Origin of the sequence: Rhizobium rhizoryzae, from assembly GCF_011046895.1 — a bacterium.
In the GTDB taxonomy this organism is placed as follows: domain Bacteria; phylum Pseudomonadota; class Alphaproteobacteria; order Rhizobiales; family Rhizobiaceae; genus Neorhizobium; species Neorhizobium rhizoryzae.
Genome location: NZ_CP049250.1, coordinates 2,496,366 through 2,552,667, shown reverse-complemented (window position 1 = coordinate 2,552,667; position 56,302 = coordinate 2,496,366). Strand labels below are relative to the sequence as shown.

The following is a 56,302-nucleotide window of genomic DNA, read 5'->3' as shown; positions in this document are numbered from 1 at the left end:
CCAGCTGCATATCGTCGCCCGGACGATAGCCAGCCTTTTCGATCGACCTCATGATGAAATCGAGCGCTTCTGGTGCACTCTTGAGGCCGGGCGCGAAACCACCTTCGTCACCGACGTTGGTGTTGTGGCCCTGTGCCGACAGTTCCTTCTTGAGAACGTGGAAGACTTCGGAGCCCATGCGTACGGCGTCGCGGATGTTTTCCGCACCGACCGGCATGATCATGAATTCCTGGAAATCGATCGGATTGTCGGCATGCGCACCGCCGTTGATGATGTTCATCATTGGAACCGGCAGCAGGCGGGCGTTCGGGCCACCCACATAACGGAAGAGCGGCAGGCCAGAGGCTTCTGCAGCGGCCTTTGCAACGGCAAGCGAAACACCGAGGATAGCATTCGCACCGAGGCGAGACTTGTTCGGGGTGCCGTCGAGCTCACGCATCAGGTTATCGATGAGGATCTGGTTTTCAGCGTCGTGACCGCCAACCGCATCAAAAATCTCGCCGTTGACGGCTTCGACAGCCTTCTCGACACCCTTGCCGAGGTAACGCTTGCCACCGTCGCGAAGCTCGACCGCTTCATGTGCACCCGTGGATGCGCCGGAGGGAACAGCCGCACGGCCCATGCTGCCGTCTTCGAGGTGGACATCAACTTCAACGGTCGGGTTGCCACGGCTGTCGAGAATTTCGCGCGCGATAATGTCCGTAATAGCTGTCATAAGCTCATCCTGTGCTGTGCGGTGAAAGTATGTGCCTGTCTTACCCAACAAGGCAGAAAATACAATGGCACGCGTATGACAGCTCGATATTCAAGCTGCCATGGGCGCCACTAAGCGGAACGCTTGGCAACGGCATCGAAGGCCATCAATGTTTCCAGCAGACGCGGAAGGTCCTGAAGCTTGACCATGTTTGGTCCGTCAGAAGGTGCATTGTCGGGATCCTGATGGCTTTCGATGAAGACGCCGGCGACACCGACAGCCACAGCGGCGCGCGCCAGTGTCTCGACGAATTCGCGCTGGCCGCCAGTGGAGCCACCCTGCCCGCCCGGCTGCTGAACGGAGTGGGTTGCATCGAAGATGACCGGTGAGCCCATGGCAGCCATGATGGGCAATGAACGCATGTCGGATACAAGCGTGTTATAGCCAAACGAAGCGCCTCGTTCGCACAGCATGACGTTCGGATTACCGCTCTCCGTGAACTTGGCCTGCACGTTCTTCATATCCCAAGGGGCCAGGAACTGCCCTTTCTTCACATTGATCGCGCGACCTGTCTTGGCCGCAGCAACGAGAAGATCCGTTTGCCTACAAAGGAACGCAGGAATCTGCAGAACATCAACGACCGGCGCGACCTCTGCACACTGCTCTTCGGTATGGATATCGGTCAGGACCGGAAAGCCAAACTTCTTCTTGAGGTCACTGAAGACCTCAAGCGCCTTCTCCAGGCCGATACCCCGCTTGCCGGAAAGGGACGTCCGATTGGCCTTGTCGAAGGAGCTCTTGTAGACGAGCCCGATACCCAGCTTGTCAGTGATCTCCTTGATCGAACCTGCCATCATGAAGGCGTGGTCGCGGCTTTCCATCTGGCACGGCCCGCAAATGAGCGAGAGAGGCTTTGCATTGGAAAACTCGACGCGGGATTTGCCTTCGCCTACGGCAACCACGGAATTCGCGACAACACTCATAAGCTTATCCTTCCCGGCGTCAGCCGCTTGCTCGGCTTGAGGCGTCGGCAAATTGCTGAAAGCTTCAGGCCTTTTCGATTCGGGCATCGTATAGTCCGGATATCACCCAAGAATGGCACCGATGCGCTCGCGCGGTGCATAACAGTCGAGCGTGTAACTGTCACCAGTGGAAATGGATGCCACTCTCACCTCGTTCGATCGAGCAGCAAATGGTGCGTATAGGTCTCGATAACGAAGCTGAAGGGCATCGAATCCGGCTTGTGCAGGACCGCGTGATGTCGAAGAACGAAGTACGGCATGGGTTCTGGTGGACACCAGAGGATTTCGCTCTGCAATGTTCTCCGGGTAAACTGCAAAGCCTGCACAACCCGGCCAAACGGCACATTTGTTTGAGCCAAACACTCTTTCATCTGGATGGTCAGCGCGTCTGGCCGATACCAGTTGTGAGCCTCGGAAAGAACAAGTCCATCGCGCATCAGCTGAACCTTGCGATACTCGATTTCCTCGCCATCACTTAGACCGAGAGCGGTGTAAACTGATTTGGAGGGTAACACTGCATTGGCGCTCACCCGTTTCGCTTGGGTCTTGGTACGTCGTTGGAAGCCTCGCAACTCGCACCAGACATCAAGCGCCTGTGTCGCGCTGTCGTATCCTAGGAGATGCTGATCAAGCTCTTCAACCCGGAGAAGCGATGCACCCTTCGCAGCCACGGTCGTTGATATCGGGAGCGTCTTGACTTGCGCAGGGTTCATTTCACTAAGGCCTCGCCAATCGTGCACATCAGGCCTGAACAAATTCCACAATGCATCCCTGTCCTTGCGCCGGCGCGATGATCAGGCGCTCGCCGCTGCTCTGATGCGGAATTGATGCTTCCTGTAGCACAGAGCGGGTTTCTGCAATGTTCCTGACGCGGAACCGAATGCCGATCCCGCGGAGACCTGTGGGATACCTTGGAGTGTGGTCTAATTCGGGGGCAATTTCCATCGCGACCTCGACGTCACAATTGCCCAGCGGGAACACATACTTGTGATCCTTTTCCTGCACGTGAACGCCAAGCATCGTTGCCAGATTTTCAATTCCCCTTGACCCCTCTGTGGCGAGGAAGAGAGCGCCAAGTCCGAGCGCACCATTTCTATGCTCTACGGACGGCCCCGCAGTTGGTAATGCCGCATTCACTCGTTGGCACGTGAAAGCGAAGAAGCTCGAGGAATCGAGATCGGCAAAGGCCAGTCGAAAGCTGGCAACCGAAGCGCTACCGTTCTCATCAACGACCGTACGCGAAAAGTCCAGGCGATTCCCGGCGCTGATCCCGGATTGCCGGAAGCGTTCATCATCCGTCACCGCATCCGTCGAACGCAAAACAAAAGCAGAAAAACCTTCACGAGCTCCGGCTTGCCGAAACGTACGATCTTTTTCGACGAAGCAGTTTCCTGCAGTAATGCTCTGGCCTGCGAGAGCCTCATCTTGAACGGCAAGTGGCTCAAGATAGGTTCCGTCGCTGAAAAAGACACAGGCATTGGACGTGCCGAAAGGATGGAACGCGTCCGGCGCCACGGTAAAGCCAAGCTCCTGCCAACGCTTGCGCGCGCCAACCAGCGATTCGACCGGCAAGACCAGATGATCGATGTTCGGAGTAGTCAAAAAAGAAGCTCCTGTCGGTAACACGGCCTGCAACCCACCATTATCCATGTGTTTCTGCAAGCTATATTTGCCGTGAACCTCTTGCGGAACACATATGGAACAGATAGTGTCTGTTCTGGATTTGTTTCCCAACAGGATGACGACGCATGTTGACACGTAAACAGCAGGAACTGCTTCTTTTCATTCATGCACGGATGAAGGAGTCGGGCGTGCCGCCGTCATTTGACGAGATGAAAGATGCTCTGGATCTCGCCTCCAAGTCGGGAATTCACCGCTTGATCACTGCTCTTGAAGAAAGAGGCTTTATCCGTCGGCTGCCCAACCGCGCCCGGGCGCTGGAGGTTATCAAGCTGCCCGAGCCCTTCGGTGCAACGCCTGCGACACCCAAACGCGGCTTTTCGCCAAGCGTCATCGAGGGATCGCTTGGCAAAGTGCAGCCGCCTTCACCTGCTCCGGTGCAGTCAAAACCCGCAGAAGAGGATAGCCAGTCCGCATCGGTTCCTGTCATGGGGCGCATCGCCGCTGGCGTGCCGATCTCTGCGATTCAGAACAATACCCATGCCATCAGCGTTCCATTGGAAATGCTTGGGCCGGGAGAACACTACGCGCTCGAGGTCAAGGGTGATTCGATGATCGAGGCAGGGATCCTGGACGGCGACACCGTAATCATTCGAAACGGCGCGACAGCCAGCCCCGGCGATATCGTGGTAGCACTTGTGGACGACGAGGAAGCGACGTTGAAGCGTTTCCGCCGCAAAGGCGCATCGATTGCGCTCGAAGCTGCGAACCCCGCTTACGAAACGCGCATCTTCCCGCCAGACCGTGTCAAGGTACAGGGCAAGCTGGTGGGCCTCATTCGGCGCTATCACTGAACCCGAAGTCGACGGATAGGATCGTCGTCCAACTGCTGGAATGTGTTGGTTCGCCAGTCGTAAAGACGGTGCAACTGCCAAGGTCTTTCGTTGCCCTGAAGCGCAGACTCCAGCATCCAGGAACCTGGATGAGGCTGACCGTTAAACCAAATTTCAATGGAGCCTGTCTGCTTCAGTTTTGAACCCGTCAGGAGCAACGCACCAGAGCGGCATTGTGTAAAGGGCGAGCCGGATACGACGACGATGTCAGACTTGTCGCACGCATATCCTGTGAGGCGTGTGTCACTCACGATCGTAACTCTGGCACCTGATGGACTGCGTCCGATGCAAATCAGATTTTTGACGCAAGAGAAGCGCGGCATTTGAAGCGGCGGCAACTGGTCTATTGCCAATGCTCTGTCGATGAGCGCGATCTCTTTGCTCGTCAATGCATGACGCGGTGTCTTCCCTGAAACCGTTCCTGTTACTGGCCCGTTTGATTCTGGTGCCGCCTCGCGCTTACCCACATCTACCCTCGTCACGGCTGGCATCACAAGTTCCTCAAGGCCCAGCGCGTTCTTCCATTGTTTGAATACGAACTCGGATGGTCTTTCGGTCGTGACGGATGCCGACGTCCCACTCAAGAGCGCCACCATTCTTCCATCCTCTGCAATTACGAGATCAGGCCTGGACGGCTCCATCAGTCCGTTGACACACACGGAAGCCACAAGAATGACGAGGCCAAACCATCGCAGTCGTGTCCGCAAGAGCGAGAAGATGATGAGACCGGCGGTGGCAACAGGCAAGAGCCAGCTTGCGGCACGCCCCGTTTCTATATTTCCGCCCCAGGAGGCCACCTCCAGGGCCACCGCGATTACCAGCTTCAAGCCAAGAGACATGATCATGAAGAACGGTTGATCGAGCCCGAAGGGCATCAGAAGCATGCCGATGAGTCCCGAAGGCATGACAATGAGGGAGATGATGGGCATGGTCGCAAGATTGGCAGCGAGGCCATAGGCAGTCAGCTGATTGAAATGCGCAATGGAAAAGACCGCAGTTGCCAATCCTCCGATCAGGGATGTCATCAACGTCCCGCCCAGAACCCGAGAGACGCCGGACAAAAGGCTACGAAATGAAATGCCGGAAACGAGCGCCTGATCGGACTCATGAGCGCGATCAGCCCAGATGCGATAGCAGGCAAGCAGAGCAGCAGTCGCAGCAAACGACATCTGGAAACTGGCGCCCATGACACTGGATGGGTGAAGAACGATGATCACCAACGCCGCCAGGGCGATGTTGTGCATACTCAACGAAGGGCGGTTGAAGAGGATGGCAATCAGAAGAATCGCCATCATGATGTATGCTCGTTCAGCTGATACGCCGAAACCGGAGATGCAATAATAGGCCGTCACCATCAGAAGCGCACCGAATGCGCTGACTTTTTTGACAGGTAAACGCGCTGAAACGCCCGGCAGCATAACGAGCACGGTTCGTAGGCCGACAAAAAAGATTCCCGCAGCGAGCGCCATGTTCAGGCCGGATATGGCGACGATATGGGCTAGCCCAGATGATCTGAGAGCCTCCACGACCGTTGGCGAAATCGCTCGTCGCTCATCCGTTACGATGGCAGCCGCAAATGCCCCCTCATCGCCGGGATTAAGTTGCCGAATACGATCGCCAACATAGCTGCGCAATGCGAAGGCAAACTGCACGGCCTGTTGCCAAACCCCTATTGCTTCCCGAGCACCCAGTATCTCGGGGCTGCCGTAGAAAAAGCCCGTTGCACCAATGCCGTCGAAATAGGCCGGAAAGCTGAAATCGCTCAAACCGGGAAGCGCCGGCCCTGACGGCGGCGTCAATCGCGCGCGCCCCCGCACGACAGCGCCGGTCTGCAAAGGGTCTGTCTTGCCGCGCACGATCAGCGCCACACGTTCAGGGGCGCGCTTCAGCTTCGGTCCAGAGGTCTCCAGGATGTTGAGGACGTAGCGCCAACGCTGGTCGCCGACAGCTTCGCGACGCTCGACAACTCCGGTCACAGTCGTCGTGACCGGGCTATCGAGAATGATTGTCGCAAGCCGGTCGGATTCGAATCTGGCGAGCAGCATCCCCCCTGCCAGAAGACCGGGAATGGCAGCAGCAAGTGACAGCTTTTGATAGCCCGCTCGCCCCAACAGACATGCCGCAGCAAGAAGGAGGCAGGCTGACCAGAGTTGGACCAAAGGAGGTTCAAACGGAAGTGCAAACCAGATTGCCGCACCGGTGCCCAGAGCGACGGGCAGAAAAAGGAAAACGTGTCCAAAAGACACCTCTTCGGCCCATATACGCTGGTACCACGGTTTCTTGCTTTCAACAGCAGGCGGCGGCTTATAGCGGTCATTCGATGACGGACGCGTTGGGAGTTGTGGCGAGGCGGTCTTCTCCCGAGATGCATCGGCCAAGTGCACCCAGACTTGAGTCGCCTCTCTAGGGCGGCGAAAACGTAAGAATGCACGCCCAACAAGTGCCCGATCCACTATATGCTGCCTTGAAAATCGCTTGCTAAGTTAAATATGAAGGGCAGACTGCATGTGGTGAACGAGCGCGTCAATCGGCGTCAAACCAAACTTGTTGGCTAAATCTGTATTGGATCGATTTAATTCAACATATTCGCGGGACACCCTCTTTACTGTCTCGACATGAGGTCGTTAAGCCCTACTTTCGCGGTGCACAAAACATCATGTCGAGCGCTTGGCAGGGGCTGCGAGATCATATAGCTAATTGCACAGCTTCAGTTTTTCCTGGCGCGTCCTGCGCCGTTCCGCCCATCGGAGGATCAGTATGACGGACACAAATGCACATCTTGGACTAGGCGATAAGAAGGTTGACCTTCCGGTGCGCAAGGGCACGATCGGGCCGGACGTTCTGGACATTGGCGCGCTCTACAAGAACACCGGCACCTTCACCTACGATCCCGGCTTTACGTCGACTGCATCCTGCGAATCCAAGATCACCTTCATCGATGGCGATGAAGGCGTACTTCTGCATCGCGGCTACCCGATCGAACAACTCGCAGAGCATGGCGACTTCCTGGAAACCTGCTACCTGCTGCTCTACGGCGAACTGCCAACAGCTGCTCAGAAGAAGGATTTCGACCACCGTGTAACCCATCACACGATGGTGCATGAGCAGATGAGCCGTTTCTTCACCGGCTTCCGCCGTGACGCTCACCCAATGGCCGTCATGGTCGGCACTGTTGGCGCCCTTTCCGCCTTTTATCACGACTCGACGGATATCACGGACCCGCATCAGCGTATGGTTGCATCTCTGCGCATGATCGCAAAGATGCCGACGATTGCTGCAATGGCCTATAAGTACCACATCGGCCAGCCCTTCGTGTATCCGCAAAACAATCTCGATTATGCCTCGAACTTCCTGCGTATGTGCTTTGCCGTACCGTGCGAGGAATACAAGGTTAACCCTGTCCTCGCCCGCGCCATGGACCGGATTTTCATCCTTCATGCTGATCACGAGCAGAACGCTTCGACCTCGACGGTTCGCCTCGCCGGTTCGTCTGGTGCTAACCCGTTCGCCTGTATCGCTGCTGGCATTGCCTGCCTCTGGGGTCCTGCACACGGTGGCGCGAACGAGGCAGCGCTCAACATGCTTCAGGAAATCGGCACTCCGGACCGTATTCCCGAATTCATCGCTCGCGCGAAGGACAAGAACGATCCGTTCCGCCTGATGGGCTTTGGACACCGCGTGTACAAGAACTACGATCCGCGCGCCAAGATCATGCAGAAGACCACGCATGAAGTGCTGGCGGAACTTGGCCATTCGGACGATCCGCTGCTGCAGGTCGCGATGGAACTGGAAAAGATCGCATTGACGGACGAGTACTTCATCGAGAAGAAGCTCTACCCGAACATCGACTTCTATTCCGGCATCACGCTGAAGGCCATGGGCTTTCCCACCACCATGTTTACGGTGCTCTTCGCACTGGCCCGTACAGTGGGCTGGATCGCTCAGTGGGCGGAAATGATCGAAGATCCGCAGCAGCGCATCGGTCGTCCGCGCCAGCTCTACACCGGCGCGCCGAAGCGCGACTACCTGCCGCTGTCCAAGCGCTGAACGGCGCATCTGACATGAGAAAAAGCCCGCCATTCGATCGAATGGCGGGCTTTTTTGTCATTGGAGCTTCTGATCTGAGGAACAAACGATGTGAAATTCCCGCGGAACTTCGACCCGGCACAAGGTCAAACAGGAAGCTTGTTTTGCTTTGCGAGCAGATCCAGTACAACTCTGGCTCCGGCGAGACCCGGAGGAGTGTCGGTCGCAAGCTTCGCCCAGACTTCGTCGAACCCGCTCTGCATTGCCCGCAATTGGGGCGTGTCGCGCGACAGCACCTCCGCCCAGCGCGCAAAGTAGCCAGGGCGTAAAAGATCATTCAGGTGTTCCGGAATGACAGGTTTGTCCGCGATGAGATTAGGCAAGGCGGCTGACCACACCTTGATCCGTGACAGAAACAGCTGCATCAACAGATCCGTCTTGTACATGGAAACGGTTGGGACACCGCACAGTGCAAGCTCCAGCGTCACGGTCCCAGAGGCGGCAAGAGCCATATCCGCCTTGGCAAAAGCGTCCCATTTCTCCTGCGGAGTCCGCGTGACCGTTGGCTTAACGCTCCAGCCCGCAAGCAGCGATTCGACGAGAGCATGTTGACGCGAAACCGTTGGAAGAAGAAAGGTCGCCGACGGATTACGACTACGGATGAGGTCGGCCGTGTCCTTGAGAATTGGCATCAGGCCCTTGATCTCGGTCGACCGCGACCCCGGCAAAAGCAGAACACAGGGACCGGAGCCGTGACCAGTGACTTGATTTTCTGCCAAAATCTGGCGCTGCTCACGCACGCGCTTCACGTTCGGATCAGCGGTCAATCGATGGCCGATAAACGTTGTCTTCGGTCCACCCAGGCGAACCATCTCCTGTGGTTCAAAGGGCAGGACAGCCAGCACATGATCGACATACCCCAGCATCGCCTTGGCACGGTACTCTTTCCAGGCCCACACGCTTGGACAGACATAATTCACGATGGGCAAGCCCGGCAGTTTCGCGCGGACATGTTTGGCGACACGATGGGTGAAGTCTGGACTATCGACAATGACCAGCAGGTCAGGCCTGGCTTCAGCAATTCTGTCGGCAGTCTGCCGTATGCGGCGCAGAAGCTGCGGCAACCGCTTCAGAACCTGCGTTATTCCCATGATGGAAAGTTCAGAATAGTCAAAGAAGGACCGGAGCCCTTGTGCCTCCAGCGCATCCCCGCCAACCCCCACGAGTTCGATCGTGCCGCCGTGTTCTGCACGCAGATAATGCATGAGATCGGCAGCGAGGAGATCCCCAGACACTTCACCCGCAACCACCGCGACCTTGAGTTCTCTTCCGTTCACGGCAGTCCCAACCCATCCAATCCCAGATCAACGCCAGCGATGAAAAGACCATGTTGCTCAGCAAGTTCCCCAGCCGCAGCCCGCTCGACAATCAGCGAGCGCCCTGCCTCAACGGCAACCCCTGCCAGACCCGCGGCCGAGAGTGCTGCAATCGTCGACGGACCAATCGTTGGAAGATCTGCACGCAGATCCTGCTGAGGCTTGCAGAGTTTTACAAGCACACCCTTCTTCCGTTGGGATATGCGTCCTGATCGACGCAGGTCAGCGACACGGGAAAGCATTGAGTCCGTGCCCTCTGCACCCTCCAGGGCGATGATACGGCCACCAACGCAAACAGCCCCCTGCCCGATATCCAGCCGACCGAGAGCGCTTGCTGCATCTACTCCGGCCTTGATGTCTATCCGATCCTGATCCGTCAAAGCTGGACCATGTAGCAACCCGGTTTGCGCAAGAAGATCAGGGGCAATTTCATGGACGCCGCAAACACGGCAACCCATGCCCTCAAAGATGCCGATGACCATCCGCAGGACAGCGTCATCTCCGCCGTTGATCAGCGTCCTCACAATCGAAGGCAAGCGAAAAACCACCCGCAACGTCGGGTGAATACTGCCCCAATCTGGCCTCTTGTGAACACCGCCAGACATGACAACGCGGCCGATCCCTTCGCGCCGGACGATCTGCTCAATCAGGCGCGCATCGCCAATGCCTGCAATTTGAGTGGAGAAGCCCGAAAAGTCAGCATCCGCTTCGTTGCTGAGCGCGATGATATAGGGATCATCCTGCGCTCGGCGCGCTGCCTCGGCCACATACAGAGGGAGGAAACCACGCCCTGCTATGATGGCGAGCCTACCTTTTTGGCCTCCACCACCGACCATAGACACCGGCTCAAGCCTTCCCGCGATACGGAGACGAAATGGCGCGATCACTCTCGGCACAGATGAAGTCAACCACCTCGAGCGCCTCAGGGCAGTCCAGATAGTCGTTCCGCAACGCAGCGGCATTGCTGCGAACGGAGCCCTCAGCCTCGAAAATATCTTTGTAGGCTCGCCGCACCTTGTGGATGACGGCCCGCTCTATGCCTGCACGCGTCATCCCCACAACGTTAAGGCCGCCCAGAATTCCGGGATTGCCGTTCAACATTCCATAGGGAATGACATCGTAGTTGACCGCAGAAAGCCCACCAATAAAGGCCTGCCTGCCAATTCTCGTGAATTGGTGCACTGCACATCCACCGCTCAGGATAGCGCGATCTCCCACAATGACGTGCCCAGCAAGCATGACATTGTTGGACAGGATGATATTGTTGCCGAGACGGCAATCGTGGGCAACATGCGAATTGGCGAGAAACAGGCAGTCATCTCCGACGCTCGTTATGCCACCGCCACCCACGGTACCGGAATTCATCGTTACGCCTTCACGAATCGTGCAACGCGCTCCGATGACAAGTTTCGAATCCTCACCGGCTTCATGCAGGCTCTGCGAAACACCACCGATAACGGCCATCGGATGGATACGGCAGTCGGCGCCAACTTCCGTAAATCCGTCGACCACGGCATTCGAAATGATGTGAACGCCATCTTTCAGGACAACGCGCGAGCCCACTCTTGAAAAGGGACCGACAACAACGTTCTCACCAATGACTGCGCCATCCTCGACAACAGCGAGCGGGTGAATACGTGCACTTGAAGCTATCGAACTCATTCAGCTTCCTTCGGGCGCATCATGGCGCCGATATCTGCTTCGGCGACGAGCACATCGTCAACCAGAGCATCGCAGTGGAACTTCCAGATGTTACCACGCTGTTTCTGCTTCTGAACCCGGATTTCAACGCGGTCGCCAGGAACAACCGGCTTACGGAAGCGAGCATTGTCAATTGTCATGAAGTAGACGAGATTGCCGCCAGCACCCTGCTTCCGCGCACAGATGGCGCCAGCCGTTTGCGCCATAGCTTCCACGATCAAGACGCCGGGCATTATGGGTCGAGTCGGAAAGTGCCCCTGAAAATGAGGCTCGTTGACCGTGACATTCTTGATACCAACTGCGCTATCGTCACCATTGATATCAACGATCTTATCAACAAGGAGAAACGGATAGCGATGAGGCAAGAGCTCCATCAGTTCCATGATGTCGACTGAATCCAGCACGTGCTGCGACTCTTCAGCCATTATTTTCACCCTTCTTCTTCAAGCGACCTTCGGCACGCACCATGATCTCCGCCGATTCTCGCAAAAAATCGCCCAGGGGACGCGCAGGCATTCCACCATATTTTGCACCGGCAGGAACGGGTGTAATCACGCCGCTCATTCCCGCTATCTGGGCACCATCACCGATGGAAATATGTCCGTTAACCCCAGCAGCACCGCCTATTTGGACTCCACTGCCGATCACCGTCGACCCTGCAACCCCGACACCACTCGCCATCGCCGTATGCCGGCCGACCCGCACATTATGGCCGATCTGAACGAGATTATCGATCTTGGTGCCCTCGCCAATAACCGTATCATCCATCGCACCACGATCAATTGTTGTGTTGGCGCCAATTTCGACATTGTCCTGAATGATCACACGGCCAATCTGAACGATCTTCACCATGCCGGTTGCACTGGGCGCAAAGCCGAATCCGTCCTGTCCGATGCGAGCGCCAGAGTGAATGATCACGTTGTTGCCGATAAAGGTGCAGGCAAGCGTAACATTGGACGCAATAGAACAGCCCCGACCAATCTTGACGCCGGGTCCGATGGTCACGCTAGAACCAATATGCGTGCCAGCTCCAATCTCAACGCCAGCACCAATGACGGCGAATGGCTCAATGCTAACATCCGCCTCAAGACGCGCGGTCGGATCAACATGGGCAGATGGCGAAATGCCCGATGTTTGAACCTGCGTCGGCCGCAATGCCGCTGGATACAAAAGCGAAGCCATCAACGCAAATGAGGTTTGGGGCGACGTCGCACGCAGAATGGAAATTCCGGCTGGCACATAACCCTCAAGTCCTGAGCCGCAGATGATGGCGGTGGCAGCACAGGTTTCCAGTTCGGCCCGGTACTTCCTGGATGCAATGAAGCAAACATCGCCTTCCTTGGCACGATAAACAGGCGAAACACCCCTGATGATCGAGCTACCAGAACCTTCATCCACGAGTTCAGCCTGACACCGGTTTGCGAGCTCGCGCAAACTGAACGCCTCAGAAGGCGGAAAGAAAGAATGTCTATCCATGAAGTCAAGCTCCCGAAGAGCAATCGGCCCTCTTTCGAGGGCCGAGAAGATCAGAACTGGTTCGCCATGCTGAAGCGGAAGCGCTGTTCCTGATCGTAGTCTTCCTTCATGACCGGAACCGCGTAGTCGAAGCGCAGAGCTCCGAACGGAGAGGCCCAGGTGATGCCTGCGCCCACAGATGCGCGCCATGCAGAGCTCGTACCCTGGATACCGGCTGTATTGGCAACTTCGTTGCCGTAAAGCGTACCCGCATCTGCGAAAAATGCTGCGCGCAGACCAAAGTCTTCCGGAACAACCGGCAACGGAGCCGTCACTTCCGCAGAAGCAGTGAAGTAAGTCGTACCACCGATCGTGTCACCATTGCGCATACGAGGACCGATACCATCGTTCTCGAAACCGCGAACCTGACGGCCGCCCAGCGTAAACTGGTCAAACACATTCAGCTTGTCGCCTGTTGCAACAACATGGCCGGCACCAACAGACAACTGACCGATGAGGTCCATTTCATCCGAAAGCGTGTGGAAGTAACGAGCGCGACCATAGATCTTGTAGAACTCGGAATCGCCACCGAGACCGGCATATTCATGCGTAACCGTTGCATAGATGCCCTGACGCGGGAGCGTCATGCTATCCAGCGTGTTGTATGTCAGCGTCTGCGAAACGGACGACTGGACATAGGTACCGCCATTCACGAGATCCAGATACGGACGCGACAGGCTCGTCTTCCAGTCGCCATCACCGCTATACTGGATTTCCTTGTAGTTATACCGGAATGTCGTCGCCAGTTCTTCGGTTATGGGGGCCGTCACACGCAGCGTAAAGCCCTGCTCTTCGTAGGTATAATAGTCGTTCGAAGAGGTCTGGCTCTTGAAAACGTCAAAGCCAGCAGCAAGGCGATAGCCAAGGAAGTAAGGTTCAGTGAAGTTCAAGGAGTAGGTGCGCGAGCTATCCTGACCACCACCGGCAGCGACACGAATGTACTGACCGCGACCCAGGAAGTTCTTTTCCTCGACTGAGGCTTCAAGAACGACACCGTCATTGGCCGCATAACCTGCACCAATACCAAACGAACCGGTTGCCTGATCCTCAACATCGACAACGATCACGACGCGATCAGGAGACGAGCCCTGCTGCGTAGAAATATTGACCTTACCGAAGTAACCTAGAGCCTCCAGGCGGCGCTTGGCACGCGTGATCATTGTCTGATTGAAGGCATCGCCTTCGCTCAGGTCGAATTCGCGACGAATGACATAGTCACGTGTACGCGTGTTGCCGCGAATATCGATACGCTCAACGTAAGCGCGCTCACCCTGATCCACCAGGTAGGTCACACCAACGGTGTTCGTCTGGAAATTACGATCACCGCGCGGCGTAACACGCGCGAACGGATAACCTGCGCTAGCGACCTTTTTGGAGATCGCCTCCATCGTCTTCTGGATTTCCTTGGCGTTGTATGTGTTGCCGCTCTTGGTCTGTACCAGACCCTGCAACTCCTCGCCACTGATACCGCTGACGGTTGATTCGACAGCTACATTGCCGAAATTGTAGCGCGCGCCCTCTTCGACGGTGAACGTAATTGTGTACTCGTTCTTCGACTCATCAAGCACAGCATTGGAAGAGACGACGCGGAAGTCTGGATAACCGTGATTATAGTAGAACTGGCGAAGTGCCTCTTCATCAGCACGCAGCTTGTCATCGGAGTAGACATCCTTACGCGTGATGAACGAAAGCGGGCCGCTTTCCTTCGTGACCAGCACATCGTGAAGACGACGGTCGCCGTAAGCCTGATTACCGACAAAATTGATTGAGGAGATCTTCGTGCGCTCGCCTTCGTTGATCACGAAAGCCAAGTTCACTCGACCCTGTCCGACTGGAGCCGTCTGGGTCGTGATCTGTACATCGCTACGACCGATCGACGTATAGGCTTCCTTGAGGCGCTGAATATCCGCCTGGATGATTGCATCAGAGTATGGTCCAAGCGGCTGTGTCTGCACGACTGCCTGGAGCTTGTCATCCTTGATCTTGCGGTTGCCGTTGAAAACAACCTGATTGACCAGGCGGCTCTCATTGACCGAAACCACCAGAGTCCCGCCCGAAACGGAAATCTTCACGTCAGAGAAGTAGCCGGTTGCGTACAGGCGCTTAACCGACTCATCAATGTCCGAATTGGAAAACGCGACCCCTGGACGGATGGTAAGATTTGAACGGACAGCCTCCTGGCCAGTCCGCTGGGCGCCCCGCACATCAATGCGCTGAATCACAGCGGCTTCAGCCGCCAAAGGCGATGCAAGCACCACAACGCTTGCGCCCGACACGACAACACCAGCAGACAGCGCAAACGCCGACACTGCGTTCAAAAACTTTGAACCAGCTTTCATTTCAATTCTTACCTTTTCCCGTTGTCCCTCGGCGGGCGGTAACCCGACTCCGGCCACGTGTGTCGTTTTACCTGCTTTTACCCTACAAGCAAGGTTTCCCGTTAATTTCTATTTACTTCCTTGCAAGCAGTGTCTCAATCGACACGGCGACTTGCAAACAAGGTAAACAGACTCTTTCCTCGAACGCCCTCAGCCTATGAGATTGCTGATGTCGTTCCACGTCGCAAATACCATCAGGCTCAGAACCATAGCCAGTCCGATACGAAACGCAATCTCTTGTGCACCCGCCCCAAGTGGTTTTCCACGAATGGCCTCAATGGCATAGAACACAAGGTGACCACCATCAAGTACCGGAACCGGCATGAGATTGAGCAAACCGATTGAAACGGACAGGACGGCGGCGAGTTGTATCACTGCGGCAATTCCGAGAGTCGCCATCTGACCGGATGCCTGCGCCACCCGCACCGGACCACCAAGCTGATCTGCCTTCATGCGACCGGTAACAAGATTTCCGATGTAGCGGAACGTGCCGGAAATGATCTGCCCGGTTTCGATCACACCTTCTTTCACCGCCTCAATCGGTGTGTACTGGACACGGCGGAAGTTACCGCTCTGCTCGTTTGTCACGACGCCGATCAAACCCATTTCGACCTTGTTGCCGAACTGGTCGGTGAGTTCGGTCCGCTTCGGCACCAGAGGAATGTCTTGGCGCTGGCCGTTGCGCTCGATGGTCACAATGACCGGTGTTTCCGGGCGTATACTGACGTAGCGGCGAACGTCATCGAATGTCTTGATCGCAGATCCATCCAGCGCGACGAGGCGATCTCCCGGCAAGATTCCAGCGGCGGACGCGGCACTGTCCGCGCGCACTTCTGAAACAACGGGATCGGATACGGATCGTCCGTAGACACCGAACAGGATGGCGAAAATGACGATTGCCAGGAGAAAATTCGCAATCGGACCGGCAGCAACCGTTGCAGCACGCTTCCAGAGCTTGGCTCCGCCAAGTGTCTGGGCGCGCTCCGCCTCCGTCAGATGATCAAGGCCGTCGAAATCAGGTCGGCTCGAAGCATCCTCATCGCCCCAGAACTTGACATAGCCGCCCAATGGGATCGCGGAGATTTTCCAGCGGGTGCCGTGCTTGTCATTGAAGCCGATGAGTTCCGGGCCAAAGCCGATGGAAAATGCGGTGACTCGGATACCGCTCCAGCGACCAACGAGATAGTGCCCCATCTCATGGACGAAGACGAGCAACGACAGCACAAGAATAAATGGAATCAAATAGCCGGTAATGAAGCCAAAGATGGCCATTTTATCCTCCGCGCAAGATCCGGCTGAATTTACAAGCCAAATACGAAAGCTGCAACTGATGTACCACCTGCGTCAGACCACGCCGCATGGATCACCGCAAGAAGAAAAGCTGTGAAACCGGCGAAAACGAGGCCGTCAACCCGGTCCATCACTCCACCGTGACCGGGAATCAGATGGCTGGAGTCCTTCACACCGAAGCGACGCTTGATGAACGACTCGAAGAGATCGCCGATTTGACTGGCAATGGACAGCAGGAGCGCGAGGCCCAGCGTCCGGAAACTCAGCTGGGGAAAGAAGGAAAACGACACAGCGCCTCCGGCAATCACCCCGGATACGGTCCCGCCAATGGCACCAGACCAGGTCTTCCCGGGCGAAATGCGTGGCGCCAGTTTCTTCCCGCCAATGGCGCGTCCAACAAAGAATGCGAGAATGTCAGTCGCCCAAACGATCGCGAAGACATAGATCATCGCAACGAAACCTGTGGCATCACTTCCACGTATTGCGGCCAACGAAATGCCACTGAGGCCTGCGTAGAAGATACCACCCGGAAACCAACCGCTGCAATCTCTCAGATAGAGCAAAATCAATGCGGTCATGGTGAGACCAGCAAGCAGGGGAACGCCGAGAGCCGGATCACCCACGATCAAATTCAAGGAGAGGAGAGCGATCGCGAACCAACCGAAGGCGTAGGAAGGGTAATGCCGTGCCGACAGGCCGGTCATCGTAGACCACTCGTAGTAGATCGAGATCATGATCACGGCCGAAAGGATGTCGAAGGCCAATCCGCCCATCCATGTCGCCCACAACGAACCGACTGCCAAAACGATGGCCGAGACAATTCGCTTCTTCAGTTCAGACGACATCACCCTACCACCGCGGTTGTACTTTCGGACAGGCCGCCAAAGCGACGATCGCGCGCAGCGAAGATTCGCAGGGCCTCATCGAACATCTCGCGGCCGAAATCAGGCCAATAACCGGGCAGAAAAACCAACTCGGCATAGGCGGCCTGCCAGAGCAAAAAGTTCGAGAGGCGCTCCTCGCCGCTGGTTCGAATGATCAGGTCAGGATCAGGAATTCCGAACGTATCCAACTGTGATGCAAGGTGATGTTCAGTGATATCCTGTGATGCCAGCTCTCCTGCTTCGACCATATTCGCGAGACGACGGGCCGCACGCGTCAGTTCGTCGCGCGCCCCATAATTGAAAGCAATGATCAATGTGAGGCCGGAATTGCCACGTGTGGTATCCTCGGCCTCAATCAAAAGCGGCAGAATATCGCCCTTCAGGTTCTCGCGATCACCGATGACCTTGATCCGAACATTGGATTTATGCAGCTCAGCGAGGTCGCGTCGGATGAACCGTCTCAGAAGCCCGAGAAGGTCAGAAACCTCTGCTTCCGGCCGGCTCCAGTTTTCTGACGAAAACGCGAACAAGGTCAGATAGCGTATGCCATAGTCACCGGCCACTTCGACCGCACGACGAACGGCTTCCACACCTTTGGTATGTCCAACGGTCCGTGGCAGGCCCCTCTCCTTGGCCCAGCGACCGTTGCCATCCATAATGATGGCAACGTGCTTCGGCACATTCGGCGTCGAGCCACTATTCATGGAATATCCGTTCATTTCGTGCCGATTCAACCGGTGAGCGCAGCAGGGGATTTAAACCTGCATGATTTCCTTTTCCTTGTCAGCAAGCAAGCGATCTACTTCGGAAATCGTATCATCCGTCATCTTCTGCACTTTTTCAGACTGTGCACGGCTGTCGTCCTGACCGATGACGCCGTCCTTCTCAGCCTTCTTCAGAGCTTCCATACCGTCGCGGCGAACGTGGCGAGCGGCAACCTTTGCCTTTTCGGCGTAATCATGTGCCACTTTCACGAGCGACTTGCGGCGCTCTTCATTCAGTTCCGGCAGCGGAATGCGCAGTGTCTGGCCGTCGACGATCGGGTTCAGTCCAAGGTGGGATTCCCGGACAGCACGGTCCACCGCCCCGACCATCGTCTTGTCCCAGATGGAAACCGATAGCATACGCGGCTCTGGAACGCTGATGTTGGCGACCTGATTCAGCGGAACACGCGAGCCATAGGCCTCCACGGTGACCGGATCCAGAATGTTTGCCGAAGCACGGCCTGTTCTCAAGGACGCAATATCGCTCTTGAATGCTGCAATGGCGCCGTCCATACGACGCTTGAGATCGTTGAGATCCGTTCCGCTCATCATACACTCCATTCTTCTTGCTGTCGCGGCATCCTGACCGCGCCTGATGTCAGTTATCGGTTACGATGGTCTTCAGGCCACCACCCGTCAAGATTTGGCCGAAACCGCCCTTCTCGTGGATCGAGAACACGATGATTGGAATACTGTTCTCACGCGCCAGAGCCACGGCGGCTACGTCCATGACGGCCAGTCCCTTCTCCAGCACTTCGCTGTGCGTCAGTCTGTCGAAACGAGAAGCATTCGGGTCCTTTTTCGGATCGGCAGAATAGATACCATCTACCTGCGTACCCTTGAAAATAGCCTGTGCACCGATTTCGGCGGCTCTGAGCGCGCCAGCCGAATCGGTCGTAAAGAAGGGGTTGCCCGTTCCGCCGGCAAAAATCACCACGCGGCCCTGCTCCAAATGATGAAGCGTGCGCCGCTGTGAGAAGCTTTCACAGATCTCTGGCATCGCGATCGCAGAGAGAACCACCGTTTCGATATTGAGCTTGCGTAGCGACGTCGCCAGCGCCAGCGCATTGATCACAGTCGCCAACATGCCCATGTGATCGCCAGTGACGCGATCTCCACCCTTGGACGCAACAGCCACGCCGCGGAAAATGTTGCCTCCGCCTACGACCACGCCGACTTCAACTCCCATGGAGACGGCCTCGGCAATGTCGGCGGCAATACGATCGGCGACAGTGACGTCAATGCCAAAGCCCTGACTGCCCATCAGCGCCTCACCAGAGACCTTCAGCAGTACACGTTTATAGACGGGTTGGGTGGAAGACATGGAAACTCCTTCGAGGATCGCACCGAATGCCGGATACACGAAGGGCATCGCATTGTCACGCGATGCCCCAGGCTTTTACAGGTTTTAGGACGAAAGCTTAGTGCTTAACGGCCGCAGCAACTTCTGCAGCGAAATCCGTCTCTTCCTTCTCGACGCCTTCGCCGAGCAGGAGACGAACGATGCCCGTAACTTCGATCGGCGCACCGGCATCCTTTTCCGCTTCCTTGAGAGCAGCGGCAACCGTCAGGTCAGGATTGATGACGAATGCCTGCGACAGAAGCGCGACTTCTTCGAAGAACTTGCGCATGCGGCCTTCAACCATCTTCTCGATGATCGCGTCCGGCTTGCCGGATGCGCGGGACTGCTCGATGAAGACGTTACGCTCACGCTCGGCAACGGCAGCGTCGACTTCCTCGGCGCGAACAGCCAGCGGGTTGGTTGCGGCAACGTGCATGGCAACCTGGCGGCCGATAGCTGTCAGAACATCCTTGTTACCGGTCGACTTGAGAGCAACCAGAACGCCCAGCTTGCCGAGCGAATCAGCAGCAGCGTTGTGGATGTAGGTCGCAACCACACCGTCTTCGACCGAAAGCTTTGCAGAACGGCGAAGCGTCATGTTTTCGCCGATGGTGGCGATTGCGTCCTTGATCGTATCGGTGACGGACTTGCCGGTCGCTGGGTAGGTTGCAGCCGAAACAGCCTCAACAGAACCATCAGTCGTCAGCGCAACAGAAGCAACGCCACGGACGAGATCCTGGAACGCATCGTTACGGGCAACGAAGTCGGTTTCGGAGTTGACTTCGACAACCACGGCGCTGGTGCCAGCGCTGGCAATGCCGACGAGACCTTCTGCAGCAGTACGGCCAGACTTCTTGTCAGCCTTGGCGATACCCTTGGCGCGCAGCCAGTCGATCGCGGCTTCCATGTCGCCATTGGTTTCGGCGAGCGCCTTCTTGCAGTCCATCATGCCTGCGCCGCTCTTTTCGCGCAGTTCCTTGACCATTGCGGCTGTGATTTCGCTCATTTTCGCCTCTTATCGATTTGTCGGATGCGCCTGCTGGAATCAGGAACCGGCGCCAATTTGGAGCACGAATGTACTCGGGACTATAACAGCGTTATGAATGGCACTCCGGCGCATCAAGCTATCAACAGCGTGCATTCGGCCACGGAGCGTCTACATTCGAATGAAGGCCGCCACGAGGGCGACCTTCAAATCATGAACCGAAGAGCCGAAGCTCCCCGGCAAATTACGCCTGAGCGTCTTCAGCCAGAGCCGGCTCGATCGGAGCATCGGCAGAAGCGCCGATATCGCGACCGGAAGCGCCCTGCTGGCGAGCAAGACCGTCGATTGCAGCGCGGGCAACGAGGTCACAGTAAAGCGAAATCGCACGCGAAGCGTCGTCGTTACCCGGGATCGGGTAGTCGATGAGGTCTGGATCGCAGTTCGAGTCGATGATGGCCACGACCGGGATACCCAGGCGCTTGGCTTCGTCGATAGCGATCTTTTCCTTGTTGGTATCGATGATGAACATCAGGTCCGGCGTGCCGCCCATGTCACGGATACCGCCGAGAGCCTTTTCCAGCTTCTCGCGCTCGCGCTCAAGGTTCAGGCGCTCCTTCTTCGTGAAGCCCTGGGCTTCGGAGTTCAGGATTTCGTCGAGCTTGCGCAGGCGCTGGATGGAGTTGGAGATGGTCTTCCAGTTCGTCATCATGCCGCCGAGCCAACGGGAGTTGACGTAATACTGGGCAGAACGCTTGGCAGAATCAGCGATCAGTTCAGACGCCTGACGCTTGGTGCCAACAAAGAGAACGCGGCCGCCACGGGCAACCGTGTCGGAAATCACCTGCAGAGCGCGCGACAGCATGGGAACAGTCTGCGCCAGATCGATGATGTGGATGTTGTTACGATCGCCGAAAATGTACGGCTTCATCTTCGGGTTCCAGCGATGTGTCTGGTGACCGAAGTGAACGCCAGCTTCCAAAAGCTGACGCATGCTGAAATCAGGCAATGCCATGCCTTATACTCCTAGTTTCCGGTTTAACCCCCGCGAAGCGAACAGCTGCATAAACAGCCACCGGCGGAACAGACCGGATTTCTCCCGGCCAATCCCAAGCTTCGCGTGTGGAATGAAGGTGCGCATAACCGCCTTGTCATCCAATTGCAAGACCCGCACCGATATTTTAACGACCCTGCTCCTGAGATTGCTTCGCCTCCATAGACATCAAGTCTGGAATTTTGCAGTCTGCTTAAGAAACTTGCTGGGGACGATTAGAATGAACAAACCTGTAATTGTTCTGGCTTTTATACCTGTATTTGCAGCCTCGCTTGCCCATGCGTCGGATGCAGCATGTCCTGTTCGTGCATCGGATCCGCTGATTTCCATAGAGCTGTTCGATGGTCCGGTGGCAGATAACGTGGTGCTCGCGCCAGACCAGTCATCAGGAAATGCGACCAAGGGGAAAGCGATCTGGCAAGTGAGTTCCGTCTACAAGGAGGGCCGAATGCTCAACTTAGCGTGCCGCTATCGATCATCAGAAAAACCTCTGATGATCGAAATCAAGCAGAAGGTAGCGACCTGCACCCAGCAACTCGACACGAAGATGGGTGGCACCTTTACCTGCAAGTAAGACACGGCAGTGCGCTAACCTAACGTCAGTTACATTTTTCCTGCGCCGGCTTCCCCAGAACCTCAAGTTTTGACAGCGTGCCGGAAAGGACGAAGTCGCCATAGTCCATGGTAAGGTCGCGCGTGATGCCGTTGTCATAAAGCTTGAACGACATGCGGTAGACGGGCGTAGAATCGGATTGGGCGTCCTCGTTGTAATAGGCAATCGTGACTGGCCAGTACGGTGTCTTGGCGAATTCACCAGCAAGCTGCGCCTCTTCATCATCGGACTTCGGCTGCTGCTGCGCGCCGACAACCGTGGATGTCAGCAGACTCTTGTCTCCGTCTTCTGAGCCGTCAAAAACACGCGCCTCGAAAAAGCGCTTGCCCTGCTTGGCGTGATCGATGACCTCCAGCATATGCTCCGTCGGGAACTGGGAAGGTGTCAGCGTCACATCCCGCTTGTCCGGCTTGGCAAGTGAGATCGCAAGATTGGTTTTTGCGTCAGTCGCCTCCCCGGTCACCTGCTTGTCAAGCTTTTCATCCGTGAAGGACTTGGTGTCAAAGCGAAATTGACGTGCCTTGATATTCTCGAAGGTTGTCGTCTGCTGGTCGGTGACGCGCTGTTCCTCGCCCGTATCGATCTTGGTGACAAAGCGGAAATTGGTCGTGAACCCGCTGCAGGCAGACCCCGTGAACTCGTAGACCATGCGGCCGAACATGCCTTCAATACCGGATCGATCGGACAGGTCTTTCAACTTCAAATCATAAACTGCGCGATGGGGAACGAGCGAAAGTGCGGTTTCGACGCCAGCGTGAGCTGCCCCGGGAGCAAAGAGCAGGGTCGAGGCGTAAAAAACACCAGCGAGGCCGTAACGGTTCATCCACAATCTCCTATGGGACTCAGCCCACGATGTTATATGTACGCCACAATAGCAGTGCGTCCTTCATGTGTGACGGAATCGCGTCAATTTTACAATCAAACAGGAGAATGAAATGTCCGCAGCCATCGAAACACGGCTCAAGGATTTGGGGTTCGAATTACCCGTAGCAGCCGCGCCAGCTGCGAACTACGTGCCCTTCACGATCAGCGGCAACACTCTCTACATCTCGGGCCAATTGCCCATGGAAGGCGGAAAAATTGCGATAACCGGGCTTGTTGGCGCTGAAGTCGACGTGCCGACAGCCCAGCGCGCGGCTGAACTCTGCGCCATCAACATTCTCGCTCAAGCCAAGGCCGCACTGGGTGGAGATTTAAGCCGTATCCGGCAAGTGCTCAAGCTGAACGGCTTCATCGCCTCCGCGCCTGGCTTCGCTGAACAACATATCGTGATGAACGGCGCCTCAAATCTCATCGCAAATGTGCTCGGTGCTCCGGGCAAACATGCTCGGGCCGCGGTGGGTATGGCCGCTCTGCCCTTCAACGCCGCTGTAGAAATCGACGCCATCCTGGAAATTGAAGCATGAGCATGAACGCTGATTGGATCAAGGAGATCCCCGTCGCCCATCGCGGCTATCACGATCAGAACAAGAAGGTCTGGGAGAACACGCTGTCCGCGTTCTCACGGGCAGTGGAAGCCGGTTTCGCCATTGAATGCGATATCCAGCTGTCTTCGGATAGCGTGCCTATGGTCTTTCATGACCACACGCTGGAACGCCTCTGTGGGATTGCGGGAGACGTGCGCGAAAAATCCGCGGCTGAACTCGGCCTGTTGTCCGTCGGCGGAACCGGCGACAAGGTGCCCAGACTGCGCCAGATGCTGGATCTCGTGAAGGGCAAGGTCCCCCTGGTTATCGAGCTGAAGGGTCGCACGGAAGAAGATGACGATGGATTTGCGGAAGCCGTTCTGGAGGTTCTGGAAGGCTATCAGGGCAAAGTGGCTTTGATGAGCTTCGATCATCATCTGCTTTTCGCACTGAAAAAGGCAGGCTCACCCTTCCCTGTCGGCCTGACCGCGGAAGGGAATGATCCGGACAAGTTCTTCGAGCATGATGAAGCCATGCAGGCTGGTCTGGACTTTATTTCCTACCACTGGGCGCACCTGCCGAACAGTTTCGTTGAGGCTCAAAGAAGCCGCGGAATTCCCGTTATCACCTGGACTGTCAGGGATGAAAATGCGCGGTCTCATACCTATACTCATGCAGACCAGATGACATTCGAGGGTTTCGACCCACGAGAAAGCTGAAACGCTGCGTAAATGACTGAAGAAATCACCATCCGCGTCGAACGATCTTTCAAGAACATCGCCAGTGAGCAGTGGTCGCATTTGACGGGCGCTCGACGCGGAGGTGGTTCACCTTACAATCCGTTCCTGTCTCACGCTTATCTCTCTTCCCTGGAAGCGTCTGGTTCGGCCACGGCCAAGACTGGCTGGCAGGGCCACCATCTGCTTCTGGAAGACGAGGCGGGAATGCTGATAGGCTCCGTTCCGGCCTATCTGAAAAGCCACAGTCAGGGCGAATATGTCTTCGACCATAGTTGGGCAGACGCGTTCGAGCGCGCCGGTGGTCGCTACTATCCCAAGCTCCAGTGTTCCATACCCTTCACCCCGGCCACCGGACCTCGCCTGTTGGCTCGCGACGGATCGTCAGCAGATGATGTGCGATCCTCACTTGCTCAGGGCGTCGCCGCTGCGGCTTTGCAAACGGGGCTTTCTTCCGCCCATGTCACGTTTCTCAGTGAGCGAGAGTTGCCGTTCCTGGAGCAGGCTCGTTTTCTGCACCGGACCGATCAACAGTTCCACTTCATCAACCGTGGCTATTCAAATCACGATGAATTCCTGAATGAGCTCTCGTCATCGAAGCGGAAGAACCTGCGCAAGGAACGCCGCGCTGCCGTGGAAAATGGCATCACCATCGAATGGTTGACGGGCTCGGATCTGACCGAAGATATTTGGGATCAGTTCTTCGCCTTTTACATGGATACCGGCAGCCGGAAATGGGGTCGGCCTTACCTCACGCGGCAGTTCTATTCGCTGATCGGCGAGCGGATGCCGGAAGACATCCTGCTCGTCATGGCAAAACGAAATGGCCGCTATATCGCAGGTGCCATCAACTTTATTGGCGAAGACGCGCTGTACGGTCGTCACTGGGGCTGCATCGAGGATCAACCATTTCTGCATTTCGAAGTCTGCTATCACCAGGCAATCGATTTCGCCCTTGCCAAGGGTTTGCAGCGGGTCGAGGCTGGTGCACAGGGAGAACACAAGCTCGCCCGCGGTTACCTGCCGGTGACCACACATTCCTGCCACTTCATCGCCCATGCGGGTCTTAGACGCGCAATCGACGATTACCTTGAAAGGGAGCGGCGCGAAGTGCAGTACGCTGGCGAATATCTCAGTGAACACAGCCCTTTCAGAAAGGGCGACCTATCTGAAACCAACCGCATAAATATCGGGAAGACAGACATAGATGACGTATGATCCAGACAACATATTCAGCAAGATCATTGCCGGAACGATCCCCTCTCACAAGGTTTATGAGGACGAGGACACGCTGGCTTTCATGGACGTCATGCCGCAGGCTCCCGGACATCTGTTAGTGATACCCAAATCGGGGTCCCGCAACCTGCTGGACGCAGATCCGGTAACGCTTTCCAAACTGATGCCGGTTGTTCAGAAGCTTGCCGTTGCTGCGAAAGACGCGTTTGATGCAGACGGCGTGTTTATCGCGCAATTCAATGAGCCAGCCGCTGGACAAACGGTCTTCCACCTGCACTTTCACGTCATTCCCCGGCATGAAGGGCAACCTTTGAAGCCACATTCGGGCAAGATGGAAGACCAGGCAATTCTGGCAGACCACGCTGCCCGGATCCGCGCTGAACTGACCAACTGATAGCCCATGCTCGGGTCATGCAAGGCATTGCCCGAGCATACCGCATCACAATCGACGGACTCCGAAGTTTTGTCGAAGCTGATCTTATCGGCCGAACTGCTCGCCCAGTCAGACGATCAACAATCCACTGACAAGGCACACCAGCGATACGACCACACAGACGATAACCCGCTGGCCTGCTATCAAAAAGGCAACAAAGCCAATTCCCACCGCCCCTGCCCGGAGCCAAAGCGGGGCATCGGCAATTGTGCCGGTGGGAAAGACAACCAGTTTTGCGGTCACCGCCATCACCAACGCGGTTGCAACGGCGCGTACCCATTGCAGGCCCTCGGAATCCTCATCGAGCCGGTTTCCGACGATAACGCCAAGCCAGCGCCAAATGTCCGTGGCCAGCCATCCAGCAACGGCAATGACGAGAAACACCCACCACCAACTCTCAGTCATGGCAGCTCCTCCCGCGGTTCAGCTTTCGGAGACTTGGACGTTCGATTGCGGATAAAATAGCGATCAATCAGGTAAGCTGCCGTTCCTCCACCAATACCCACGTACAAGATATCAAAGCGAGGCTCGATGGTCGCCATTAGCGGCCCACCGATGACGCCAACAATAAAGGCGAGCTTCACGACAGAATGACGAGCGCTCGCCCAAATCGACGCGAAGAAATAGATCGGCGTCAGCATGAACAATGCGCCGGCCACAATGGGCGGAAACTGGGCGACAATTCCATAGCAGACACCGACGATAACGCCGTTCAGCAGCGTGAGCGTTATCGCGAAACCTCCGAAATAAGCGAGCCTGCGGTCTCGCGGTACAGCTTGCATGTGCTGCATGGCAAAGACCCACGAGGTTATCGCAACAAAATGCGACAGAAACAGAAGTAGCCAGGTTGGACTTCGCTCATTGCGCATTTCCGGCATGATGGAGGCAACCATCGGCATCATACGGATGGAAGAGAGCGTCACAGCCAGAAAGCTCGCGGCAACGGGTGCACCGCTTGCCATAGTCCCGATCAGGATCATCTTGGCCGGCAACGCCCAGACAGACAGTGTCATGAAGACAGCCTCGGCTCGCGTAATTCCTGATTCGAGGGCGAAGGCACTGAATCCGACGAAAGACGTCATAAGGATTATGGCTGGTATGGAAATTATTCCGCGCATGCCAGTCACAAACCAGGCGGTATTGGAGCGGTACTCAGTCGGGGAAGCTTGCATCGATCGTTTCCAGCGCTACCCCAGCAAAACCACAGAGTGCTGGCGTAGAAATTGTGTCGGCGCGGTGGGTCTAGCACAGCCCGTACGATTAGGTGATGCTGAAATTGAAAATGCCGGGGAAAATCCCCGGCATGGGTAACCCTGTCGAGTTACTTCTTTTTTGGAACCCGTGGCACCGTACTTCCTTTGCGCGGCTTGGCCGGTTCGTCAGTGATGACATCTCCATCCTGAAGTTTCGGCTTCACCGTCTTTTCCTTCGTGTCGGCCTTCGTGGATGCCTTGGCTTTCGAAGTCTTCTGCTTCGAAGAGCCGCTCTCTTCGGCAGCCTCCTCGACCTCTGCTTCAGGCTTAGGCTTCACCGGAACGGCTTCGGGAATGGACTTGAGAACCAGACCATCCTTGCCGTCTTCCTTCTTGCCGACAGTGACCTCAACGACACCACCCTTGCGAAGCGCACCGAACAGGATCTCATTCGCAAGCGGCTTCTTGATATGCTCCTGAATGACACGAGACAGTGGCCGTGCACCCATGCGCTCGTCGTAGCCCTTTTCCGCCAGCCAAGCGATGGCATCCTGATGCAGATCGAAGGTGACATTGCGCTCGGAAAGCTGGCTTTCCAATTGCATGACGAACTTCTGGACGACCTGATGGATGACTTCCGTTGGCAGCGGCGCAAACGGTATGGTCGCATCGAGACGGTTGCGGAATTCCGGCGTGAACAGTCGGTTGAGAGCCTCCTCGTCTTCACCGGTCCGCTTCGAAGAACCGAAGCCGATCGCCGCTTTCGCCATCTCCGACGCGCCAGCGTTCGTCGTCATGATCAGGATCACATTGCGGAAGTCGATCTTCTTGCCGTTGTGATCCGTCAGCGAGCCGTGATCCATCACCTGCAATAGGATGTTGTAGATGTCTGGATGTGCTTTTTCGATCTCGTCCAGCAGCACGACCGAATGCGGATGCTGATCGACCTGGTCCGTCAACAGACCACCCTGATCGAAACCGACATAGCCGGGAGGCGCTCCGAGCAGGCGCGAAACCGTGTGGCGCTCCATGTATTCCGACATGTCGAAACGGAGCAGTTCCACGCCCAGAGACGCCGCCAATTGCTTGGCTACCTCCGTCTTGCCGACGCCTGTCGGGCCGGAAAAGACATAGGAACCAATCGGCTTGTTCGGCTCGCGCAAGCCCGCCCGCGCAAGTTTGATTGCGGTTGCAAGCGCCTCGATCGCATTGTCCTGACCATAGACGACCGACCGCAATTCCTTCTCAAGGTTGGCAAGAACCGCCTCGTCATCCTTGGATACGGTCTTGGGCGGAATACGAGCCATCGTAGCAACGGTGGCCTCGATCTCCTTTTCCGTGATCAGCTTGCGGCGCTTCGATGCCGGAAGCAGCATTTGAGCTGCTCCAGTTTCATCGATCACGTCGATCGCCTTGTCCGGAAGCTTCCGGTCCGAGATGTAGCGAGCCGAAAGCTCGACTGCGGATTTGATCGCATCGTTGGAATAGCGGAGCTTGTGATACTCCTCGAAATAGGGCTTCAAGCCCTTCATGATCTCTATCGCGTCCTCGATCGAAGGCTCATTCACGTCGATCTTCTGGAAGCGGCGCACGAGTGCGCGATCCTTTTCGAAGAACTGCCGATATTCCTTGTAGGTCGTCGAACCGATGCAGCGGATCGCACCTGAAGACAGGGCTGGCTTCAGGAGGTTAGAAGCATCCATCGCGCCGCCGGAGGTCGCACCGGCTCCGATTACCGTGTGGATTTCGTCGATGAAGAGCACGGCACCCGGATACTCTTCCAGCTCCTTGACGACCTGCTTCAATCTCTCTTCAAAATCACCGCGATAACGCGTACCGGCCAACAGCGTGCCCATGTCGAGCGAGAAGATTGTGGCATCCGCAAGCGCTTCCGGCACCTTGCCTTCAACGATACGCTTAGCCAGACCTTCGGCAATGGCGGTCTTGCCTACCCCAGGATCACCCACGTAAAGCGGGTTGTTCTTGGAGCGGCGGCACAGAACCTGGATGGTACGGTTCACTTCCGAATGACGCCCGATCAACGGATCAATCCGGCCATTCTTGGCTTTTTCGTTCAGGTTGACGCAGTAGGCGGTCAGAGCATCCTGAGCCTTCTTTGCACTTCCCTCTTCCTGCTCACGACCCGGTTTGGATTCGGCTTCGCCCTCTTCGGCGCCGCGAGGCGTGCGAACTTGCGAAGACCCTGGACGCTTTCCAATCCCGTGAGAGATGTAATTGACCGCGTCATAGCGCGTCATTTCCTGCTCCTGCAGGAAGTATGCGGCATGGCTTTCCCGTTCAGCAAAAATCGCGACCAGTACATTGGCGCCTGTCACTTCTTCACGGCCGGAGGACTGCACGTGAATGACGGCTCGCTGAATGACCCGCTGGAAGCCGGAAGTCGGCTTCGAGTCCTCATCATAGCCGGTCACGAGGTTTGCGAGATCGTTATCGATGTAATCGGATACGGTTTTGCGCAGAACGTCGAGGTTGACGTTGCAAGCACCCATAACGGCCGCCGCATCGGCATCATCGATCAACGCCAGCAGCAGATGCTCCAGCGTCGCATATTCGTGGTGCCGCTCATTGGCGAAAGTCAGTGCCTGATGCAGCGCCTTTTCAAGACTAGGCGAAAAAGTTGGCACGTGGGTTCCTCATTTCTTTTCCATGACACATTGCAGCGGGTGCTGGTGCTGGCGGGCAAAATCCATGACTTGGCTTACCTTCGTCTCAGCAACCTCATATGTAAAGACACCACATTCGCCCACACCGTGATTGTGAACGTGCAGCATGATGCGAGTGGCCGCTTCACGGTCCTTCTGGAAAAATCGCTCCAGAATGTGAATGACGAAATCCATTGGCGTGTAATCGTCATTCAGCAATAGAACGCGGTACAGATTGGGACGCTTCGTTTTGGGTTGGGTACGCGTGATAACAGACGTGCCGCGATTGGCCCGATTACCGTCTTCGTTTCCATCGTCCTGCATCAAGATCGGCTTTGCGATCATCTTTCATTCTTCCCCATTGTCTGGCGAATTCAGGTGTGTCGTTCCATCGCAACCAGACATCAGTCATACATATTTAGTTCACCGTGTCGGGATTTTAAGCCCCCTGAAATCCCACGCAATCACTATTCCTCGACCCGATCTGGCTACCCTACCAAAACTGGCTTGCCCAGACCTGAGCGCAAACGAAAAAAGCCGCCGCGACGTGTCGCGACGGCCATGATACGTAAGATTCACTCGATCCAATTACAGGGTCGTCTTCGTGAAAACGGATGTTGACTGGCTTGCCGCCGCTTCGAATGGCTTGGCGAGAGTCTTGCCCAAATCGGAATACAATTCTGTCAACTTGCTGGTTTGCGCCACAGCAGTCTCGTAGGAAGACTTAGCGAAGTTGGTCTGCAACTCGAGAGCTGCCTCGATGGTGCGAACACCCATCAATTGCTCGAAATAGGATGTCGCGTCCTGCATGTATTTGCGCGAAAACTCGCCCGTTTCCGTCGCAATCGCCTGCCAGCTCTTAGCGACTTCGGAATAGCTCTTCAGAACGCCATCGACAGCTTCTTTGCTCTTGCGATTGGCTTCTTCGATATTCAACATTTCCCACCTCCTGGACAAATTGAGCCCGAAGTCAATGATTCCGCACTGCGAAAGTCAAGCGAAATTCTTTCGCACTTGCGAAATGCAATGGAAAAAGACAAAAAAATAGCGGGCAACACTGCCCGCCCACAACTCTACCAGAGATAAGTGTTACGAGAAACGTCACTCAACCGACAGGAAAAATTGATTCCAATCGTTGCGGATCCGAATCGGATCGGATCACAAATCCACGTCGAGGATCGCCATAGAGAAATTATACGAACGGTCATCGTCTTCGTCATCGACGTAAACCACGCCCAGGAACTCGTCGCCTGCGTAAACTTCAGCGGAGTCATCTTTGCGCGGACGAGCCTTGACCGACATCGAGGGATTGAAGACGCGCTTGAAGTAGGCGTCGAGTTTCTTGATTTCGTCAGCTTTCACCGGTCATTCTCCGTCGTGTTCATTAAGGCTGCGGGCTTTTGGCACGGGAAACAGACGAAAGTAAAGACAGTTCCGTCCACCAACGGGGGTCTTAGTCCTCGGCAGCAAGCATCTGGTTCATGACCCGGGATGGCTCAGAGCAACCCGCCTCTCCCACCACCTTGGCGGGCACGCCAGCGACGGTAGAATTGGCCGGAACCGATTTTAGAACAACTGAGCCCGCAGCAACACGAGAGCAATTCCCGACCTCGATGTTTCCAAGGATCTTCGCACCCGCGCCAATCAGAACGCCGTGCCGGATCTTTGGATGCCGGTCCGCACCTTCCTTGCCCGTTCCACCCAGCGTCACACCGTGAAGGATTGAGACATTGTCTCCGATGACAGCCGTCTCGCCGACCACAAGCCCCGTGGCATGATCCAGGAAAATCCCCTTGCCGATGCGCGCAGCCGGGTTGATGTCGGTCTGAAAAATACTGGAAGCCCGGCTCTGCAGATAAAGCGCAAAGTCGCGACGATCCCGCTTCAGCAACCAGTTCGCCAGCCTGTGAGTCTGGATCGCGTGAAAGCCCTTGAAATAGAGAACGGGCTCAAGAAACCGCGTGCATGCCGGATCTCGATCATAATAGGCCTGAATATCGACGCGCACGATGGAGCCCCATTCGGGCCAGTCAACCATCATTTCTTCAAACGTCTGACGCAGAAGAACGGCCTTCACGTCGGCATGATCCAGCCGCTCGCAAATGCGGTGGATGACACAATCCTCCAGTGTACGGTGGTTTAGAACGGTCGAATAAATGAAGGCCGCCAAGAGGGGGTCACGCTCCGCCGCGATAGCTGCTTCAGACTTCAAGGTGTCCCAGATTGGATCTACCGAGGCGACCTGGTCGTTTGAGCGAATTTCAGTGCGAGCAACCATGTGAGCCAACCCCTATCGATGGATCTACTATATAGAACGTCGGGTAAAAAAACCACCCGAGGCCCTGACCGGCTTTCACCCTATTTCATTATAGAAATCGAGCACCGCAGCTTTGAAAATACGGTCCCCAACGGCAAGCATGTGATCGCGGTTGGGAATATCCAGTGCCCGCGCATTCGGCATCAGATCGGCTAACTCGTGCGGCGAACCGGCAATATCATCCTTGGTCCCCACCCCGATGAGCGTTGGCACCTTGATGGACGCCACAGCGGCCCGATCGACAAGATCCCGCGATCCTCTGATACAGGAAGCAAGCGCTGTTCGGTCACTCTTTGTCTGATCGGCAAAGGCACGAAACATCTTGCCACGCTCATGCGTGATCGCGTCCGGTTCGGGCGCCAGCAACGCATCGGCAATAGGGTCCCAATCTCCGACGCCATCCGTCAATCCGATCCCGAGGCCGCCAAGCACCAGGGATTTCAGTCTCTGCTGATGGTTGAGCGCAGCGAAGGTCGAGATCCTCGCCCCCATCGAATAGCCCATGAAATGAGCCGCTTCGATCTCGAGGTGATCCAGAAGAGCAACCGCATCATCCGCCATGATCCAGGGGCGATAGGCCTCCGGATCGAGCGGCTTGTCGCTGGCGCCATGGCCGCGATTATCCAGCGCGATCACTCGGTAGCCAGCCTCCCCGAGCGTCTTCAACCATCCAGGATAGACCCAGTTCACATTCGCACTCGAAGCAAAGCCATGAATGAGAATCACGGCCTCGACATCATGCGGCCCCTCATCGAAATAGGCTATCGAAAGACCGTCATGTGAAAAGCGGGTAAAGCTGGGCGTGTTGAGGTTCATCGAGAAATTTCCTATTGCGGCCGGAACATAGGTCCAAATACCTGTCAATTCCAAGAGAGAACACAGGAATTTAAGCTCAGTAGGGCTTTCCCTCTACACAATCTGCTGCGGCATGGATAATGTCCCGGCAACAGAAAAACGTTGGAGACTATCATGGCCGGTCACGGTATCCCTCATTTCCAGAACGACGGCGGACATAGGGTCATTGAAGTGGGCGTGAAGGAATTCATGTGCACGGGCACTAATGTGCCGTTCGATCATCCGCATATCTACATCGACATGGGCGATGAGAACGAAAAGGTATGTTCCTATTGTTCGACACTTTATCGCTATAACGCGTCCCTGAAATCCGGCGAAACGATCCCCGCTGGCTGCGTATTCCACGTCAAGGCAGCCTGACGTTAGCAGAACCGATGACGATAAAGACCGCCGCAATCATTGGTGCCGGTATGGCTGGCTTGACTGCGGCGCTCGCGCTCGCTCGGCGCGGCGTTCAGGTGCATGTGCTTGAACAGGCACCCTATCTGGCAGAAGTTGGAGCCGGGCTTCAGATATCGCCGAACGCATCACGCATACTGGATCGGCTGGGTGTCCTGTCCGCACTCGAAAAAGTGTGGACTGAGCCGGAACGCGTGTCGCTGAACTCCGGAAAATCACTGAAACTGCTGGGTCAGGTCCCCGTCGGCCAATCCGCTCGTCAGAGATGGAAGGCGCCTTATGGTGTGCTGCATCGTTCCACCTTGCAGAATGCTCTTCGCGATGCTTGCAACGCCCAGGAGAACTGCACGATCTACCTCGGCAAACGCATTGATGGTGCCACCGCCAGACAGATGAGTGATATGATTGGAGCGAATGCCGATCTGATCATCGGCGCTGATGGCGTATGGTCTGCTGTACGCGAAACGATCGACAAGTCGCCGGAGCCAGACTTTTCCGGCAATATCGCGTGGCGTTTCACTATTCCCTTCTCGGAGGCTCCGGATTTTCTCGACAACAGAAGCGTGCAGGCTTTCCTTGGACGTTCGGCTCATGCCGTGTGCTATCCGCTTCAGGAGGTTCGCCAGTTCAACATTGTTGCCATTGCCGCTGGCGTTTCACCCGGTCACACCTGGAACGCTCACTCGACGCCGGATCAGAAGAAGCTTCTTTTGGCAGAATTCAAGGGGTGGCATCCGGCTTTCCGGCAGCTTTTGAAAACGGCAGAAGATCCTCGTTTCTGGCCCCTCTACCAACTGGGCGCCGGCGCCTGGACCGATCACGTTTCGAAAGTTCTGATCGGTGATGCAGCGCACGCAATGATGCCGTTTGCGGCACAAGGCGCTGCCATGGCAATCGAAGACGCCTGGGAGCTGGCGCAGACGGTCACAACGCTGCCGCTTGCATCAGCCCTGAGCCAATTTGAGAGTGTCCGCCAGCGACGCGCTGCCAAAGTTAAGGCACGAGGTAACTTCAACCGTTTCGTCTACCATGCCGGCGGGCCGATCCGGCTTGGACGGGACTTGGTCTTGTCGTTGCGTCCGCCGCAATCACTCGCGGCAGACCTTGATTGGCTTTACGGCTACGGCGCCTGATCAAACCGCCGCAGCGGCTCTGAACCCCACTTCCAGGTCCCTCTTCAGATCTTCAATGTTTTCAAGGCCTATCTGAAGACGAATCACCGGTCCGGCCGAAGGCGCTTTCCTGATTGTTCGGTCGTTGAGATTCACATGCAGCGCCAGGCTCTCATAGCCGCCCCAGGAATAGCCAAGACCGAAAAGGGACAAGGCATTCAGGAAAGCGTGGGCTTTTGGCTTGAACTGATCGGGCGTGGCCGCCTTCAGTACGAATGAGAAGACGCCGGAAGACCCCTTGAAGTCACGCTTCCAGATCTCGTGGCCCGGGAAACTCTCGAGGCCAGGATGCAAAACACGTTCGACTGCATCGATGCCTTCAAGCCAATGGGCAACCGCAAGCGCGCTGTTTTGATGGTGGTCGAGCCTCACCGCCATGGAACGCAAGCCCCGCAAAATCAGATAGGAATCCTCAGGCGCACCGCAGATACCGAGTGTGGTCTGCGCCTCCAGGAGCCGAGGCCATGCAGCAGCGTTGGCAGATACGGAACCCATGACGATATCGGAATGACCAGACGGATACTTAGTCGTCGCATGGATAGAAACGTCGATCCCAAAATCCAACGGACGGAAATAGAGCGGCGTTGCCCATGTATTGTCCATCGTCACGATGCAATCATGCCGATGCGCAGCATCCGAGATCGCTCGAATGTCTTGCATCTCGAATGTGTTCGAGGCTGGAGCCTCCGTGTGCACCAGGCGCGTGTTGGGTCGAAGAAGCGCTTCGATGCCAGCGCCGATTTCTGGATCGTAATATTCCACTTCGATGCCCAGACGCTTCAGCATCGTGTCGCAGAAATAACGGCACGGTCCATAGACGGAATCGACAATGAGCGCATGATCTCCCGAAGAGAGAAATGCAAGGAAAGGAACGGTGATCGCCGCGAGGCCAGAGGGAACGAGGACTGTCCCGGCAGCCCCTTCCAACGCGTTCAGTGCCTCGCACAGAGCGTCTGTCGTCGGGGTACCACGGGTCCCGTAAGTGTACTTCTGGTTGCGGCTCTCCATTGTTGCGCAGTCGGGAAACAGCACAGTCGATCCCCGAACGATGGGCGGATTGACGAAGCCGTGAAAACTGTGCGGGTCATTTCCGAGATGAACGAGCCGGGTACTCGTACCCAATGTGTCAGATTCTGCTTTATTTCTACTCATGAAACCTGAAGCTTTCTAATATGATAGCCTCATCATTGTGGCTATCCACAGGTGCCGCGTCAACATACGAAAACGCTCACTGAAGTCATGCAAAATTGCGATGGATGCTGGCCGAATAAGAGGCAACGCCTGCGCAAAAACGCACAACCAGCCTAATATATCAGCAGCTCAGCGAAATTTGTCGAATTTTGGGCGCTAATATAAAGTGTGAGACTTGACCCTCGCGAAGATTTCCGACTGTGATAGGCGCGGCTCGCTTCGGGAGGCCTTACGAGCCGGTCCTGCGCCATGGTGCGGGATAAACATGCTAAAAAACAAACAGACAAAGGTTGGGAAAATGAAAAAGACAATCCTGTCAGCCGCGATTGGCGCGGCAGTCCTGGGCTTCGCCTCGGCTGCATCCGCTGCCACGCTTGCCGATGTGAAGGCTAAGGGTTTCGTTACCTGCGGCGGTAGCAATGGTATTCCGGGCTTCTCTAACCCGAACGACAAGGGCGAATGGTCCGGTATCGACATCGACTACTGCCGCGGCATCGCTGCAGCTGTGTTCGGTGATGCATCGAAGTTCAAGATCGTTGCTCTGTCCAGTAAGGACCGCTTCCCTGCATTGCAGTCGGGAGAAGTCGATGTACTGACGCGCAACACGACCTGGACGATCAGCCGCGACTCGTCGCTCGGTTTCAACTTCCGGACAGTCAACTACTACGACGGCCAGGGCTTCATCGTTAAGAAGGGCCTGAACGTCAAGTCTGCGCTCGAACTGTCCGGCGCCGCAGTTTGCGTACAGCAGGGTACCACGACCGAACTCAACCTCGCCGACTACTTCAAGGCAAACAACCTGAAGTACAACCCGGTGGTTTTCGAAAAAGAAGCTGACGCCACCAGCGCCTACGACTCTGGCCGTTGCGACGTTTACACGACCGACCAGTCCGGCCTGTACGCCATCCGTCTGAAGCTTAAGAACCCGGACGAAAACGAAGTTCTGCCGGAAGTCATCTCCAAGGAGCCGCTCGGACCGGCCGTTCGCCAGGGTGACGACCAGTGGTTCGACGTTGTTTCATGGGTTCACTACGCCATGGTCAATGCTGAAGAATTCGGCATCACCTCCAAGAACGTTGACGAGATGAAGAAGTCCGGCGGTCCGGACGTCAAGCGCATGCTCGGTGCCGAAGAAGGCACGAAGATCGGTACAGACCTCGGTTTGACGAATGATTGGGCATACAACATCATCAAGCAGGTTGGTAACTACGGCGAAGTGTTCGAGCGCAACGTCGGCCCGAGCAGCCCGCTGAAAATCAAGCGTGGCATCAACGCACTGTGGACCAAGGGCGGCCTGCAGTACGGCCCGCCGATCCGCTAATCGAGCGACAGATTTGACCAATACCGAAGGCGGAGCAATCTCCGCCTTCGGCTTAAACAATTCCCGTAAAGGGCAAAAAGCTCAAAAGAGCATGTAAGAGGGAAAATACCCATGGCAGGCGACGCGCTCAGCTCAGGGAAACCTCGAAAGAGTTTTTCTTCGCTGATTTATGACCCGCAAGCGCGCGGAATATTTTACCAGGTCGTAACAGTGGCATCTGTTGCCCTGTTCGTTTGGATCATCACCCAGAACACGATCCACAATCTCGAGAAAGCCAACATTGCATCTGGTTTCGGCTTCCTGCAGGGGCGGGCAGGTTTCGACATTGGTCAACAGGCTATCGAATATAACAGCGACTCGACATATGGTCGTGCGCTCCTCGTCGGTTTGCTGAATACGCTGCAAGTCGCGTTCTTCGGTATCATCACCGCAACCATTCTCGGCTTCCTGGTTGGTATCGCACGTTTGTCCCACAACTGGCTTTTGGCGAAGCTGGCTCAGGCCTACGTTGAGATCTTCCGCAATATTCCACCCCTTCTGGTCATTTTCTTCTGGTACAAGGGGGTTATCGCAATCCTTCCGCAGGCGCGTGATTCCGTTGCGCTGCCACTCGGCGGCTTCCTCAACAATCGTGGCCTGTTCTTCCCGAAGGCAATCTGGGGCGAAGGCTCATGGATGATTGTTGCGGCCCTCGGCGTTGCGATCGTCGCTTCCATCGTCATTGTCAAATGGGCACGTGCGCGACAGGCAAGGACCGGTCAGCAGTTCCGGTCGGGATGGACCTCTCTTGGCCTGATCATCCTGCTGCCGACTGTTGCTTTCCTGGCTCTTGGCGCGCCGCTGACTTTCGACTACCCCGTTGCTGGTCGCTTCAATCTGTCTGGCGGAACCAGTATCGGACCTGAATTCATCTCGCTCTACCTGGCTTTGTCCTTCTATACAGCCTCATTCATCGCGGAAATCGTTCGCGGCGGCATCAAGGCGGTACCGAAGGGTCAGACGGAGGCTGCCAATGCCCTTGGTCTGCGTGCCAACATCATTACCCGCCTTGTCGTTGTTCCCCAGGCGATGCGGATCATCATTCCGCCGCTCACAAGCCAGTTCCTGAATCTTACGAAAAACTCGTCTTTGGCCGTCGCGGTTGGCTTCGCTGACATCGTTGCGGTTGGCGGGACCATGCTGAACCAGACAGGACAGGCGGTTGAAATCGTCGCGATCTGGCTGGTTATCTATCTGTCACTCTCGCTGACGACAGCGCTGTTCATGAACTGGTTCAACGCCAAGATGGCATTGGTGGAGAGATAAGATGGCGAATGTTGATTTTACCTACGTTCGTAAGGAAATGGTCGCCGCGCGCGAAGCGCCATCGAATGCAAAAGGCATTGGCCATTGGCTGAAGGTCAATCTGTTCGCGACACCCCGCGATATCATCTTCTCCATTCTTGCTATTGCATTGCTGGCCTACATTCTTCCTTCCATTTTCCGCTTCGTCTTCATCGATGCGGTCTGGACTGGCGAAAACCGCACAGCCTGCACGACAGTGTCGCAGGGCGGTGCCCTGCCAGATGGTCAATATGGTGCCTGCTGGGCTTTCGTTTCGGCGAAGTTCGAGCAGTTTATCTTCGGTCGCTATCCGCTTGAGGAACGCTGGCGTCCAATCACCGTCATGGTTGCCTTCACGCTCCTCCTCATTCCGATGCTCATCCCCAAGGCACCGTTCAAGGGTTGGAATGCGTTGGCGCTGTTCATCGTTCTGCCAACGGTATCGTTCTTCCTGCTGACTGGCGGGTTTGGTCTGCCTTATGTCGAAACGCAGCTGTGGGGCGGCCTCATGGTCACCCTGGTCCTGTCCTTCTTCGGGATCACGGTGTCCCTGCCCTTCGGTATTCTCCTGGCTCTGGGAAGACGGTCGAACCTCCCGGCCATCAAGATGCTTTGCATCCTGTTCATCGAGGTCGTTCGTGGCATACCGTTGATCACGGTTCTGTTCTTTGCCAGCGTCATGCTGCCATTGTTCCTGCCGGATGGCTGGACGTTCGACAAACTGCTCCGCGCCTTGATCGGTGTTTCAATCTTCGCATCAGCCTACATGGCGGAAGTGGTACGCGGTGGTCTGCAGGCTATGCCACGCGGACAATATGAAGGTGCCGACTCGCTTGGCCTGAGTTACTGGCAGAAGACACGCCTTGTCATCCTGCCTCAGGCCCTGAAACTGGTCATCCCCGGTATCGTCAACACCTTCATTGGTCTCTTCAAGGATACCTCGCTGGTATCGATCATCGGTATGTTCGATCTGCTCGGCATCGTGACCCTGAACCAGTCTGATGCGAACTGGGCTACGCCCGTAACCCCGGTCACCGGCTATCTGTTTGCTGGCTTCGTGTTCTGGATTTTCTGCTTCGGGATGTCACGTTACTCGCTCTTCATGGAGCGTCATCTCGATACCGGTCACAAGCGTTAATAGGAGAATTTCATGTCCGCACAGAACACCAAGAACGCGACCATGGCGGTCTCCGACACCGACGTCGCAATTCAGATCAGCAATATGAACAAGTGGTACGGAGACTTCCACGTCCTCCGGGATGTAAACCTGAAGGTCATGCGTGGCGAACGTATCGTCATCGCAGGCCCGTCCGGTTCCGGTAAGTCCACGATGATCCGCTGCATCAATCGACTGGAAGAGCATCAATCTGGCCAGATCGTCGTTGACGGCATCGAATTGACGAATGATCTCAAGAAGATTGATGAGGTTCGCCGCGAAGTTGGAATGGTCTTCCAGCATTTCAACCTCTTCCCGCATCTGACAATTCTCGAGAATTGCACGCTTGCCCCAATCTGGGTCCGCAAGATGCCCAAGAAGGACGCGGAAGAAATTGCGATGCACTACCTCAAGCGCGTCAAGATTCCGGAGCAGGCTCATAAATATCCCGGACAGCTTTCCGGCGGCCAGCAGCAGCGCGTTGCTATTGCTCGTTCGCTCTGCATGAAGCCAAAGATCATGCTGTTCGACGAGCCGACATCGGCGCTTGACCCGGAAATGGTCAAGGAAGTCCTGGACACCATGGTCAGCCTCGCTGAAGAGGGCATGACCATGCTCTGCGTCACCCACGAAATGGGCTTCGCCCGCCAGGTGGCAAACCGGGTTATCTTCATGGACCAAGGTCAGATTGTCGAGCAGAACTCACCGGCAGAGTTCTTCGATAATCCGCAGCACGAACGGACCAAACTCTTCCTGAGCCAGATCCTTCACTAACGCACTCCAGCAGAACCGCGTGAGTGGTTTTGCATCGAGTGACGGGAACTGGTAGCATTTTGAGCGATCCAGATCTCGCTTGAAATGTCCCCAAGGGCAACGGAGGCATCGAAAATGCCTCTTTATCAAGTCGAAAGACATAAGGCCGCGCACCTGAACCAGGGCGCGGCCATTTTCGTTCTGGAAAGCTCCACCGAATGAGGCGCTAGAGTGCTTGTGGCCAGCTTCGGGCCGAGCGCGGACACAGCATTCAAAGCCGCAGCCAGTGTACGCAATCAGCACAGGGGTAGCGCATCCAATCCGGGATGTGACCCTACCAGCGGATCGAATAGCGTCCCCGGACCGCAGCATTCGGCTGTGTGCTCGTTATATTGGAAAGCGTACCAACGACTTTCAAATGCGATGAAAACCGTTTTTCGAGGGTGACGGCTGGTCTCAGCGTTCTCAGGCCTGGCTCCGCCGATACCTGCAGGCCGAAAGCTGCGCCGCTAGGAACATGGGTTAACTTAAGTGATTGCTCCAGATCCGAAAAATCAACCTGATTGCCGTTTCGGTCATATTGAAGCGTAAGGTGTCGTCTGACCTCGATATCGAGACTGTCGGTCAGGATCTGCTTCACCTGTTGGGACATCGCTACGTCTGCCACGCCAGTCTCGGTCGCATAGCCGAAGTTGACCTCACGGGCGGCTCTGATTGCCGCAAGGTTGGATGACTGGTCCACGATCCGCGCCCAGAACGCGACAGGCGCACGAACCCGTCCGCCGGGCGTTTCGCTCTCAAGACCAATCTGTACTCCGCCGCTAACATAGGTCCAATCGGGAGCAGCGAGTCCAATGCTCGCTTCGTAGGATGTGTTGGAAAGCTTCGACGGTTTCCATATCAGCCCACTGTCCTCAGCCACGCCTACGGTTGGGTGCAGGCTCACAAGAGGAATCGCAATGAACCCGAGCAGGATCATGGGCCGACAGCAAGCGATAGGATGAATGAACGGCATTATGCCGCCATTTTGGTGAACTGAACTGGATATTCGCCGGCATCCAGCGCTTGAAGTTGTTCCTGCCGAGCGGGATGGACACCCTTGAAGCGTATCATTTCAAACCCATTTTTTCCGAGTTGCGCTCAACTGACTGTATGCTGCGCGAGCGAGCAAGATGCGTAAGACCTTGGAGGGGTAATGTGGCAGAATATCGCCAAATCTGAATGTTGGATGAATGACGCTTGGATGCGGCGCGTTCATGGAAGGAATGCCTGAGATGAAATACCTGATCTTCCTCCTGGCTCTAGCCGGATGCTCGACGACGACCGATTCGATAAAGCCATTTCCGGCCAGCCTCACCTATGGGGGACGGTCACCCATCGTGAACGCGCCCGTTGGAAGTTCGTTTAGCTATGATGTCCGGGATGAGTTTGGTGACCGATATCAGGAGCTTTATGAGGTCAAAGCGGATCACACCGTTAGACTGGTAACACGCTTTAAATATTCCCGATCATTCTGAAATCTCGAGACATCAGCGAAACACACCATCGATATGTTGCAGGAAGTCTTGGAGAAAGTGGTGAGAGCACAGGGATTCGAACCCTGGACCTACTGATTAAAAGTCAGTTGCTCTACCGGCTGAGCTATGCTCTCTCACCAACAGCGCTTGGCGCCTTGAAAGTGGGCGGAACATATGCAGATGGCCCTCTGCGGTCAACCCGCAAAGGGCAAAAAATTGGATTGTGGACAACAATCTTTCTCAATGAATGCCTTTGCCATCAGGCTCTTCTTCGAAGCTGACTGCCTCCGCGCCATTTGCTGAGAGACGCACGCGATCACCCTCGACATCAGCCACCAAATCAAGTGCAATAAAATGGTGATGCCCTTCGTGGCGGCCTTCGCCGCTATCACGTTTCGTAAGTTTGATTCGGCCACCTTCAACGCGATCAACTGTGCCGACATGCACTCCGTCGGCTCCAATCACTTCTGCATGCTCACGGATACGGCTTGGTTCGATCATTGCTGGATCTCCTTTGCTGCTACCTGCATTGAACGCATTCATGCAGCAAAGGATCCCCTTAGAGCGTTTGGGAGCCGCTCTTATTCATGAATGGTATAGGAGCCAAGCTCGCAGAGGTTCTGCGTATCTTCTGTGGTATCGAGGTCAGAATCTTCAGTGAACTCGAAGCGCATGTCGTACTTGCACACTGTCCGGCCATCGCGAATGGTGATCTTGATGCTTTCACCGGGCTGAAGAACGTCGTTGCCGAACACGTCTTCTTCCCAGTCGTTGACACCAACAGGTGAAGTATAAAAGCGTTCAAGCGTAGAACGTGTGTTGTTCGTTAGCATAAACACCAGATCTTCCGCTTTTGCGGAAGACGTCAGAGCCGCAAATGCGGCAGAAAACGCAACAACGTGTCGCAATTTCATCGAATTATCCCCTAAATCACCTCGTCATCGAGGCGCCATCAGCATTAGCTCACCAAATTTCATTCAACAATGTTCAATTCGAAACATCACTAACGGCTATCCTTACGGATTTTTAACTATGCAAGACCGACGACTCATGTCATCCGAAACTTGGTACTGCGGTGAGCCTGCTGTTCGACGGCATTGGCATCATGAACATCATGCTGGTGTCCCTCACAGGACGCGCCCGCGAAATCGGTTTCCGCTTTTTCGGCGGTGATCGGCATGATCTTTGGCAAATTTCACGCGACACGTGCAGCAACGATGGACCCAATCTTGCACGTCACCACGAATGGCACGATTGGTTACTGATATATCAACAGGCGCGTTGAGAGGCGTCTCCAACTGGTATATCAACGTACCATGGATGAAGTCGACGCCTCCCCCGCAGCACAGGAATCCTACAGTCGCCAAGCCTACCGGGCTCTCGAGCACCTGATTGTCACGCTGAAACTCAAACCGGGCGCGCTGGTGACAGAGAAGCAGTTGATTGATCTTTCCGGTCATGGACGCACGCCTGTCCGCGAAGCGATCCAGAAGCTGGAATGGCAAGGTCTGCTCGCGGTTCGCGCCCGTATCGGGCTGCAGATCTCCGAAATCAATCCGTCCGACTATCGGGATATTCTCTGCGTTCGCCGTCGACTGGAACCCATGGCGGCAGAATTGGTGGCGACACATGCCAACGAAGAGCAGCGTCGCAGGATGGTAAACTGCGCGCGAGACATGGGCGCTGCGGCCGCAACAGGAGACGTGAATGCGTTCCTGTCTGCCGATAAGCGTTTTGACGAGATTGTCGAGGAGGCCTGCCCCAACAAGTTTCTTGTCGGCTCCCTGGCGCCACTACAAACGCACGCCCGCAGGCTGTGGTTCTCCACGGCAACGACCTCATCCATGGATCGGTCGGTCACACTTCATGTCAGCATCATTCGTGCAATACAGCAGCGAAACGGTGCTGAAGCCGCTACAGCGACAGAGCAGCTGCTTGATTACATGAGTGAGAACATCTGATACGCCAACAAAAAACCCCGCAACGAGCGCGAGGTCTGATTTGCACTATTGCTGTGTTACCGATTAAATCAGGCAGACGGGCTTTCTGTTGCGCGCTGCTTGGCAAGTGCCGCCAAATCGGCGGGCTTCAGCTCGACTGACTCACCGCATCCACAGGCCGAGGTCTGGTTCGGATTCGTGAAGATGAAACCGGAGCGCATCTGTGTCGTTTCAAAATCCATCTGTGTACCAAGAAGGTAAAGCACAGCGGAAGGTTCGATCCAGACCTTTGCCCCGGCATGCTCAATCAGGTCATCCCTTGGGTTCGGCTCGGTCACCAGATCAACGGTATATTCCATACCGGCGCAGCCGCCCTTCTTGATGCCGACGCGAATGCCTTTGGCATTCGGACCTGACTTTTCGACGATTGCCTTGACGCGACCTGCGGCAGCGTCTGTCATGCTCATTACTGCAAAGCCCATGGGCCTGATCTCCTTCACACATCCGGATTCAAGGTCCGGAGGTTTCGGTCTGAATGTAGTCGCTTGAGGCTTAAGGATCAATGATTCCGAAGGATCGGCGGAACAAGTTAATACCAGCCGACGGCAACCTGCGCCTCTTCCGACATGCGCTCAGGCGTCCACGGCGGATCGAACGTCATTTCGACTTCAACTCCAGAAACGCCTTCAACCGCGCCAACAGCGTTTTCAACCCAGCCCGGCATCTCGCCTGCCACCGGGCAGCCAGGTGCCGTCAGGGTCATCACGATCTTGACCATGCGGTCGTCTTCAATATCGATCTTGTAAATAAGGCCAAGTTCGAAGATGTCCGCCGGGATTTCCGGATCATAGACGGTCTTAAGCGCCGCAATGATGTCATCCGACAGGCGGGCTACTTCTTCAGGCGGAATGGCGGACTGGATGATGCCCTCACGAGCATCCCACTTCGGTATGGTTTCTTCGGTCGACATCATTTCGTCCCTAAGCAAAGAAATTTCGCGCATAGTCCAGCGCATCGGCCAGCGCATCGACTTCGGCGCGTGTGTTGTACATCGCGAATGATGCACGGCAAGTGGAAGTTACGCCAAAGCGTTTCAAGAGCGGCATGGCGCAATGTGTCCCAGCGCGAACGGCAACACCCTTCCGATCTATCACCATCGAGACATCATGAGCGTGGATGCCCGCAAGCTCGAAGGAGAAGATCGCGCCCTTCCCGGGTGCGTTCCCGATGATGCGAAGCGAGTTGATGGACCGCAAGCGTTCATTGGCATAGGCCGTCAAATCAGCTTCGTGCGCAGCGATCGCGTCTCTGCCGACCTTCTCGATATAGTCGAGCGCATGACCCAACCCGATCGCCTGAACAATAGGCGGTGTTCCAGCTTCGAAACGGTGCGGCGGGTCGTTGTAGGTCACGAAATCTTCCGCGACATCGATGATCATCTCGCCGCCACCCTGGAAGGGGCGCATCTCGTGCAAACGCTCTGGCTTGCCGTACAGGACACCGATGCCAGATGGACCGTAAAGCTTGTGACCGGTCATCACGTACCAGTCGCAATCGATGTCCTTCACGTCGACCGGCATATGGACAGCGCCCTGGCTCCCATCGACGAGAACACGGATGCCGCGTTCCTTGGCGATACGGCAAACATCCTTCACCGGAACCACGGTGCCGAGCGCATTCGACATCTGTGTGATCGCAATCAGACGCGTTCGTTCAGTCAGGCACTTCTCGAACTCATCAAGATGGAAAGCGCCGTCATCATCCACCGGCACCCACACCAGTTTCACGCCCTGACGCTCGCGCAGGAAATGCCACGGCACGATATTGGAGTGGTGCTCGAGGATCGTCAGAACGATTTCATCGCCTTCCTTCAGGTGTGGCATCGCCCAGCCATAGGCAACCGTGTTTATGGCCTCGGTCGAATTTTTGGTGAACACCACATTGTCCACAGATCCGGCATTCAGGAAATTACACACCTTCTGCCGCGCTGCCTCATAGGCTTCGGTAGCGGCATTGGACAGGTAATGAAGCCCGCGGTGCACATTTGCATACTCGGAAGAATAAGCATGGCTGATCGCGTCGATCACGGACTGCGGTTTTTGCGCAGAAGCCCCGTTGTCGAGGTAGACAAGTGGCTTGCCGTGAACAGACGTGGACAGAATAGGGAAGTCGCGACGGATCGCTTCGACATCATAGGTCATGGGCAGCTATCTCACCGGCGGCTCAATCGGCCGCACCATCATCTGCGTCGCCCGCAGGCAAGGGCCCGCGCCCCTGCCTGCGGTAAAGTCAATCAGGCATGCTTTTCCAGCCAATTGGAAATGATAGCCTCAAGCGCTTCGACAAGCGCCTCGTCTTCCAGCTCTTCCACGATCTCAGCCACGAACGCATTGACCAGCATAGCGCGTGCCTTGTTGCGGGGAATACCGCGGGCCATCAAATAGTACAGATGGTTGTCGTCGATATCGGCAACCGTAGCACCATGGCCGCACTGTACATCGTCAGCAAAGATTTCGAGTTCCGGTTTCGCAGCAAACTCGGCATCATCGGACATCAGAAGCGTATTGCAGGCCATGCGCGCATCGGTCTTCTGCGCATCAAGCGCGACCTTGATCATGCCCTGGAAAACGCCTCGCGCGCGGTCGAACACCACGTTGCGGAAAATTTCCGTCGACGTCGTGTTCGGCACGTTGTGCCCCAGCACCAGCGTCACGTCCGTATGGGTATCACCACCCAGAAGGTTCACACCCCGCAGTTGGAGATCAGCACCCTCACCCGCAACGTCAATGCGCAGTTCCTGGCGCACCAGCTTGCCACCGGCATTAATGACGAACAGGCGAAGCTTGGCGTTATCGCCAACACGCACGCGCACCTGTGCCAGATGCGTATCATCGGCGCCCTGCTCCTGCACGACAATCCAGGTAACCTCGGCGCCATCCTCCAGCGAGATATCGCTAACCGAGGAGACAAACGCCTGGCCATCGGTCGTCTGGATATGCCGCTCGATCACCGTTGCCTTGGAGCCGGCGCCAAAGCTGACCGGGAACCGGGTATGGGCCTGGCCAGCACCATGCAGCGCCTGAATCTCGATCGGCTGTGCAATCTCGGCTCCTGCTGGAAACTCCAGGACATAACCATCGCGCACGAAGCTGCCATTGATCTTGCCGATCGTATCATCCTTGTCGATCACAGAAAGACCCGGTGCCGCCGTCCCTTCCCGCAGCATATCCGCGTAGGAACCGACCACGATGCCATCAACCGAAACGTTTCCATCCGCTTCGCCCTGACGCGTCTTGATCAGCGCCGCAGCATCGACAAGCGGGGCCGGGTTGCGCACCGAGCTCGCAGGACCGCTGGCGGGAATAGAGCGCAGCAAGGTCTTGAGATCCGTGTAGTGCCAGGCCTCGACACGACGTGTGGGAAGCCCGTTGGTCTTGAGATCATCGACAAGGCGGTCTCGCGCGCTGATGACAGCTCCATTGCCCGGCAATTCGCCGATCTGGGCATTATAGCTATCCAGAAGCGCAGTTTCCGCCGCCGTCTGGCGGTTTTGTGCCTGCATATTCATGCCAAATTTCCTTCCGCGGGAGAGCTCAGGCGGCCTGGCCGATGATGTCGGCGTAGCCATTGGCTTCCAGTTCCAGCGCCAGTTCCTTGTCGCCGGTCCGGATGATCTGGCCCTTGTAGAGAACGTGCACCGTATCCGGCACAATGTAATCCAGCAGGCGCTGATAGTGCGTGATCACGATCACGGCGCGGTCGGGAGACTTCAGAGCATTCACGCCGTCGGCAACGATCTTCAGAGCGTCGATGTCGAGACCGGAATCCGTCTCATCCAGAACGCACAGCTTCGGCTCCAGAAGAGCCATCTGCAGGATTTCGGCGCGCTTCTTTTCGCCACCGGAGAAACCGACGTTCAGAGGACGCTTCAGCATGTCCGGGTTAATCTTCAACTCGGCAGCCGCTTCTTTGACCTTGCGGATGAAATCAGGCGTAGAAAGCTCAGCCTCACCGCGCGCCTTGCGCTGCTCGTTCATGGCAACCTTCAGGAACTGCATCGTCGCAACGCCGGGAATTTCAACCGGATATTGGAACGCCAGGAAGATGCCCTTGGCAGCGCGCTCGGCCGGATCGAGTTCCAGAATGCTTTCGCCATTATAGAGGATCTCACCTTCGGTCACTTCGTAGTCTTCACGGCCAGACAGAATGTAGGACAGTGTCGACTTGCCCGAGCCATTGGGGCCCATGATGGCGGCAACTTCGCCGGCCTTCACCGTGAGGTTCAGGCCGCGGATGATCTCGGTACCGTCTTCGGCGATACGTGCGTGCAGATTGCGAATTTCAAGCATGATCACTTCCTTCATAGGGCGGTTAAAGAGCCGCCTGTCCGTTCCTTCAGCGCCTCTAGCGCTCCATGTCCGTCATCCTCGGGCTTGTCCCGAGGATCTACCGTCGTTCAATTGTAGTGATGCCACTCCCTCGTATTGGGGTGCGGCATGTATGGGTTATCCCTTTGATCCAGTGCCTCATAAAGATCGAGCCAAGTCGGGTTGAACCCTTCAATCAGCTTTATCTTCCACTCTCGTTTATAACGCTTCAGCGATTTCTCTCGTTGGATGGCCAGCACAATATTGGGGTGCCTTTCGAACCAAACGAGGAGCCTGGCATTGTATTTCGAGGTGAAGCCCTTCGTTATCTCATTTCGATGTTGCCACGCACGCCCGGCAAGATCAGAGGTAACACCAGTGTATATGACTCCGCGCGGCTTATCGGACATCATGTAAGCGAATCCGACCATAGCAACCCTCAGCGGATCCTCGGGACAAGCCCGAGGATGACGACAGAGCTATCAACGCGAGGCTTCATCCATCAACCCACCGAACCCTCAAGCGAAATGCCGATCAGCTTCTGCGCCTCGACCGCGAATTCCATCGGAAGTTCCTGAATGACTTCCTTGACGAAGCCGTTCACGATGAGAGCGATAGCCGCCTCTTCCGGAATGCCGCGCTGCAGGCAGTAGAACAGCTGGTCTTCCGAGATCTTGGACGTCGTCGCTTCGTGCTCGAACTGAGCCGACGAATTCTTTGCCTCGATGTAAGGCACGGTGTGTGCGCCGCAACGGTCGCCGATCAGCAACGAGTCGCACTGTGTGAAATTGCGAGCATTCGTTGCCTTGCGGTGCGCCGAAACCTGTCCGCGATAGGTGTTCTGCGAAACGCCGGCGGCAATGCCCTTGGAGATGATGCGGCTCGACGTGTTCTTGCCGAGATGGATCATCTTGGTGCCGCTGTCGATCTGCTGATGGCCGTTCGAAACGGCGATCGAGTAGAACTCGCCACGGCTGTCATCGCCACGCAGAATGCAGCTTGGATATTTCCACGTAATCGCAGAGCCGGTTTCGACCTGCGTCCATGAAATCTTGGAGCGATGGCCACGGCAATCGCCACGCTTCGTCACGAAGTTGTAGATACCACCCTTGCCCTGGGCATCGCCCGGGTACCAGTTCTGCACCGTCGAATACTTGATCTCGGCATCGTCGAGAGCCACAAGTTCAACGACAGCCGCGTGAAGCTGGTTCTCATCGCGCTGCGGTGCCGTGCAGCCCTCAAGATAGGACACGTAAGCGCCTTCTTCAGCGATGATCAGTGTCCGCTCAAACTGTCCGGTGTTCTTTTCGTTGATGCGGAAATAGGTCGACAGCTCCATCGGGCAACGCACGCCCTTTGGCACGAACACGAAAGACCCATCCGTGAAGACGGCGGAATTCAGCGTCGCATAGTAGTTGTCAGAGGTCGGAACGACGGAGCCGAGGTACTTCTTCACAAGGTCCGGATGTTCGCGAACAGCCTCCGAAATCGACATGAAGATGACGCCGGCCTTGGCAAGTTCTTTCTTGAAGGTCGTCACGACAGAGACGGAGTCGAAGACAGCGTCCACGGCAACGCGGGGCTTGTCCACGCCAGCAAGAATTTCCTGCTCCTTCAGCGGAATGCCCAGCTTCTCGTAAACCTTGAGAAGTTCGGGATCGACTTCATCCAGTGACTTCGGGCCGGGCGTGTTCTTCGGTGCCGCATAATAGTAGAGATCGTTGAAGTCGATCTTCGGGTAGTCGACACGCGCCCAGGTCGGCTCCTCCATCGTCAACCAGCGGCGATAGGCATCGAGGCGCCATTCCAGCATCCATTCCGGCTCATCCTTCTTGGCCGAAATGAAGCGGATAATTTCCTCCGATAGACCTTTTGGGGCCTTGTCGACTTCGATTACGGTCTCGAAACCGTATTTGTACTGGTCAACATCGATCTGGCGGACCTGATCGATCGTTTCCTGCACGGCAGCCATACTCATTCTCCAATCTCGCCGGAATCAAGGGTCCGGCAGGTTGTCATCTGTTGGCGGGGATCAGCCCCGTATGTAGGCGCCAGAAGGAGGTTTTAACACCTTTTGGCAAGCTAATTTTTTGCGTTTCCGCAACTCCTGGACCAATCACGCGGCCCGTTCAGGCATCTTTCGGCGCGCAGCTATTCGCTGGAAGGCAGTCAACGCACGATCTATTGCAATGTCGTCGGTTGTCGCTCCGAGAGAAATACGAAGCGCGCCCATCGCTGGATCCTGCCCCATCGCCATCAGCACCTGGCTTTGCCCGACTTTGCCGGAGGAGCAAGCCGATCCCGCGGACAAAGCCACCCCTTCAAGGTCGAAGGCGATCTGGCCCGTTTCTGACTTCAGGCCTGGAAGCGTGAAGAACGTGGTATTACACACGCGCTCGGAGCCTTCACCATGGATGATCACATCTGGAGCAACGGCGCGCATACCGGCTTCCAGTCTTTGCCGATGTTGCAGCAAGCGTTCACGCGTGAGGTCCAGATCGCGAAGGACGGCCTCAGCGGCGGCACCAAAACCCACGATTCCCGGAAAATTTTCAGTACCGGACCGATGCCCCTTCTCCTGGCCACCACCGCGAACCAGTACCGATGGCATCATCACCTCACCCCGTATGACAAGCGCGCCGACGCCCTTGGGGCCACCGATCTTGTGGGAGGAAAGGATCAGGAAATCAGCATCCAGCTCAGTGATGTCGACCGCAATGCGTCCAACGGCCTGGACGGCGTCCACGACAAGCAATCCACCCGCAGCGCGCACAAGCTTTGCCGCCTCCGCGACGGGCTGGATGACGCCGGTCTCATTATTGACCAGCATGACCGCCACCATCGGCAGGCCGGCCCCACTATCGTGACGGTCAAGCAAGACTTTAAGCGCATCGAGATCAACGAGCCCAGTCGCCAAGACAGGGATCTCGCTCACCTGCTCACGCACAAACCTGCCGCCCTCCCGGATGGCCGGATGCTCGATTGCCGAAACATAAAGATGTCCGATGGTGAGCGGCGAGCGCCCCATCTTGAACGAAGGCGTCAAAACCCAGTTTGCCGCTTCAGTCGCACCACTGGTAAAGATGACGTGTTGCGGATCAGCACCGACGAGAGCCGCCACCTGCCGACGCGCCTTGTCGATTGCCGCTCGCGCCGCACGCCCTTCTGCATGCACGGAAGATGCATTACCCGGCAGTTCCAGCGCACTCAACATGGCTTCACGAGCAACGCCGCTCAGGGGCGCTGTCGCGTTCCAGTCCAGATATACGCGATCAAAAGCCATTGTCCGATCCGGTTTAAAGTCTACTTAACGCTTGGCGACGCATTTTCCTTGAAATTTTCGCCGCGCATGCCGTATGAGACGACCAACTGGGCGGCACGTCTTGCGCAGCCCAACTTTCGAATGGTTCTAAACTGTTTCTAGAAAAGATGACCGGCTTCGTCAAGTCTCGGCGTCAATGAAACATTGGAAACATGAAAAGCTGACCGGAGTACCGATGCCTGAAGTCATTTTCAACGGCCCTGCCGGCCGCCTTGAGGGCCGCTATCAGCCTTCCAAGGAAAAGAGCGCCCCGATCGCCATCATCCTGCACCCGCATCCGCAGTTTGGCGGCACGATGAACAACCAGATCGTCTATCAGCTCTTCTATATGTTCCAGAAGCGCGGCTTTACGACACTGCGGTTCAACTTCCGCGGCATTGGCAGAAGCCAGGGCGAGTTTGACCATGGTGCAGGCGAATTGTCGGATGCGGCTTCCGCGCTTGACTGGGTGCAGAGCCTGCATCCGGATTCCAAGAGCTGCTGGGTCGCGGGCTACTCCTTCGGCGCCTGGATCGGCATGCAACTCCTGATGCGTCGTCCGGAGATTGAAGGCTTCATGTCGATCGCGCCGCAGCCGAACATTTATGACTTCTCGTTCCTGGCCCCCTGCCCATCCTCCGGTCTGATCATCAACGGTGATTCCGACAAGGTCGCGCCTGAAAAAGATGTGAACGGTCTCGTCGAAAAGCTGAAGACCCAGAAGGGTATCCTTATCACGCACCGCACTGTTGAAGGGGCAAATCATTTCTTCAACAACAAGGTCGAACCGCTGATGGGCGAGTGCGAGGACTACCTCGATCGCCGCCTGAACGGCGAGCTGGTTCCCGAACCGGCGGCCAAGCGGATCCGTTGATCGGATTTAAACGTCAGTGTTTTCGAAAGGCTCCGCAAGGGGCCTTTCTTTTTGCCGAAGGCTGATCACCCTACAGCAGGAACTATCGCCAGAGGCTCAAGCCTGTACTTTACACAGTTTCGGCCAGCCGCCTTCGCATCGTAAAGCGCGTTGTCCGCAAGGCGCATCGCCCGCGCGAATCCGCCGGTCTCGCTGAACGTCGATACGCCGAAACTCGCCGTGATGCTGAGCGTGTCAGGCATCCCGCTGCCCTTGTGCACCGCAATTGCGCCGCGGATAGCGTGGGCAAGAAGCATGGCAGCGTCCAGCTGTACGCGCGGCAACAGAATTCCAAACTCCTCGCCCCCTAAACGACCGACGACCGCCGAATCTGAGACGCTTTCGGCAAGAAGTTGCCCGACCGTCCGTATAACCGCGTCCCCGGCGTAGTGACCATAGGTATCGTTCACACGCTTGAAATGATCGATATCGCAGAAGATCACCGAGTGCGGTCCGATTGGACTGCGCCGGAGCGCTTCACCGGCATGCTTTTCAAAACCACGGCGGTTCAGAAGCCTGCTCAGAGAGTCAATTTCGGAATTGCTCCGCTCGTCCGCCATGATCTGGAGGACTAGTACAGCGAGCAGGGAGAGGCCCGTCATCACCATGAGCACTGCGGTCAGGCTCTGGGAAATGACGGCATAATTGGAAAACAGATAGTCACTGGCCACGCGACCGGCGCCCACCGCCGCGGCGAGGTAAGCCTTGAGAAAGAAGTGGGCTCCAGTCAGACTGAAGACGAACATCATCCAACGATCGACAGGGGCGCGATGGGACGAGAATGCGATCGCCGCCGCGCTGAGCAGACAGGATATGGCAAACGGCGTCTGGTAGGGAATCGAATGCGAGAGCGTACTGCGTGGCTGGTCGTAAATGGCGATCACGATGGCCGTGCAGACGACCAAGAAGATCGCCAATGGAGCTGGCCGTGTAGTTACGTTGTAAAGACTGCCGACACCCATGCGGATCAGGAGCAAGCCTGCCAGTACGGCGGCGAAAGCGACCGCCGCTCCTGGCCTGACGAACGGTGTATACGCGATAACGAGTTCGGCAGGCACCGAAAGCGACGCTACAGCGAAACCCAGCCCGATCCAACGCGCAGCGGCACGCGACCTGCTCCGCCGAGAAACAGCGAAGAAGACGCCCGCGAAGGACATCGCGATCACGAAGTTGACGATCAGATATAGATTAGCGCCGTTGAACACATCCACTGGCCTTCAATGCCCGAACTCATTGGGCTCCCGAAACTTAGCAGCAAGAGCATAATCAACTCTTACCAACCGCATGGGAGCTTATGCTCTACTCAGGACATGCCAATGACTTTCCTGTCACTTTTGGAGTGATTCTCCCCTCAAACAGTGTTAGAGGCCCCAACGAATAATTCCAACACCATCCTGTCAGAGTCGTATCATGTCCAGGTTCAAGTCCGATTTTCTCCGCACGCTCGATGAGCGGGGCTTCATCCATCAGGTTTCTGATGAAGCCGGCCTCGATGAATTGCTGAACAAGGAAAGCGTGACTGCCTATATCGGCTATGATCCGACGGCATCCAGTCTTCACGTCGGCCATCTGACCCAGATCATGATGCTGCACTGGTTCCAGCAAACCGGACACCGTCCGATTTCGCTGATGGGCGGGGGAACCGGCATGGTCGGCGACCCTTCGTTCAAGGAAGAAGCCCGCAAGCTGATGACTGTCGAAATGATCGAAGAGAACATCGCCTCGATCAAGACCGCCTTCTCGAAGTACCTCGATTACGGGCGGCCGCAGAACGCTGCATTAATGATCAACAATGCGGAGTGGCTGCGCGCACTGAACTATCTTGAATTCCTGCGGGATGTCGGCCGCCATTTCTCCGTCAACCGCATGCTCTCCTTCGATAGCGTGAAGACGCGCCTTGATCGCGAGCAATCGTTGTCCTTCCTGGAATTCAACTACATGATCCTCCAGGCCTATGATTTCGTCGAACTGGCGAAGCGCTACGAATGCCGCCTGCAGATGGGCGGATCCGACCAGTGGGGCAACATCGTCAATGGCATCGATCTTGGTCACCGCATGGGTACCAAGCAGCTCTATGCCTTGACCTCGCCGCTCCTCACCACCTCTTCCGGCGCGAAGATGGGCAAGTCTGCCTCCGGTGCCGTCTGGTTGAATGCCGATCTGATGCCAGTCTATGATTTCTGGCAGTACTGGCGCAACACGGAGGATGCGGATGTCGGCCGCTTCCTGAAGCTCTTCACAACGCTTCCGATGGACGAAATCGCCCGTCTCGCAGCTCTCGGCGGATCGGAAATCAACGAGGCCAAGAAGATTCTCGCGACAGAAGTCACGGCCATCCTGCACGGTCGTGCAGCATCAGAGCAGGCCGCCGAAACCGCGAGAAAGACCTTCGAGGAAGGCGCTCTGGCCGACACGCTTCCGTCGATCGACATTGCCAAGCCGGATCTCGAAGCGGGGATTGGCTTGCTGAACCTGATCGTTCGCGCAGGTCTCGCTGCATCCAACGGCGAAGCCCGCAGACATGTTCAGGGTGGTGCGGTGAAGATCAACGACGTGGCGGTGACCGATGAGCGCATGAATATCGGAACGGGCGAGATTTCGGCAGAGGGCGTCATCAAGCTCTCGCTTGGCAAGAAGAAGCACATTCTCGTTCGCCCGGCTTGATCTGCACAATCCCCAGAATTTCGAGGGCTGGCGCGAAACATCGCCAGCCCTTATTCTGTTGCAAGCTCCTGTCGGTTGAAAAGCACAAGGCCAAGCACGCCGGGCACGATCATCCACGCCAATAGCGCTGCCAGAGGCGTGACCGCCCCGGATGACGCCGAACTGGTGACAAGGATGCGCAAATCATTGGCGGCGATTGACGGCAACCACCAGAGGTCCTGTCCTGCGCCAAGATAGGCCTGGACCAGCACGCTACCCAATGTCAGCAGAAATGCGATTAAAACGGCGGCCATGGATGATCGGAACAGGACTGTCAGGAGCGCGGTCACACTCACCAAAGCCAAGAGTTCCAGAACGGCGACTGAAAAAAGCAAAAACAGCTGGTCGAGACCAGCCAAAGGCGTCAACACAGTTCCATCGACTGCCATAACGAGCATCGTGACGAACAGATCGCTGAAAGTAACCAGCAGCAGGCTAAGAATCAGGCAGCAGCATGCAGCCAGAAATTTTGCCAGCCACAGCTGGCTTCGGCTGCGTCGGGGCACAAAGTGACGCCAAGTGGAGAAACGATAATCGACAACGAAAATGGAGGCGACAGCCAAGGCAAAGAACAGGTGCGCCAGCGTGTTTCCCGATAGGCCGAACGATCGGCTCGCTTCCGCAACAAGATCAACCGAACTGCCGAGATTGGATTGGCCGACACGCCTGAATACGACAACCTGCATCAAAATCTTGATGAGGGTGGCGAAGGCTGGCACGATAAAGACCGCAGCCATGAACAAGCTGCGCTGCGCCGCAAATTTCTTCAATTCTGCTCCAACAAGACGAACCATGTCAAACACCAGCCGCTTGTGTGTGACGCGTTTCCGCCAGAAAGAAGCTTTCCAAATTGGGTCTGATCCACTTCACTTCGTGTAGATCCATTCCCTGAAGAACGAGCGCTTTGACGAGTTCCGGCACTTGCTCCCGAGGAACGCGGACTCCCAATCCATTCCCCTCCTTCCAAGCCAGATCGCCGAGTTTCGCCAGCACGGGATTTAAGGGGCGAACATCAAGCCACAAATATTCGCCACCTCCGAGCAGATCGGAGACCCTGCCCTCTGCCGCCAGACGCCCGTGGCTGAGAATGGCAACCCTATCCGCCACTTTTTCCACCTCATCAAGAAGATGGCTGGACAAGAGCACGGCAACCCCTTCGTCCTGGGCCAGATGCCGGATAAGGTCGCGCATCTCTATCATTCCATCTGGATCGAGCCCATTGGTGGGCTCGTCGAGAATGACCGCCCTTGGT

At 56.1% G+C, this 56,302-nt stretch carries 59 protein-coding genes and 1 tRNA gene (2 of these 60 only partly in view); 17 read left to right on the top strand and 43 right to left on the bottom strand.

The window, feature by feature from the left end:
• The 4 genes from eno to G6N80_RS18110 all read right to left on the bottom strand — a co-directional run.
• Positions 1-715, bottom strand: partial view of a phosphopyruvate hydratase gene (eno, locus tag G6N80_RS18125; protein ID WP_062554390.1) — the 5' portion only. 560 nt of this gene lie to the left of the window's left edge; only the first 715 of its 1,275 coding nucleotides appear in the window; the start codon lies at positions 713-715; the stop codon falls past the left edge of the window.
• 110 nt (positions 716-825) lie between these two features.
• Positions 826-1,677: a 3-deoxy-8-phosphooctulonate synthase gene (kdsA, locus tag G6N80_RS18120; protein ID WP_165135860.1), complete on the bottom strand. Its 852-nt coding sequence runs from the start codon at positions 1,675-1,677 to the stop codon at positions 826-828.
• A gap of 185 nt (positions 1,678-1,862) precedes the next feature.
• The gene (locus G6N80_RS18115; protein WP_165135857.1) at positions 1,863-2,429 is read right to left on the bottom strand and encodes a hypothetical protein; all 567 of its coding nucleotides are present in this window, start codon (positions 2,427-2,429) and stop codon (positions 1,863-1,865) included.
• Between the two features lie 28 nt (positions 2,430-2,457).
• Positions 2,458-3,366: a VOC family protein gene (locus tag G6N80_RS18110; RefSeq protein WP_165135852.1), complete on the bottom strand. Its 909-nt coding sequence runs from the start codon at positions 3,364-3,366 to the stop codon at positions 2,458-2,460.
• Positions 3,367-3,464: 98 nt separating this feature from the next.
• Here G6N80_RS18110 and lexA point away from each other — a divergent pair, with 98 nt between their 5' ends.
• A complete protein-coding gene (gene lexA / locus G6N80_RS18105) occupies positions 3,465-4,190 on the top strand; it encodes a transcriptional repressor LexA (protein WP_165135849.1) in 726 nt (241 codons plus the stop codon).
• Here lexA and G6N80_RS18100 read toward each other — a convergent pair.
• Positions 4,184-6,475, bottom strand: coding sequence for a ComEC/Rec2 family competence protein (locus G6N80_RS18100; RefSeq protein WP_246251435.1), 2,292 nt, complete (start codon positions 6,473-6,475; stop codon positions 4,184-4,186). The genes lexA and G6N80_RS18100 overlap by 7 nt on opposite strands.
• A gap of 511 nt (positions 6,476-6,986) precedes the next feature.
• On the opposite strand from G6N80_RS18100, the gene gltA reads away from it, so the two are divergent.
• Positions 6,987-8,276, top strand: coding sequence for a citrate synthase (gltA, locus tag G6N80_RS18095; RefSeq protein ID WP_062554384.1), 1,290 nt, complete (start codon positions 6,987-6,989; stop codon positions 8,274-8,276).
• 125 nt (positions 8,277-8,401) lie between these two features.
• Here the strand turns inward: gltA and lpxB are convergent, their stop codons facing one another.
• From lpxB to rpsB, 13 genes are all read right to left on the bottom strand, one after another.
• Positions 8,402-9,592: a lipid-A-disaccharide synthase gene (gene lpxB, locus G6N80_RS18090; RefSeq protein ID WP_165135843.1), complete on the bottom strand. Its 1,191-nt coding sequence runs from the start codon at positions 9,590-9,592 to the stop codon at positions 8,402-8,404.
• Complete coding sequence (locus G6N80_RS18085; protein WP_165137167.1) at positions 9,589-10,467, bottom strand: LpxI family protein; 879 nt, start codon at positions 10,465-10,467, stop codon at positions 9,589-9,591. The genes lpxB and G6N80_RS18085 overlap by 4 nt, the downstream gene beginning before the upstream one ends.
• A gap of 10 nt (positions 10,468-10,477) precedes the next feature.
• The gene (gene lpxA / locus G6N80_RS18080; RefSeq protein WP_165135840.1) at positions 10,478-11,293 is read right to left on the bottom strand and encodes an acyl-ACP--UDP-N-acetylglucosamine O-acyltransferase; all 816 of its coding nucleotides are present in this window, start codon (positions 11,291-11,293) and stop codon (positions 10,478-10,480) included.
• Entirely contained in the window at positions 11,290-11,757 is a 468-nt protein-coding gene (gene fabZ / locus G6N80_RS18075) for a 3-hydroxyacyl-ACP dehydratase FabZ (RefSeq protein WP_062554380.1), read from the bottom strand. The genes lpxA and fabZ overlap by 4 nt, the downstream gene beginning before the upstream one ends.
• Positions 11,750-12,808 carry a UDP-3-O-(3-hydroxymyristoyl)glucosamine N-acyltransferase gene (gene lpxD / locus G6N80_RS18070; RefSeq protein WP_165135837.1) on the bottom strand — a complete coding sequence of 353 codons (1,059 nt, stop codon included), beginning with the start codon at positions 12,806-12,808 and terminating at the stop codon, positions 11,750-11,752. The genes fabZ and lpxD overlap by 8 nt, the downstream gene beginning before the upstream one ends.
• A 50-nt stretch (positions 12,809-12,858) precedes the next feature.
• Positions 12,859-15,186, bottom strand: coding sequence for an outer membrane protein assembly factor BamA (gene bamA, locus G6N80_RS18065; RefSeq protein ID WP_062554378.1), 2,328 nt, complete (start codon positions 15,184-15,186; stop codon positions 12,859-12,861).
• 189 nt (positions 15,187-15,375) lie between these two features.
• Positions 15,376-16,497: an RIP metalloprotease RseP gene (gene rseP, locus G6N80_RS18060; protein WP_062554377.1), complete on the bottom strand. Its 1,122-nt coding sequence runs from the start codon at positions 16,495-16,497 to the stop codon at positions 15,376-15,378.
• Between the two features lie 29 nt (positions 16,498-16,526).
• Positions 16,527-17,360, bottom strand: a complete 834-nt coding sequence (locus G6N80_RS18055; protein WP_062554376.1) for a phosphatidate cytidylyltransferase — start codon at positions 17,358-17,360, stop codon at positions 16,527-16,529.
• Positions 17,360-18,103 (bottom strand): isoprenyl transferase, encoded by a 744-nt coding sequence (locus G6N80_RS18050; protein ID WP_062554791.1) that lies wholly within the window; start codon positions 18,101-18,103, stop codon positions 17,360-17,362. Before G6N80_RS18050 ends, G6N80_RS18055 begins: the two co-directional genes overlap by 1 nt.
• A 51-nt stretch (positions 18,104-18,154) precedes the next feature.
• The gene (frr, locus tag G6N80_RS18045; protein ID WP_183898006.1) at positions 18,155-18,712 is read right to left on the bottom strand and encodes a ribosome recycling factor; all 558 of its coding nucleotides are present in this window, start codon (positions 18,710-18,712) and stop codon (positions 18,155-18,157) included.
• Between the two features lie 49 nt (positions 18,713-18,761).
• Entirely contained in the window at positions 18,762-19,487 is a 726-nt protein-coding gene (pyrH, locus tag G6N80_RS18040; protein WP_062554790.1) for a UMP kinase, read from the bottom strand.
• Positions 19,488-19,584: 97 nt separating this feature from the next.
• Complete coding sequence (gene tsf / locus G6N80_RS18035; protein ID WP_062554374.1) at positions 19,585-20,511, bottom strand: translation elongation factor Ts; 927 nt, start codon at positions 20,509-20,511, stop codon at positions 19,585-19,587.
• Positions 20,512-20,734: 223 nt separating this feature from the next.
• Positions 20,735-21,502, bottom strand: a complete 768-nt coding sequence (gene rpsB, locus G6N80_RS18030) for a 30S ribosomal protein S2 (RefSeq protein WP_062554373.1) — start codon at positions 21,500-21,502, stop codon at positions 20,735-20,737.
• 259 nt (positions 21,503-21,761) lie between these two features.
• Here rpsB and G6N80_RS18025 point away from each other — a divergent pair, with 259 nt between their 5' ends.
• Complete coding sequence (locus G6N80_RS18025; RefSeq protein WP_165135833.1) at positions 21,762-22,115, top strand: STY0301 family protein; 354 nt, start codon at positions 21,762-21,764, stop codon at positions 22,113-22,115.
• A gap of 25 nt (positions 22,116-22,140) precedes the next feature.
• Here G6N80_RS18025 and G6N80_RS18020 read toward each other — a convergent pair whose 3' ends face one another.
• The gene (locus G6N80_RS18020; RefSeq protein ID WP_062554371.1) at positions 22,141-22,977 is read right to left on the bottom strand and encodes a cell envelope integrity EipB family protein; all 837 of its coding nucleotides are present in this window, start codon (positions 22,975-22,977) and stop codon (positions 22,141-22,143) included.
• Between the two features lie 112 nt (positions 22,978-23,089).
• On the opposite strand from G6N80_RS18020, the gene G6N80_RS18015 reads away from it, so the two are divergent.
• From G6N80_RS18015 to G6N80_RS18000, 4 genes are read left to right on the top strand one after another with little or no spacing between them, the layout of a single operon-like run.
• Positions 23,090-23,560, top strand: coding sequence for a RidA family protein (locus G6N80_RS18015; protein ID WP_062554370.1), 471 nt, complete (start codon positions 23,090-23,092; stop codon positions 23,558-23,560).
• Between the two features lie 2 nt (positions 23,561-23,562).
• Positions 23,563-24,279: a glycerophosphodiester phosphodiesterase gene (locus G6N80_RS18010; protein WP_165137164.1), complete on the top strand. Its 717-nt coding sequence runs from the start codon at positions 23,563-23,565 to the stop codon at positions 24,277-24,279.
• A 12-nt stretch (positions 24,280-24,291) separates the two neighbouring features.
• Positions 24,292-25,515, top strand: coding sequence for a GNAT family N-acetyltransferase (locus G6N80_RS18005; protein ID WP_062554368.1), 1,224 nt, complete (start codon positions 24,292-24,294; stop codon positions 25,513-25,515).
• Complete coding sequence (locus tag G6N80_RS18000) at positions 25,505-25,927, top strand: HIT family protein (RefSeq protein ID WP_062554367.1); 423 nt, start codon at positions 25,505-25,507, stop codon at positions 25,925-25,927. Before G6N80_RS18005 ends, G6N80_RS18000 begins: the two co-directional genes overlap by 11 nt.
• A gap of 108 nt (positions 25,928-26,035) precedes the next feature.
• On the opposite strand, the gene G6N80_RS17995 is transcribed toward G6N80_RS18000, so the two are convergent.
• The 8 genes from G6N80_RS17995 to G6N80_RS17960 form a co-directional block, all read right to left on the bottom strand.
• Positions 26,036-26,371, bottom strand: a complete 336-nt coding sequence (locus tag G6N80_RS17995) for an AzlD domain-containing protein (protein WP_062554366.1) — start codon at positions 26,369-26,371, stop codon at positions 26,036-26,038.
• Positions 26,368-27,138: an AzlC family ABC transporter permease gene (locus tag G6N80_RS17990; protein WP_062554365.1), complete on the bottom strand. Its 771-nt coding sequence runs from the start codon at positions 27,136-27,138 to the stop codon at positions 26,368-26,370. Before G6N80_RS17990 ends, G6N80_RS17995 begins: the two co-directional genes overlap by 4 nt.
• Before the next feature lie 149 nt (positions 27,139-27,287).
• Entirely contained in the window at positions 27,288-29,804 is a 2,517-nt protein-coding gene (gene clpA, locus G6N80_RS17985; RefSeq protein ID WP_165135830.1) for an ATP-dependent Clp protease ATP-binding subunit ClpA, read from the bottom strand.
• A 9-nt stretch (positions 29,805-29,813) separates the two neighbouring features.
• Entirely contained in the window at positions 29,814-30,167 is a 354-nt protein-coding gene (clpS, locus tag G6N80_RS17980) for an ATP-dependent Clp protease adapter ClpS (RefSeq protein ID WP_137133908.1), read from the bottom strand.
• Between the two features lie 243 nt (positions 30,168-30,410).
• Positions 30,411-30,761 (bottom strand): phasin family protein, encoded by a 351-nt coding sequence (locus G6N80_RS17975; protein ID WP_165135827.1) that lies wholly within the window; start codon positions 30,759-30,761, stop codon positions 30,411-30,413.
• Positions 30,762-30,980: 219 nt separating this feature from the next.
• Positions 30,981-31,184, bottom strand: a complete 204-nt coding sequence (locus G6N80_RS17970) for a DUF3126 family protein (RefSeq protein ID WP_062554361.1) — start codon at positions 31,182-31,184, stop codon at positions 30,981-30,983.
• Positions 31,185-31,275: 91 nt separating this feature from the next.
• Positions 31,276-32,100, bottom strand: a complete 825-nt coding sequence (gene cysE, locus G6N80_RS17965) for a serine O-acetyltransferase (RefSeq protein ID WP_062554360.1) — start codon at positions 32,098-32,100, stop codon at positions 31,276-31,278.
• Positions 32,101-32,175: 75 nt separating this feature from the next.
• Positions 32,176-32,955, bottom strand: a complete 780-nt coding sequence (locus tag G6N80_RS17960) for an alpha/beta fold hydrolase (protein WP_062554359.1) — start codon at positions 32,953-32,955, stop codon at positions 32,176-32,178.
• A 153-nt stretch (positions 32,956-33,108) separates the two neighbouring features.
• Here G6N80_RS17960 and G6N80_RS17955 point away from each other — a divergent pair, with 153 nt between their 5' ends.
• The gene (locus tag G6N80_RS17955) at positions 33,109-33,354 is read left to right on the top strand and encodes a zinc-finger domain-containing protein (protein ID WP_165135824.1); all 246 of its coding nucleotides are present in this window, start codon (positions 33,109-33,111) and stop codon (positions 33,352-33,354) included.
• Positions 33,355-33,368: 14 nt separating this feature from the next.
• Positions 33,369-34,526 (top strand): FAD-dependent oxidoreductase, encoded by a 1,158-nt coding sequence (locus tag G6N80_RS17950; protein WP_165135821.1) that lies wholly within the window; start codon positions 33,369-33,371, stop codon positions 34,524-34,526.
• On the opposite strand, the gene G6N80_RS17945 is transcribed toward G6N80_RS17950, so the two are convergent.
• Positions 34,527-35,717, bottom strand: a complete 1,191-nt coding sequence (locus tag G6N80_RS17945) for a cystathionine beta-lyase (protein WP_165135792.1) — start codon at positions 35,715-35,717, stop codon at positions 34,527-34,529. It abuts the gene before it with no gap.
• A gap of 337 nt (positions 35,718-36,054) precedes the next feature.
• Here G6N80_RS17945 and G6N80_RS17940 point away from each other — a divergent pair, with 337 nt between their 5' ends.
• From G6N80_RS17940 to G6N80_RS17925, 4 genes are all read left to right on the top strand, one after another.
• Positions 36,055-37,077 carry an amino acid ABC transporter substrate-binding protein gene (locus G6N80_RS17940; RefSeq protein ID WP_062554789.1) on the top strand — a complete coding sequence of 341 codons (1,023 nt, stop codon included), beginning with the start codon at positions 36,055-36,057 and terminating at the stop codon, positions 37,075-37,077.
• 111 nt (positions 37,078-37,188) lie between these two features.
• Positions 37,189-38,382 carry an amino acid ABC transporter permease gene (locus tag G6N80_RS17935; RefSeq protein ID WP_165135789.1) on the top strand — a complete coding sequence of 398 codons (1,194 nt, stop codon included), beginning with the start codon at positions 37,189-37,191 and terminating at the stop codon, positions 38,380-38,382.
• Between the two features lies 1 nt (position 38,383).
• Positions 38,384-39,538 (top strand): amino acid ABC transporter permease, encoded by a 1,155-nt coding sequence (locus G6N80_RS17930; RefSeq protein WP_062554354.1) that lies wholly within the window; start codon positions 38,384-38,386, stop codon positions 39,536-39,538.
• A 12-nt stretch (positions 39,539-39,550) separates the two neighbouring features.
• Positions 39,551-40,330: an amino acid ABC transporter ATP-binding protein gene (locus G6N80_RS17925; protein ID WP_062554353.1), complete on the top strand. Its 780-nt coding sequence runs from the start codon at positions 39,551-39,553 to the stop codon at positions 40,328-40,330.
• A gap of 313 nt (positions 40,331-40,643) precedes the next feature.
• Here the strand turns inward: G6N80_RS17925 and G6N80_RS17920 are convergent, their stop codons facing one another.
• The 4 genes from G6N80_RS17920 to G6N80_RS17905 form a co-directional block, all read right to left on the bottom strand.
• Positions 40,644-41,255, bottom strand: coding sequence for a hypothetical protein (locus tag G6N80_RS17920; protein WP_165135786.1), 612 nt, complete (start codon positions 41,253-41,255; stop codon positions 40,644-40,646).
• Positions 41,256-41,884: 629 nt separating this feature from the next.
• A tRNA-Lys gene (locus G6N80_RS17915) sits at positions 41,885-41,960 on the bottom strand.
• Between the two features lie 106 nt (positions 41,961-42,066).
• A complete protein-coding gene (locus G6N80_RS17910) occupies positions 42,067-42,327 on the bottom strand; it encodes a DUF2171 domain-containing protein (RefSeq protein ID WP_165135782.1) in 261 nt (86 codons plus the stop codon).
• An 80-nt stretch (positions 42,328-42,407) separates the two neighbouring features.
• Positions 42,408-42,740 (bottom strand): hypothetical protein, encoded by a 333-nt coding sequence (locus G6N80_RS17905; RefSeq protein ID WP_062554349.1) that lies wholly within the window; start codon positions 42,738-42,740, stop codon positions 42,408-42,410.
• A gap of 161 nt (positions 42,741-42,901) precedes the next feature.
• Between G6N80_RS17905 and G6N80_RS17900 the strand changes: the two genes are divergently transcribed.
• Positions 42,902-43,111: a hypothetical protein gene (locus G6N80_RS17900; protein WP_206531705.1), complete on the top strand. Its 210-nt coding sequence runs from the start codon at positions 42,902-42,904 to the stop codon at positions 43,109-43,111.
• A 31-nt stretch (positions 43,112-43,142) separates the two neighbouring features.
• Positions 43,143-43,787, top strand: a complete 645-nt coding sequence (locus G6N80_RS17895; RefSeq protein ID WP_062554347.1) for a GntR family transcriptional regulator — start codon at positions 43,143-43,145, stop codon at positions 43,785-43,787.
• A 68-nt stretch (positions 43,788-43,855) separates the two neighbouring features.
• On the opposite strand, the gene sufA is transcribed toward G6N80_RS17895, so the two are convergent.
• The 8 genes from sufA to G6N80_RS17855 form a co-directional block, all read right to left on the bottom strand.
• Complete coding sequence (gene sufA / locus G6N80_RS17890) at positions 43,856-44,248, bottom strand: Fe-S cluster assembly scaffold SufA (RefSeq protein WP_165135779.1); 393 nt, start codon at positions 44,246-44,248, stop codon at positions 43,856-43,858.
• Positions 44,249-44,355: 107 nt separating this feature from the next.
• The gene (locus G6N80_RS17885) at positions 44,356-44,736 is read right to left on the bottom strand and encodes an SUF system Fe-S cluster assembly protein (RefSeq protein ID WP_062554788.1); all 381 of its coding nucleotides are present in this window, start codon (positions 44,734-44,736) and stop codon (positions 44,356-44,358) included.
• Between the two features lie 10 nt (positions 44,737-44,746).
• The gene (locus tag G6N80_RS17880; RefSeq protein ID WP_165135776.1) at positions 44,747-45,967 is read right to left on the bottom strand and encodes a cysteine desulfurase; all 1,221 of its coding nucleotides are present in this window, start codon (positions 45,965-45,967) and stop codon (positions 44,747-44,749) included.
• A gap of 92 nt (positions 45,968-46,059) precedes the next feature.
• The gene (sufD, locus tag G6N80_RS17875; RefSeq protein WP_165135773.1) at positions 46,060-47,334 is read right to left on the bottom strand and encodes a Fe-S cluster assembly protein SufD; all 1,275 of its coding nucleotides are present in this window, start codon (positions 47,332-47,334) and stop codon (positions 46,060-46,062) included.
• Between the two features lie 25 nt (positions 47,335-47,359).
• The gene (gene sufC / locus G6N80_RS17870) at positions 47,360-48,115 is read right to left on the bottom strand and encodes a Fe-S cluster assembly ATPase SufC (protein WP_062554787.1); all 756 of its coding nucleotides are present in this window, start codon (positions 48,113-48,115) and stop codon (positions 47,360-47,362) included.
• Positions 48,116-48,222: 107 nt separating this feature from the next.
• Positions 48,223-48,546: a GIY-YIG nuclease family protein gene (locus G6N80_RS17865; protein ID WP_246251433.1), complete on the bottom strand. Its 324-nt coding sequence runs from the start codon at positions 48,544-48,546 to the stop codon at positions 48,223-48,225.
• 89 nt (positions 48,547-48,635) lie between these two features.
• Positions 48,636-50,105: a Fe-S cluster assembly protein SufB gene (gene sufB / locus G6N80_RS17860; RefSeq protein WP_165135767.1), complete on the bottom strand. Its 1,470-nt coding sequence runs from the start codon at positions 50,103-50,105 to the stop codon at positions 48,636-48,638.
• Positions 50,106-50,249: 144 nt separating this feature from the next.
• A complete protein-coding gene (locus G6N80_RS17855) occupies positions 50,250-51,416 on the bottom strand; it encodes a cysteine desulfurase family protein (protein ID WP_165135764.1) in 1,167 nt (388 codons plus the stop codon).
• A 214-nt stretch (positions 51,417-51,630) separates the two neighbouring features.
• Between G6N80_RS17855 and G6N80_RS17850 the strand changes: the two genes are divergently transcribed.
• Complete coding sequence (locus G6N80_RS17850) at positions 51,631-52,308, top strand: alpha/beta hydrolase (RefSeq protein WP_062554340.1); 678 nt, start codon at positions 51,631-51,633, stop codon at positions 52,306-52,308.
• 65 nt (positions 52,309-52,373) lie between these two features.
• Here the strand turns inward: G6N80_RS17850 and G6N80_RS17845 are convergent, their stop codons facing one another.
• Positions 52,374-53,558 (bottom strand): GGDEF domain-containing protein, encoded by a 1,185-nt coding sequence (locus tag G6N80_RS17845; RefSeq protein WP_244484719.1) that lies wholly within the window; start codon positions 53,556-53,558, stop codon positions 52,374-52,376.
• 199 nt (positions 53,559-53,757) lie between these two features.
• Between G6N80_RS17845 and tyrS the strand changes: the two genes are divergently transcribed.
• A complete protein-coding gene (gene tyrS / locus G6N80_RS17840; RefSeq protein ID WP_165135761.1) occupies positions 53,758-55,011 on the top strand; it encodes a tyrosine--tRNA ligase in 1,254 nt (417 codons plus the stop codon).
• A 50-nt stretch (positions 55,012-55,061) separates the two neighbouring features.
• On the opposite strand, the gene G6N80_RS17835 is transcribed toward tyrS, so the two are convergent.
• Positions 55,062-55,844: a hypothetical protein gene (locus G6N80_RS17835; RefSeq protein ID WP_165135758.1), complete on the bottom strand. Its 783-nt coding sequence runs from the start codon at positions 55,842-55,844 to the stop codon at positions 55,062-55,064.
• A 1-nt stretch (position 55,845) separates the two neighbouring features.
• A protein-coding gene (locus tag G6N80_RS17830; protein ID WP_246251512.1) for an ABC transporter ATP-binding protein crosses the window boundary here: on the bottom strand, positions 55,846-56,302 show its 3' portion. Its footprint extends 368 nt past the window's final position; 457 of the gene's 825 nt are visible here — the last part of the coding sequence; the start codon falls outside the window, past its right edge; its stop codon occupies positions 55,846-55,848.

What these genes read in the sequence shown, in the direction of transcription:
- kdsA (WP_165135860.1), bottom strand. Translation starts at nt 1,677, where the DNA reads ATGAGTGTTGTCGCGAATTCCGTGGTTGCCGTAGGCGAAGGCAAATCC.
- G6N80_RS18115 (WP_165135857.1), bottom strand. Translation starts at nt 2,429, where the DNA reads ATGAACCCTGCGCAAGTCAAGACGCTCCCGATATCAACGACCGTGGCT.
- G6N80_RS18110 (WP_165135852.1), bottom strand. Translation starts at nt 3,366, where the DNA reads ATGGATAATGGTGGGTTGCAGGCCGTGTTACCGACAGGAGCTTCTTTT.
- lexA (WP_165135849.1), top strand. Translation starts at nt 3,465, where the DNA reads ATGTTGACACGTAAACAGCAGGAACTGCTTCTTTTCATTCATGCACGG.
- gltA (WP_062554384.1), top strand. Translation starts at nt 6,987, where the DNA reads ATGACGGACACAAATGCACATCTTGGACTAGGCGATAAGAAGGTTGAC.
- G6N80_RS18085 (WP_165137167.1), bottom strand. Translation starts at nt 10,467, where the DNA reads ATGGTCGGTGGTGGAGGCCAAAAAGGTAGGCTCGCCATCATAGCAGGG.
- lpxA (WP_165135840.1), bottom strand. Translation starts at nt 11,293, where the DNA reads ATGAGTTCGATAGCTTCAAGTGCACGTATTCACCCGCTCGCTGTTGTC.
- fabZ (WP_062554380.1), bottom strand. Translation starts at nt 11,757, where the DNA reads ATGGCTGAAGAGTCGCAGCACGTGCTGGATTCAGTCGACATCATGGAA.
- lpxD (WP_165135837.1), bottom strand. Translation starts at nt 12,808, where the DNA reads ATGGATAGACATTCTTTCTTTCCGCCTTCTGAGGCGTTCAGTTTGCGC.
- bamA (WP_062554378.1), bottom strand. Translation starts at nt 15,186, where the DNA reads ATGAAAGCTGGTTCAAAGTTTTTGAACGCAGTGTCGGCGTTTGCGCTG.
- rseP (WP_062554377.1), bottom strand. Translation starts at nt 16,497, where the DNA reads ATGGCCATCTTTGGCTTCATTACCGGCTATTTGATTCCATTTATTCTT.
- G6N80_RS18055 (WP_062554376.1), bottom strand. Translation starts at nt 17,360, where the DNA reads ATGTCGTCTGAACTGAAGAAGCGAATTGTCTCGGCCATCGTTTTGGCA.
- G6N80_RS18050 (WP_062554791.1), bottom strand. Translation starts at nt 18,103, where the DNA reads ATGAATAGTGGCTCGACGCCGAATGTGCCGAAGCACGTTGCCATCATT.
- frr (WP_183898006.1), bottom strand. Translation starts at nt 18,712, where the DNA reads ATGAGCGGAACGGATCTCAACGATCTCAAGCGTCGTATGGACGGCGCC.
- pyrH (WP_062554790.1), bottom strand. Translation starts at nt 19,487, where the DNA reads ATGTCTTCCACCCAACCCGTCTATAAACGTGTACTGCTGAAGGTCTCT.
- tsf (WP_062554374.1), bottom strand. Translation starts at nt 20,511, where the DNA reads ATGAGCGAAATCACAGCCGCAATGGTCAAGGAACTGCGCGAAAAGAGC.
- rpsB (WP_062554373.1), bottom strand. Translation starts at nt 21,502, where the DNA reads ATGGCATTGCCTGATTTCAGCATGCGTCAGCTTTTGGAAGCTGGCGTT.
- G6N80_RS18025 (WP_165135833.1), top strand. Translation starts at nt 21,762, where the DNA reads ATGAACAAACCTGTAATTGTTCTGGCTTTTATACCTGTATTTGCAGCC.
- G6N80_RS18020 (WP_062554371.1), bottom strand. Translation starts at nt 22,977, where the DNA reads ATGAACCGTTACGGCCTCGCTGGTGTTTTTTACGCCTCGACCCTGCTC.
- G6N80_RS18015 (WP_062554370.1), top strand. Translation starts at nt 23,090, where the DNA reads ATGTCCGCAGCCATCGAAACACGGCTCAAGGATTTGGGGTTCGAATTA.
- G6N80_RS18010 (WP_165137164.1), top strand. Translation starts at nt 23,563, where the DNA reads ATGAACGCTGATTGGATCAAGGAGATCCCCGTCGCCCATCGCGGCTAT.
- G6N80_RS18005 (WP_062554368.1), top strand. Translation starts at nt 24,292, where the DNA reads ATGACTGAAGAAATCACCATCCGCGTCGAACGATCTTTCAAGAACATC.
- G6N80_RS18000 (WP_062554367.1), top strand. Translation starts at nt 25,505, where the DNA reads ATGACGTATGATCCAGACAACATATTCAGCAAGATCATTGCCGGAACG.
- G6N80_RS17995 (WP_062554366.1), bottom strand. Translation starts at nt 26,371, where the DNA reads ATGACTGAGAGTTGGTGGTGGGTGTTTCTCGTCATTGCCGTTGCTGGA.
- G6N80_RS17990 (WP_062554365.1), bottom strand. Translation starts at nt 27,138, where the DNA reads ATGCAAGCTTCCCCGACTGAGTACCGCTCCAATACCGCCTGGTTTGTG.
- clpS (WP_137133908.1), bottom strand. Translation starts at nt 30,167, where the DNA reads ATGATCGCAAAGCCGATCTTGATGCAGGACGATGGAAACGAAGACGGT.
- G6N80_RS17975 (WP_165135827.1), bottom strand. Translation starts at nt 30,761, where the DNA reads ATGTTGAATATCGAAGAAGCCAATCGCAAGAGCAAAGAAGCTGTCGAT.
- cysE (WP_062554360.1), bottom strand. Translation starts at nt 32,100, where the DNA reads ATGGTTGCTCGCACTGAAATTCGCTCAAACGACCAGGTCGCCTCGGTA.
- G6N80_RS17960 (WP_062554359.1), bottom strand. Translation starts at nt 32,955, where the DNA reads ATGAACCTCAACACGCCCAGCTTTACCCGCTTTTCACATGACGGTCTT.
- G6N80_RS17955 (WP_165135824.1), top strand. Translation starts at nt 33,109, where the DNA reads ATGGCCGGTCACGGTATCCCTCATTTCCAGAACGACGGCGGACATAGG.
- G6N80_RS17950 (WP_165135821.1), top strand. Translation starts at nt 33,369, where the DNA reads ATGACGATAAAGACCGCCGCAATCATTGGTGCCGGTATGGCTGGCTTG.
- G6N80_RS17945 (WP_165135792.1), bottom strand. Translation starts at nt 35,717, where the DNA reads ATGAGTAGAAATAAAGCAGAATCTGACACATTGGGTACGAGTACCCGG.
- G6N80_RS17940 (WP_062554789.1), top strand. Translation starts at nt 36,055, where the DNA reads ATGAAAAAGACAATCCTGTCAGCCGCGATTGGCGCGGCAGTCCTGGGC.
- G6N80_RS17935 (WP_165135789.1), top strand. Translation starts at nt 37,189, where the DNA reads ATGGCAGGCGACGCGCTCAGCTCAGGGAAACCTCGAAAGAGTTTTTCT.
- G6N80_RS17930 (WP_062554354.1), top strand. Translation starts at nt 38,384, where the DNA reads ATGGCGAATGTTGATTTTACCTACGTTCGTAAGGAAATGGTCGCCGCG.
- G6N80_RS17925 (WP_062554353.1), top strand. Translation starts at nt 39,551, where the DNA reads ATGTCCGCACAGAACACCAAGAACGCGACCATGGCGGTCTCCGACACC.
- G6N80_RS17910 (WP_165135782.1), bottom strand. Translation starts at nt 42,327, where the DNA reads ATGATCGAACCAAGCCGTATCCGTGAGCATGCAGAAGTGATTGGAGCC.
- G6N80_RS17905 (WP_062554349.1), bottom strand. Translation starts at nt 42,740, where the DNA reads ATGAAATTGCGACACGTTGTTGCGTTTTCTGCCGCATTTGCGGCTCTG.
- G6N80_RS17895 (WP_062554347.1), top strand. Translation starts at nt 43,143, where the DNA reads ATGGATGAAGTCGACGCCTCCCCCGCAGCACAGGAATCCTACAGTCGC.
- sufA (WP_165135779.1), bottom strand. Translation starts at nt 44,248, where the DNA reads ATGGGCTTTGCAGTAATGAGCATGACAGACGCTGCCGCAGGTCGCGTC.
- G6N80_RS17885 (WP_062554788.1), bottom strand. Translation starts at nt 44,736, where the DNA reads ATGTCGACCGAAGAAACCATACCGAAGTGGGATGCTCGTGAGGGCATC.
- G6N80_RS17880 (WP_165135776.1), bottom strand. Translation starts at nt 45,967, where the DNA reads ATGACCTATGATGTCGAAGCGATCCGTCGCGACTTCCCTATTCTGTCC.
- sufD (WP_165135773.1), bottom strand. Translation starts at nt 47,334, where the DNA reads ATGAATATGCAGGCACAAAACCGCCAGACGGCGGCGGAAACTGCGCTT.
- sufC (WP_062554787.1), bottom strand. Translation starts at nt 48,115, where the DNA reads ATGCTTGAAATTCGCAATCTGCACGCACGTATCGCCGAAGACGGTACC.
- G6N80_RS17865 (WP_246251433.1), bottom strand. Translation starts at nt 48,546, where the DNA reads ATGATGTCCGATAAGCCGCGCGGAGTCATATACACTGGTGTTACCTCT.
- sufB (WP_165135767.1), bottom strand. Translation starts at nt 50,105, where the DNA reads ATGGCTGCCGTGCAGGAAACGATCGATCAGGTCCGCCAGATCGATGTT.
- G6N80_RS17855 (WP_165135764.1), bottom strand. Translation starts at nt 51,416, where the DNA reads ATGGCTTTTGATCGCGTATATCTGGACTGGAACGCGACAGCGCCCCTG.
- G6N80_RS17850 (WP_062554340.1), top strand. Translation starts at nt 51,631, where the DNA reads ATGCCTGAAGTCATTTTCAACGGCCCTGCCGGCCGCCTTGAGGGCCGC.
- tyrS (WP_165135761.1), top strand. Translation starts at nt 53,758, where the DNA reads ATGTCCAGGTTCAAGTCCGATTTTCTCCGCACGCTCGATGAGCGGGGC.
- G6N80_RS17835 (WP_165135758.1), bottom strand. Translation starts at nt 55,844, where the DNA reads ATGGTTCGTCTTGTTGGAGCAGAATTGAAGAAATTTGCGGCGCAGCGC.